47 protein-coding genes and 1 pseudogene (1 of these 48 running past the window's edge) are annotated in these 57671 nt (G+C 46.8%); 27 read left to right on the top strand and 21 right to left on the bottom strand.

The features are described from left to right. Positions 1 to 1047, top strand: the 3' portion of a protein-coding gene (locus J5I83_RS13660; RefSeq protein WP_304057081.1) for an ABC transporter permease. Its footprint begins 153 nt before the window's first position; the window shows 1047 of its 1200 coding nt (coding positions 154-1200); its start codon lies off the left edge, out of view; it ends in the stop codon at positions 1045 to 1047. Between the two features lie 97 nt (positions 1048 to 1144). Here the strand turns inward: J5I83_RS13660 and J5I83_RS13655 are convergent, their stop codons facing one another. The 7 genes from J5I83_RS13655 to J5I83_RS13625 all read right to left on the bottom strand — a co-directional run bounded on the left by J5I83_RS13655 (position 1145) and on the right by J5I83_RS13625 (position 10959). Continuing rightward, positions 1145 to 4336 carry a multidrug efflux RND transporter permease subunit gene (locus J5I83_RS13655; protein WP_304057078.1) on the bottom strand — a complete coding sequence of 1064 codons (3192 nt, stop codon included), beginning with the start codon at positions 4334 to 4336 and terminating at the stop codon, positions 1145 to 1147. Then, positions 4333 to 5574: an efflux RND transporter periplasmic adaptor subunit gene (locus J5I83_RS13650; RefSeq protein ID WP_304057076.1), complete on the bottom strand. Its 1242-nt coding sequence runs from the start codon at positions 5572 to 5574 to the stop codon at positions 4333 to 4335. Before J5I83_RS13650 ends, J5I83_RS13655 begins: the two co-directional genes overlap by 4 nt. A gap of 145 nt (positions 5575 to 5719) precedes the next feature. Then, on the bottom strand, positions 5720 to 7249 hold the full coding sequence (locus J5I83_RS13645) for an efflux transporter outer membrane subunit (protein ID WP_304057072.1): 1530 nt from the start codon (positions 7247 to 7249) through the stop codon (positions 5720 to 5722). Between the two features lie 72 nt (positions 7250 to 7321). Continuing rightward, positions 7322 to 7753, bottom strand: coding sequence for a VOC family protein (locus J5I83_RS13640; protein WP_304057069.1), 432 nt, complete (start codon positions 7751 to 7753; stop codon positions 7322 to 7324). Positions 7754 to 7944: 191 nt separating this feature from the next. Then, complete coding sequence (locus tag J5I83_RS13635) at positions 7945 to 8307, bottom strand: DUF1428 domain-containing protein (RefSeq protein WP_304057067.1); 363 nt, start codon at positions 8305 to 8307, stop codon at positions 7945 to 7947. Positions 8308 to 8440: 133 nt separating this feature from the next. Then, the gene (recG, locus tag J5I83_RS13630; RefSeq protein WP_304057064.1) at positions 8441 to 10507 is read right to left on the bottom strand and encodes an ATP-dependent DNA helicase RecG; all 2067 of its coding nucleotides are present in this window, start codon (positions 10505 to 10507) and stop codon (positions 8441 to 8443) included. A 62-nt stretch (positions 10508 to 10569) separates the two neighbouring features. After that, on the bottom strand, positions 10570 to 10959 hold the full coding sequence (locus J5I83_RS13625) for a RidA family protein (RefSeq protein WP_304057061.1): 390 nt from the start codon (positions 10957 to 10959) through the stop codon (positions 10570 to 10572). A 118-nt stretch (positions 10960 to 11077) separates the two neighbouring features. On the opposite strand from J5I83_RS13625, the gene murA reads away from it, so the two are divergent. Further along, entirely contained in the window at positions 11078 to 12331 is a 1254-nt protein-coding gene (gene murA / locus J5I83_RS13620; RefSeq protein WP_304057059.1) for a UDP-N-acetylglucosamine 1-carboxyvinyltransferase, read from the top strand. A gap of 49 nt (positions 12332 to 12380) precedes the next feature. Here murA and J5I83_RS13615 read toward each other — a convergent pair whose 3' ends face one another. Beyond that, complete coding sequence (locus J5I83_RS13615; RefSeq protein ID WP_304057056.1) at positions 12381 to 13049, bottom strand: hypothetical protein; 669 nt, start codon at positions 13047 to 13049, stop codon at positions 12381 to 12383. 403 nt (positions 13050 to 13452) lie between these two features. Between J5I83_RS13615 and argH the strand changes: the two genes are divergently transcribed. The 3 genes from argH to J5I83_RS13600 all read left to right on the top strand — a co-directional run bounded on the left by argH (position 13453) and on the right by J5I83_RS13600 (position 17446). Beyond that, positions 13453 to 14859 (top strand): argininosuccinate lyase, encoded by a 1407-nt coding sequence (gene argH, locus J5I83_RS13610; RefSeq protein WP_304057054.1) that lies wholly within the window; start codon positions 13453 to 13455, stop codon positions 14857 to 14859. 3 nt (positions 14860 to 14862) lie between these two features. Then, positions 14863 to 15774 carry a fructosamine kinase family protein gene (locus tag J5I83_RS13605; RefSeq protein ID WP_304057052.1) on the top strand — a complete coding sequence of 304 codons (912 nt, stop codon included), beginning with the start codon at positions 14863 to 14865 and terminating at the stop codon, positions 15772 to 15774. Positions 15775 to 15919: 145 nt separating this feature from the next. After that, positions 15920 to 17446: a dynamin family protein gene (locus J5I83_RS13600; protein ID WP_304057051.1), complete on the top strand. Its 1527-nt coding sequence runs from the start codon at positions 15920 to 15922 to the stop codon at positions 17444 to 17446. Positions 17447 to 17670: 224 nt separating this feature from the next. Here J5I83_RS13600 and J5I83_RS13595 read toward each other — a convergent pair whose 3' ends face one another. The 3 genes from J5I83_RS13595 to polA all read right to left on the bottom strand — a co-directional run bounded on the left by J5I83_RS13595 (position 17671) and on the right by polA (position 22100). Continuing rightward, complete coding sequence (locus J5I83_RS13595) at positions 17671 to 17997, bottom strand: hypothetical protein (protein ID WP_304057050.1); 327 nt, start codon at positions 17995 to 17997, stop codon at positions 17671 to 17673. Next, positions 17994 to 19301, bottom strand: a complete 1308-nt coding sequence (pepP, locus tag J5I83_RS13590; RefSeq protein WP_304057048.1) for a Xaa-Pro aminopeptidase — start codon at positions 19299 to 19301, stop codon at positions 17994 to 17996. Before pepP ends, J5I83_RS13595 begins: the two co-directional genes overlap by 4 nt. 63 nt (positions 19302 to 19364) lie before the next feature. Beyond that, a complete protein-coding gene (gene polA, locus J5I83_RS13585) occupies positions 19365 to 22100 on the bottom strand; it encodes a DNA polymerase I (protein WP_304057046.1) in 2736 nt (911 codons plus the stop codon). Between the two features lie 16 nt (positions 22101 to 22116). Between polA and J5I83_RS13580 the strand changes: the two genes are divergently transcribed. The 4 genes from J5I83_RS13580 (at position 22117) to J5I83_RS13565 (ending at position 25415) form a co-directional block, all read left to right on the top strand. After that, positions 22117 to 22836: a TIGR00730 family Rossman fold protein gene (locus J5I83_RS13580; protein ID WP_304057043.1), complete on the top strand. Its 720-nt coding sequence runs from the start codon at positions 22117 to 22119 to the stop codon at positions 22834 to 22836. A gap of 52 nt (positions 22837 to 22888) precedes the next feature. Then, on the top strand, positions 22889 to 23272 hold the full coding sequence (locus tag J5I83_RS13575) for a DUF2782 domain-containing protein (protein WP_304057041.1): 384 nt from the start codon (positions 22889 to 22891) through the stop codon (positions 23270 to 23272). 82 nt (positions 23273 to 23354) lie between these two features. Beyond that, positions 23355 to 24308, top strand: coding sequence for a homoserine kinase (locus tag J5I83_RS13570; protein WP_304057039.1), 954 nt, complete (start codon positions 23355 to 23357; stop codon positions 24306 to 24308). Positions 24309 to 24623: 315 nt separating this feature from the next. Further along, positions 24624 to 25415: a BPSS1780 family membrane protein gene (locus J5I83_RS13565; protein WP_304057038.1), complete on the top strand. Its 792-nt coding sequence runs from the start codon at positions 24624 to 24626 to the stop codon at positions 25413 to 25415. Positions 25416 to 25422: 7 nt separating this feature from the next. Here J5I83_RS13565 and J5I83_RS13560 read toward each other — a convergent pair whose 3' ends face one another. The 3 genes from J5I83_RS13560 to J5I83_RS13550 all read right to left on the bottom strand — a co-directional run bounded on the left by J5I83_RS13560 (position 25423) and on the right by J5I83_RS13550 (position 29827). Next, positions 25423 to 27660, bottom strand: a complete 2238-nt coding sequence (locus J5I83_RS13560; RefSeq protein WP_304057036.1) for a UvrD-helicase domain-containing protein — start codon at positions 27658 to 27660, stop codon at positions 25423 to 25425. A gap of 71 nt (positions 27661 to 27731) precedes the next feature. Continuing rightward, entirely contained in the window at positions 27732 to 28601 is an 870-nt protein-coding gene (locus tag J5I83_RS13555; protein ID WP_304057034.1) for a phosphoribulokinase, read from the bottom strand. Between the two features lie 428 nt (positions 28602 to 29029). Beyond that, the gene (locus J5I83_RS13550; protein WP_304057031.1) at positions 29030 to 29827 is read right to left on the bottom strand and encodes a M48 family metallopeptidase; all 798 of its coding nucleotides are present in this window, start codon (positions 29825 to 29827) and stop codon (positions 29030 to 29032) included. A 116-nt stretch (positions 29828 to 29943) separates the two neighbouring features. On the opposite strand from J5I83_RS13550, the gene leuS reads away from it, so the two are divergent. From leuS to J5I83_RS13500, 10 genes are all read left to right on the top strand, one after another. Continuing rightward, positions 29944 to 32544: a leucine--tRNA ligase gene (gene leuS / locus J5I83_RS13545; RefSeq protein ID WP_304057029.1), complete on the top strand. Its 2601-nt coding sequence runs from the start codon at positions 29944 to 29946 to the stop codon at positions 32542 to 32544. A gap of 77 nt (positions 32545 to 32621) precedes the next feature. After that, a complete protein-coding gene (gene lptE, locus J5I83_RS13540) occupies positions 32622 to 33116 on the top strand; it encodes an LPS assembly lipoprotein LptE (RefSeq protein WP_304057027.1) in 495 nt (164 codons plus the stop codon). Positions 33117 to 33173: 57 nt separating this feature from the next. After that, positions 33174 to 34217 carry a DNA polymerase III subunit delta gene (holA, locus tag J5I83_RS13535; protein WP_304057024.1) on the top strand — a complete coding sequence of 348 codons (1044 nt, stop codon included), beginning with the start codon at positions 33174 to 33176 and terminating at the stop codon, positions 34215 to 34217. Then, positions 34214 to 34630: an OsmC family protein gene (locus J5I83_RS13530; protein ID WP_304057021.1), complete on the top strand. Its 417-nt coding sequence runs from the start codon at positions 34214 to 34216 to the stop codon at positions 34628 to 34630. The genes holA and J5I83_RS13530 overlap by 4 nt, the downstream gene beginning before the upstream one ends. A 285-nt stretch (positions 34631 to 34915) precedes the next feature. Then, positions 34916 to 35608, top strand: coding sequence for a response regulator transcription factor (locus J5I83_RS13525; protein ID WP_304057019.1), 693 nt, complete (start codon positions 34916 to 34918; stop codon positions 35606 to 35608). A 38-nt stretch (positions 35609 to 35646) separates the two neighbouring features. Continuing rightward, complete coding sequence (locus tag J5I83_RS13520) at positions 35647 to 35910, top strand: transposase (protein WP_304057016.1); 264 nt, start codon at positions 35647 to 35649, stop codon at positions 35908 to 35910. Positions 35911 to 36141: 231 nt separating this feature from the next. Next, complete coding sequence (locus J5I83_RS13515) at positions 36142 to 37368, top strand: endonuclease domain-containing protein (protein WP_304057015.1); 1227 nt, start codon at positions 36142 to 36144, stop codon at positions 37366 to 37368. Positions 37369 to 37377: 9 nt separating this feature from the next. Beyond that, entirely contained in the window at positions 37378 to 38439 is a 1062-nt protein-coding gene (locus tag J5I83_RS13510) for a hypothetical protein (protein WP_304057013.1), read from the top strand. Position 38440: 1 nt separating this feature from the next. Further along, positions 38441 to 41593, top strand: a complete 3153-nt coding sequence (locus tag J5I83_RS13505; protein ID WP_304057012.1) for an ATP-binding protein — start codon at positions 38441 to 38443, stop codon at positions 41591 to 41593. Positions 41594 to 42230: 637 nt separating this feature from the next. Continuing rightward, positions 42231 to 42719, top strand: coding sequence for a ribonuclease HI (locus tag J5I83_RS13500; RefSeq protein WP_304057009.1), 489 nt, complete (start codon positions 42231 to 42233; stop codon positions 42717 to 42719). Positions 42720 to 42760: 41 nt separating this feature from the next. Here J5I83_RS13500 and dbpA read toward each other — a convergent pair whose 3' ends face one another. Then, on the bottom strand, positions 42761 to 44182 hold the full coding sequence (gene dbpA, locus J5I83_RS13495) for an ATP-dependent RNA helicase DbpA (protein WP_304057006.1): 1422 nt from the start codon (positions 44180 to 44182) through the stop codon (positions 42761 to 42763). A gap of 414 nt (positions 44183 to 44596) precedes the next feature. Here dbpA and J5I83_RS13490 point away from each other — a divergent pair, with 414 nt between their 5' ends. After that, the gene (locus tag J5I83_RS13490) at positions 44597 to 46078 is read left to right on the top strand and encodes a YdiU family protein (protein ID WP_304057005.1); all 1482 of its coding nucleotides are present in this window, start codon (positions 44597 to 44599) and stop codon (positions 46076 to 46078) included. 89 nt (positions 46079 to 46167) lie between these two features. Here J5I83_RS13490 and J5I83_RS13485 read toward each other — a convergent pair whose 3' ends face one another. The 3 genes from J5I83_RS13485 to J5I83_RS13475 all read right to left on the bottom strand — a co-directional run bounded on the left by J5I83_RS13485 (position 46168) and on the right by J5I83_RS13475 (position 48930). Further along, on the bottom strand, positions 46168 to 46653 hold the full coding sequence (locus tag J5I83_RS13485) for a DUF1353 domain-containing protein (RefSeq protein ID WP_304057003.1): 486 nt from the start codon (positions 46651 to 46653) through the stop codon (positions 46168 to 46170). Positions 46654 to 47456: 803 nt separating this feature from the next. After that, on the bottom strand, positions 47457 to 48311 hold the full coding sequence (locus J5I83_RS13480) for an Hsp33 family molecular chaperone HslO (RefSeq protein WP_304057001.1): 855 nt from the start codon (positions 48309 to 48311) through the stop codon (positions 47457 to 47459). A gap of 187 nt (positions 48312 to 48498) precedes the next feature. Next, positions 48499 to 48930, bottom strand: a complete 432-nt coding sequence (locus J5I83_RS13475) for a glycine zipper family protein (RefSeq protein WP_304056999.1) — start codon at positions 48928 to 48930, stop codon at positions 48499 to 48501. Between the two features lie 437 nt (positions 48931 to 49367). On the opposite strand from J5I83_RS13475, the gene rlmKL reads away from it, so the two are divergent. Next, positions 49368 to 50423 carry a bifunctional 23S rRNA (guanine(2069)-N(7))-methyltransferase RlmK/23S rRNA (guanine(2445)-N(2))-methyltransferase RlmL gene (gene rlmKL / locus J5I83_RS13470; RefSeq protein ID WP_304056996.1) on the top strand — a complete coding sequence of 352 codons (1056 nt, stop codon included), beginning with the start codon at positions 49368 to 49370 and terminating at the stop codon, positions 50421 to 50423. Between the two features lie 93 nt (positions 50424 to 50516). Here rlmKL and J5I83_RS13465 read toward each other — a convergent pair whose 3' ends face one another. Further along, positions 50517 to 51623: a lytic transglycosylase domain-containing protein gene (locus J5I83_RS13465; RefSeq protein ID WP_304056995.1), complete on the bottom strand. Its 1107-nt coding sequence runs from the start codon at positions 51621 to 51623 to the stop codon at positions 50517 to 50519. 395 nt (positions 51624 to 52018) lie between these two features. Here J5I83_RS13465 and J5I83_RS13460 point away from each other — a divergent pair, with 395 nt between their 5' ends. Continuing rightward, the gene (locus J5I83_RS13460; RefSeq protein WP_304056994.1) at positions 52019 to 52651 is read left to right on the top strand and encodes a phosphoadenosine phosphosulfate reductase family protein; all 633 of its coding nucleotides are present in this window, start codon (positions 52019 to 52021) and stop codon (positions 52649 to 52651) included. A gap of 232 nt (positions 52652 to 52883) precedes the next feature. Continuing rightward, positions 52884 to 53375: a HugZ family protein gene (locus tag J5I83_RS13455; RefSeq protein WP_304056992.1), complete on the top strand. Its 492-nt coding sequence runs from the start codon at positions 52884 to 52886 to the stop codon at positions 53373 to 53375. Between the two features lie 70 nt (positions 53376 to 53445). Here the strand turns inward: J5I83_RS13455 and J5I83_RS13450 are convergent, their stop codons facing one another. Continuing rightward, entirely contained in the window at positions 53446 to 54009 is a 564-nt protein-coding gene (locus J5I83_RS13450) for a histidine phosphatase family protein (RefSeq protein ID WP_304056989.1), read from the bottom strand. Between the two features lie 198 nt (positions 54010 to 54207). On the opposite strand from J5I83_RS13450, the gene J5I83_RS13445 reads away from it, so the two are divergent. From J5I83_RS13445 to J5I83_RS13430, 4 genes are all read left to right on the top strand, one after another. After that, positions 54208 to 54531 (top strand): hypothetical protein, encoded by a 324-nt coding sequence (locus J5I83_RS13445; RefSeq protein ID WP_304056986.1) that lies wholly within the window; start codon positions 54208 to 54210, stop codon positions 54529 to 54531. A gap of 322 nt (positions 54532 to 54853) precedes the next feature. Then, positions 54854 to 55186 (top strand): YceK/YidQ family lipoprotein, encoded by a 333-nt coding sequence (locus J5I83_RS13440; RefSeq protein WP_304056985.1) that lies wholly within the window; start codon positions 54854 to 54856, stop codon positions 55184 to 55186. Positions 55187 to 55519: 333 nt separating this feature from the next. After that, the gene (locus J5I83_RS13435) at positions 55520 to 56245 is read left to right on the top strand and encodes a BON domain-containing protein (protein ID WP_304056983.1); all 726 of its coding nucleotides are present in this window, start codon (positions 55520 to 55522) and stop codon (positions 56243 to 56245) included. Between the two features lie 379 nt (positions 56246 to 56624). Continuing rightward, positions 56625 to 57137: a hypothetical protein gene (locus J5I83_RS13430; RefSeq protein WP_304056981.1), complete on the top strand. Its 513-nt coding sequence runs from the start codon at positions 56625 to 56627 to the stop codon at positions 57135 to 57137. Between the two features lie 420 nt (positions 57138 to 57557). On the opposite strand, the pseudogene J5I83_RS13425 reads toward J5I83_RS13430, so the two are convergent. After that, positions 57558 to 57671: pseudogene (locus J5I83_RS13425) on the bottom strand (IS5/IS1182 family transposase); the annotation flags it as partial.

Here is a 57671-nt window from a genome sequence, read left to right as displayed (position 1 = left end):
GAATTCACCCAATTTGGTACCAACATCCTGATTGTCACCCCCGGGAAAATCAAAACGCATGGTAGAACAGTCGGCTCCATTGGCAGCGCGCGTATCCTGACGATTGAAGATTCACTGGCTTTGAAACACTCGCGTTATGCCCAGTACGTCAACGCAAGTGTGATGGGCAATGCTGAAATCCGTGCGGAAGGCCGTAGCCGGCGTGTCACAGTCTACGGCTATGGTCCCGATTTTGACAAAGCATTCAATATGAACGTGGCGATTGGCCAGCCCTTGCCTGCGGATGATCCCCGCAATCCACGCGCATTTGTCGTGCTTGGCGCCAAAGCACACAGCGAGCTATTTGGTAGCACTAATCCGCTTGGTGCGATTCTACAGGTAGGCGGCTCGCGCTTCCGCATCGTTGGTGTCATGGCGCCTAAAGGGCAAATACTGGGATTTGATCTGGACGACACGGTGTTTATTCCTACTGCCCGTGCACTGGAAGTTTTCAATCGTGAAGGTCTGATGGAAATCCAGATAATCTACCCGCCAGATGCACCTTTGCAAGCCGTCACAGATGATGTGCGACGCATTCTGATCGAACGACACGGACGTGAGGATTTTACAATGACCCCGCAGCAACAAATGCTCAGCACCCTCTCCACCGTCCTGAATGTTCTCACCTTTGCTGTTGCCGCCCTGGGTGGCATCTCGCTCCTGGTCGGCGCCGTCGGCATGGTAACGCTGATGCATATTTCCGTCACTGAGCGCGTGGCAGAAATTGGCCTGCTCAATGCACTAGGGGCTACTCGCGCCCGTATCCGCCTGCTGTTTTTGCTGGAATCCACAGTACTCTCGACGCTGGGTGGATTAGCCGGACTCGCGATTGGAGTGCTACTGGCCTCATTGCTCAAAATCGTGGCAAGCGATTTACCCGTCAGCATCCCTTGGGACTTTGTCATGGCCGCATTGGGCGTCTCCGTATTAATCGGCCTGGCGGCAGGTGTCGCTCCCGCCATGCAGGCCGCGCGGCTTAATCCGATTGATGCATTGCGGACGGAGTAGGCACTATTATTCATAAGTGGAAATGAGCCCACAGGAAGTGAAATGACGTTCTCAATAAGTTCTATTATTTTTATTGCATTACCCGCTTGACAACGCATTACTCCGATTTTTCTTTTGCGGAAAAAGAATCATCGGTTTCAACTTGCTTGATTTCAGGCGCTATTTCAGCTACTGGCTGTTCAGGAGGCCGTTTGAGTTTTCCAATCAGCACAAAAAATAGCGGCACAAAAAATATTGCTAGAAATGTAGCGGCCAACATGCCGCCAAATACGCCCGTGCCGATCGAATGCCGGCTCGCTGCACCCGCGCCGGAAGCAATCACCAACGGGAACACCCCGAGAATAAAAGCCATGGAAGTCATGATAATAGGCCGGAAGCGAAGACGTGCCGCTTCCAGTGCAGCTTTTTCCAGCGCCAAACCAGCTGCATAGCGCTGACTAGCAAACTCCACGATTAGAATCGCATTTTTAGCGGCCAGTCCAATCAAGGTGACTAATCCGATTTGGAAATAAATATCATTGCTGAGATCACGCGACCAGATGGCCAGCAACGCTCCCAGAATACCGAACGGAATTGCCAGAATGACCGCAAATGGGATAGACCAGCTTTCATATAAAGCAGCCAATACCAAAAACACCATGAGTAATGCAAAGAAAAATACCAATACGGATTGCCCGCCAGCCTTGCGTTCCTGGAAGGATATCCCGCTCCAATCGAGCGTATACCCTTTTGGAGTCAATATTTCATTTGCTACTTGCTCCAGTGCATCCAACGCCTGTCCTGAGCTATAGCCTGGGGCGGCGCTCCCCAGCACCAGCGCTGAATTGAAACCATTAAAATGAGTAACCGGGTCAGGTCCGCTGTTAAACTCGGTGGTCACGACGGAATCCAGCGGAATCATGGTGGATGTGCCACCGTTCTGGGCACGCACATAAATCTTGCTGATATCATCCGGATTGGAGCGGTATTCTGGCAATGCTTCGGTTTGCACCCGGTAGATACGACCAAATTTCACAAAATCGTTGATATACAGATTGCCAAAATAAGCCTGCATGGTATCGAAGACTTCAGAAATAGGCACACCTAGTGCTTTGGCCCGCTCCCGGTCGACCTGTGCATAAAGCCTGGGCGCGCTTATACGGAAATTGGTGTTCGCTACCGCAATTGCTGGATGTTCCATGACCTTACTCACAAATTCCTGAGCAACCGCCGCGAATTCGGCAAAATCACCTCCGCTCGGATCTTGCAGTTGAACTGAGAACCCACCGGTAGAACCGAGCCCGCTGATCGAAGGTGCATTAAACGCCAGAATCAAGGCTTCAGGAATTTTGGCAAATTCCTGAAAAGCCGCCTCAATCAGACCGGGAACCTGCGCATGCTCACTTTCGCGGGTATCCCAATGATTTAATGGAATAAACATCGTTGCCTGATTGGTTCCCCGGGTACCGAACACAAAATTCTGGCCAGCCAGCGTATCGGTTGAATGAACTGCCGGAATTGATTGAAAGTAGCTTTCGATCTTGCTCAGCACCTCGGTTGTTCGCCCTAGAGAAGCACCATCTGGCAACTGGACAACAGTAATAAAGTACCCCTGATCTTCTTCTGGCAGAAAACTTCCCGGGGTAACCCTAAACAGACCAAGGATAACAATGATCAAAACCAGGAAGATTGCCATGGCTATCACCGAGCGCTTAAGCAGAATACCGACTGTTCCTGTATAGCGTGTTTGCATCCAATCAAACGATCGATTAAATAATTCCCAGAACCGGTTAGGGGAACCATGGCTCGGCTTGAGAACCAGGGCACACAAAGCAGGACTAAGAGTCAATGCCACGAGCCCGGAAATAGCGACAGACAACGCAATGGTAATGGCAAATTGTTTGTACAATTCGCCAGTAATCCCTCCCAAAAAGGCAGCTGGCACAAATACAGCAGTCAGCACCAGCACAATCGCAATCAGAGGACCGGTGACCTCCTCCATTGCTTTCTTGGCTGCATCCTTGGGTGATAATCCATTCTGGCTCATATGTCGCTCAACATTTTCCACCACTACGATCGCATCATCCACTACGATACCAATGGCCAGAACCATACCGAACAAGGTAAGCGTATTAATGGAAAAACCCAGAGCCGCCATACCAGCCAATGTTCCGATCAGCGAAATGGGAACGGCGACTGTGGGAATGATCGTCGCTCGCCAGCTTTGCAGAAAAAGAAAAACGACCAGAATGACCAACAGTGTTGCTTCAACGAGGGTCTTCACGACTTCCTTGATGGAAACATCAATAAATACGGTCGTATCATAGGGAATATCATGCGAGACCCCGGCAGGAAAGCTTTTGGCCAGCCTATCCATTTCTGTGCGTATCCGTTCAACAGTATCGAGTGCATTAGCCCCGGGGGAAAGAAAAGTCAATAGAAAAGTATTAGGCTTACCGTTCCAGCGCCCTTGAAGATCATAGGATTGCGCCCCCAGTTCCACCCGTGCGACATCCCGCAACCGCACCATCGAGCCATCCGGATAAGCACGAACAATCATATCCTCAAATTCCTTAACCTCGCTCATCCGGCCGCGGGTAATGACCGGAATAGTAAGTTCAGTTCCTTGCGGCATAGGCTCCCGCCCGATCCTGCCGGCGGGGAAATCCCGGTTTTGCTCGCGCACGACAGCCGCAATTTCACTTGGCGTGAGATTGAGTTGTGCCATACGGATAGGATCGAGAATTAACCGCATGGAATAATTCTGACCACCAAAAATAGTGGCATCACCAACTCCAGGCAACCGCTTAACGTTATCGAGAATTCGCAGCAATGCATAATTCGAGAGATAAACAGTGTCATGCTTGGGATCGGTGGAGCTCAAGGCAATGACCGCTAACAAATCAGGCGAAGTCTTTTTCACGGTGACTCCCTGACGAATGACTTCATCAGGCAACTGTGGCTCGGCTAGGCGCTGCCGGTTCTGCGTCTGCACCTGAGCAATATCAATATCTGTTCCGATCTCGAACGTGAGCTTCATTGTCATGTGGCCATCATTCGTGCTGGTCGATTCGTAATACAGCAGATTATCGATACCAGGCAACTGCACCTCAATCGGGCGTGCGACCGCTTCTGCAACGACTTCAGCACTGGCACCGGGATAATCTGCATCGATTTGCACCATAGGAGGAGTAATTTGCGGAAACTGCGCAACGGGCAGCGCCTGCAAAGCAACCAGACCCAATACAACAATGATGATCGATAACACCGACGCAAAAATAGGCCGGTCAATGAAAAAATGTGAGTTCATGGCACGTTATGCGCAATTAATTCTTCCGCATGAATAAGGAATGAAGTTTTTTCCTGCTGATATTGAATAATATTTACACGTGTTCCCGGCAGAATTCGATGAAATCCATCTACCACTACCCGTTCTCCTACGTGCAACCCTGATTCGATCAACCATTCATGATTATGCCAGGCGCTGGCATAAATCGGCCGCAGTTCTGCTTTCTCCTCCTCATCAATCACATAAACAAATGAGCCACTCGTTCCTTGCTGCACAGCACGCTGAGGTATGAGGATAGCGTCGGTCCGGATATAGCCCTTGATGCGAATTTTGACGAACTGGCCAGGGTAAAAATAAGACTGTCCAGGCTCTTTTCCCCCTTCCGGATTAGGAAACGTGAATCGTCCCTGCAGTGTGCCTGTTTCCGGCCGCAAGGCAACATCCGCAAAATCCAGTACTCCTTCCTCTGGATATACGCTTCCATCCGAAAAAGTCATCACCCCGCGTAATTGAAAAAGATCCGGCCTTTGCACTTTAAGTTCAGCAAGCTCGCGACGGCGGCGCAGCAGATAGCTTTCAGGAACGCTGACATTGACATACATGGGATCGAGCTGATCAATAGTCGCCAACAGGGTAGTCTGGGCAGAAATTAACCGTCCTTCATAGAAATGGCTACGGCCGATACGGCCATTTACCGGTGCGGAGATCAGGGTATTGTCCAGATCAAATTTTGCTTTTACCAGATCATTTTGTGCTGCCTCCAGTGCAGCTCTGGCTGCCAGCACTTCAGCTTCAGCATCATCAACATTTTTCTTGCTGACAGCCTGTTTCTCCAGCAATGGTTTCACACGCGCCAAATCCTGCTTTGCCTGGGTCAAGCGCGCCTGAGCTTCGGCCACTTTGGCTTTGCTGCTAAGGTAAATGGCTTTAAATGGCACAGGATCAATCAAGTATAGCCGGTCTCCTTTTTTTACATTCCGGCCCTCAGTAAAATAAACTTGTTTGATAATGCCACTGACCTGCGATCGGATCTCCACCGGGCGGAAAGCTTCAGTCTGTCCGATAAATTCCGCTTCATCTTCAACCGCCCGGGCAGTGACCGTAATGACTCCCACTTGAGGAACAGGCGGCGATGAGTTAGTAGGCGTTTTCTCGGCGCAACCAGCAAGCAGGACCAGGAATAACCCGATACTCACGCCTGCCACGGTATGCTCAACTCGTGTGGTTAATGCGGTTAGCCATTGAATCGTTTGGTCCATAAACTTGACTCTTAATTATGCTGAAAAGAAGACTATACGATAATTAACGTTCTACTGAAAACTCCACTCCCTGAAGAAGTGGATATTAGTGGCTCGCTCGCAAAGAGATTTTCTAGCAGTAAATATTGATGACAAAAATTGATCATTATGGCATCCAGCCACCACCCAAGGCTTTATAGAGCTGGACAACAGAAACCAGATGAAGGCGGTGTGTTGCCATGAGCGCAAATTCAGCATCGAACAGAGTGCGCTTGGCAAGAAGCACATCGACATAGCTGGTAATTCCCCCTTCATAACGAAGGTCAGCTACCTGCAAAGCTGAACGCAACGCCTCGACCTGTTGTTGCTGCGCCTTGCGCTGATCGTTGGCAGTACGAATAGCCACCAGCGCATCTTCCACTTCCCTGAATGCAACCAGAATAGTTTGCTCGTATTGCGCCAATACTTGTTTCGCACGCGCTTCTGCAGCCCGCTGTTCAAAACCAAGGCTTTGTGCGTTCAGCAGCGGACCCGCCAATCCGATTCCGCCTACACCAAAATCGCTATCAGAGAGCAATAGATTAGATAGCGATGGGCTAGCCACACCTAGAAAACCGGTCAATGACAGCTTGGGAAACCGCTCTGCTTTGGCCACCCCGATTCTGGCAGTAGCAGCCGCCAAGTTTTGTTCAGCCTGAAGAATATCAGGGCGCCGTTGCAATAATTCGGAAGGTAAACCAGCCGGTACTTCAGGTGGTACAACCTGCTCTGTCAGAGAACGCCCGCGCACAATCGGTAACGGCGTTCTTCCCAGCAATACACTGAGTTCATTTTCTTTCTGGACCATTAACCGCTCCAGTTCAGACACCCGCGCAGCCGCATTGGCACGCTCAGCCTCGAATTGATCCAGGTCAAGGCGGGAAATGACCCCCTCTTGCAGCTGCGCGCGCGAGATGGCCACCGATTCTTCCCACGAAAAAAGTGCGCGCCGGGCGATATCCAGCTGCATATCAAATTGCAACAGATCAAAATAGGACTGCGCTACTGCACTAACCAGCGTTAGAATGATAGCGCGCCGGTTTTCCTCGCGCGCAAGCAGATCCGCACGCGCCGCTTCATTGGCGCGGCGTATCCTCCCCCAGATATCCAGTTCCCAATTGAGCGTTGCCTGTCCGTAATAATTGAAAGGCGTCGGAAATCCGGGACGAAGAAATCCACCAAGCGTACCAAGTGCGGGCGCATTAGCTTCTATATCGATTTTGGGGACGAAATCCATGCGTGCGGTATTTAGACGAGCCTGTAGTTCCTCAACGCTCGCTACAGCTTGCTTGAGATCCTTGTTCTCTTGAAGTGCATGATTGATCAGTCGTTGCAGTTCTTCATCGTGCAGAAGCTCCCACCAGGGAAGATTGGCAATAGATTGCCCTTCCGTCTGAGTCATACGAAAATTGTCAGCGAGATCGATGTGAGGCCGCGAGTAATCAGGCCCCATGGCACAAGATGCAATCAATAGGAATGGAAGCAAGGACACTGTGCGCAAGCAGCAGCGATAGCGCTTCATTCCTATCAGGCAGGCCATGAATAATTCCTTGCTACACTCAGCAAAAGTCCACCTGATCACGTCCATCAGTTTAAAGACGATAACCAAAGTAACTGCCGTCATTCGACGATGAGAACGGTTTAGCTGCAACAACATGCCATTTCCTATTAATATTCACTGTAAAACGTCACAACCTGAATTATTTCATGTTTCTGTCACTTATATGTCTTATTGAGGGGAATCAGCTGCCACATTGATCATCCAACTGATGCCGAAGCGGTCAGTAACCATGCCAAAACAAGGTGACCAGAATGTCTTGGTCAACGGCATCTGTACCTGACCCCCGTCGGCGAGTACAGCAAAAGCACGCTCAGCTTCGGTTACTGCCGGCACAGTCAGCGACAGAGAAAAACCGCCGAAGTTTGCGCCTTCCTGGCAGCCGTCAGAAGCCATCAGTGTACTGCCACCGATGCGGAAAGCAGCATGCATGATTTTGTTGTCAAAGCCTGCTTGCAGCATGCCAGGCGGTGGAGGTTCAGGACTGTCTTTGTGGCGCAACAGCATCTCCACTTGTGCACCAAGTGCGGTACGATAGAAATCAAGCGCTTCTTCACAGCGCCCGCCGAAGAACAAATAAGGTTGGATTATTGTGTTTGGCATGGCAGTTCCTTGAATTTAAGATTAGGCAAGCGATGGCTGTGGCAAGTCATTCCCATTCTAAATCAAAACTTACTTTGCCGGCTTTTGCTTGTCATATTGTTTATACTGTCTGCAGCTCGCCTTCTCTTTATTTTGTTTTAGAAATGGAATAAATCCCCTTTCCCGAATATGCAGCGCCGAAATACGCTTGCTCAAGCATGCACCAGTGTCTTGAAGCCGCCGTATGCCATTTTCTGGCAATCAAATGGCTGATTATATGGATCGCACATTTCCTTGATTCGTGGATCAGTCATAATCCTGGCGTTGACAGCATCGCGATGCTCACGCGATTCGAACACGACCCAAGCAAATACTACAGTATCATCCGGACCGGCACCCGCTAGCTTCTTAAATGAAACCATATCTTTCACTTCCAAATCGTCACCAATGCATTCCCAATAATCGAGCGCGCCGTGCTCCTTCCAGATCTGGCTCGCTTGCTCAGCCAAGCGTTTGTAATCATTAACTTTGTCTTTCGGAAGCGGAATCACGAATCCATCTACATAGTTGCTCATACCATGATCTCCTTGCTAAATAATAGTGATTTGAGCGAAAAAGTCCATTTTATCTGACTTATATAGCTGTAAAGCCTGCACCACCGCCGCTGTACCCAAGTGCGTGCTGCGTCAGGCACATCCTTAGCCTCCCTTACACCCGCAAATACTCTTTCTTCTCCCCCAACCAGCGTTGCAGATGACGCTGAGCAGCTGCAGGATAGTCATGCAACAGGTATTCAGCGGCAGTCCGTGCAGCCTCAAGCAAATCCATGTCCTGTTGCACATCAGCGAAGCGCAGCATCGGTATGCCGCTCTGGCGGGTACCCAGAAACTCTCCCGGGCCGCGCAGTCTGAGATCCTGCCGGGCGATTTCAAAACCGTCGGTATGCTCAAAAATGATGCGCAGCCGCTGCCGTGCGATTTGAGATAATGGTTGCTGGTATAGCAGCACACATATCCCTACCTCACTGCCGCGGCCGATACGGCCACGCAGTTGGTGGAGCTGTGACAATCCCATTCGCTCCGCATGCTCAATCACCATTAGCGAAGCGTTCGGTACGTCGACACCGACTTCAATCACGGTGGTCGCAACCAGCAGCTGAATCTCTCCCTGGCTGAATGCAGTCATGATGGCTGATTTATCCTGTGCATGCAGCCGTCCGTGTACCAGGCTGACCTTTAAATCTGGAAAAGTCTGGCTGAGCACTGTATAGGTTTCAACTGCTGTTTTAAGCTGCAGAGCTTCGGATTCTTCGATCAAGGGACAGACCCAATAAGCCTGTTTGCCTGCATGGCATGCCTCCCGGACACGGGCAACCACTTCACTGCGCCGGCTTTCATCGATCAATTTAGTGATCACCGGTAATCTACCCGGCGGTAATTGATCGATGACCGATACTTCCAAATCAGCATAATAACTCATCGACAGCGTGCGCGGGATGGGTGTTGCGCTCATCATCAATTGATGCGGAAGCCAGTTTGTCTCACTGCCTTTGAGGCGCAAGGCCAAGCGTTGATGAACGCCGAAACGGTGCTGTTCATCGACAATTACCAGCCCCAAGCGGGAAAACTGGACTTGCTCCTGAAACAAGGCGTGCGTCCCCACAGTCAGCATGGCATTACCCGCCGCAATTTCTGTCAATTCATGCGCACGCTGCTTCTTTGTCTGGCTCCCAGACAACCATGCCACAGTGACACCGAGCGGTGCGAACCAGGATAGAAATTTTTGATAATGCTGCTCAGAAAGTATCTCCGTTGGCGCCATGACGGCGGCCTGATAACCGTTTTCAATCGCCTGCAAAGCCGCCAGTGCAGCCACAATCGTTTTGCCGCTGCCCACATCACCTTGTAACAGTCGTTGCATGGGATTCGCAGCAGAAAGGTCGCGTTTGATTTCAGTCAGTGCTTTTTTTTGAGCATCAGTCAGATCGAAAGCAAGCGATGCGAGCAGTGCCTGCGTCAAATGGTTCTTCTCCTGCAAAACGGGCGCCCGATAGCTTCGCCGCTGACGATAATGCATGCGCATGGATAATTGCTGCGCTAATAGCTCATCAAATTTGATGCGGCGCCAGGCTGGATGAGTGCGATTTTGCAGTAACCCCATGGCGATATCAGGAGGAGGCTGATGTAGTAGCCAGATACTTTCTCTAAATCCTATCAGCTGATACTGCGTCAATATCGTTTCTGGCAGTGTTTCTGCTAAGAAATCAGTGTTACGGCTATCTCTTAAAATTTGTTGAATCAGTTTGGTGATAGTTGATTGCGCAACACCGGCTGTTGTCGAGTAGATAGGCGTTAAGGTATCAGCAAGTGGCGCTTCCTCATGCACAGACCGGCATTTGGGATGAATCATCTCTGCGCCAAAGAAACCAGTACGCACTTCGCCAAGCACCCTGAGCCGGACCCCTGGCGAGTAGGCTTTCACTTGAGCTGGATAAAAATTAAGAAAGCGGATAAAAAGGACGCCGCTGGTATCCTTTAACTGGCATACCAGCTGCCGCCGTGGATGGGTGATAATCTCGCAATCAACGATCACCCCTTCGATCTGAACAGTTTTACCTTCAGGAATGTCTCTGATGGGGTAAAGCCGAGTCTCATCCTCATAGCGAAGGGGTAAATGCAGAAGCAGATCTAATTCATTGTGTATACCCAACTTGACCAGCTTTTGCTGCAGTGGCTGATTGATCCAGGAAAAAGGATTGCTCTTGAGCGTGTTCAAGTGAGTCGCTTAATTATCCTTCGTTATGCTCTTTCTGCCTGAATGGCCTACGCTATCACCCTTCATTTAGGTAACACCATCACTGCATCTATTTCAACCAACGCACCGCGCGGCAGCGCTGCCACGCCGATCGCTGCCCGCGCTGGATAAGGCTGGCTAAAATGATTGGCCATGATTTCATTGACTTTGGCAAAATTGGCAAGATCCGTCAGATAGACATTTAATTTGACGATATCACCCAAACCGCCGCCGCTTGCCACTGCAACCGCTTTCATATTATGTATGACACGTTCAATTTGTGACTCGATACCTTCGACCATCTGCATCGTCACGGGGTCGAGACCGATTTGACCAGAAAGATAAACCGTCTCTCCCCCGCTCACACGTATTGCCTGCGAATAGGTGCCAATTGCTTGCGGTGCTTCAGTCGTCTGGATAATTTGTTTATTCATTTTATCTCCTCAAATATTAAGATAATATAGCTTCAGTCAATAATTTTCATTTAGGCGCCTGGTCAAACTTCAATGCACCTCTCTTTGTTACAGCAATTCTGATAACCCAAACAAATCCATGCAAAAACTCGTTATTCATGGCGGTAAGCCGCTTAGTGGCGAAATTAACATTTCTGGTGCAAAAAATGCAGCACTACCCGCACTGTGCGCCTCATTACTGACCAACGACACACTCAAACTCAGAAATGTCCCTGATCTCAAAGATGTTTCGACCATGCTGCATTTGTTGCAGCAAATGGGCGTGGCCATCTTAACAAACGATCAAGCAGGAATGGAACTGTCAGCTGTTCATCTTACCAATCCAACCGCCCCTTATGAAATGGTCAAGACCATGCGTGCCGCCATTCTGGTACTTGGGCCGCTACTTGCCCACAAGGGTGAGGCCACCATTTCCTTACCTGGTGGCTGCGCCATTGGCCTTCGGCCGGTTGATCAGCATATTAAAGGTTTACAGGCCATGGGTGCAGAAATCATGATCGAACATGGCTATATTCATGCCAAAGCTAAAAAGCTGACTGGCACACGCATCGTGATGGATATCGTCACTGTGACCGGTACCGAGAATCTGATGATGGCAGCCACGCTTGCTACTGGCATAACGATACTGGAAAACGCTGCGCGTGAACCCGAGATCATTGATCTGGCGCAGTGCCTGATTAAAATGGGCGCAAAAATTGAAGGCGCAGGAACAAATGTCATTACCATTCAAGGTGTCAAGGCATTGCATGGTTGCACACATGATGTCATGCCTGACCGTATTGAAACAGGTACTTTCCTGACAGCAGTGACCGCCAGTAACGGCGATATTTATCTTAAAGGTGCCCGACCAGATACGCTGGATGCAATCATCAATAAACTACTCGAAGCAGGGGCCACTATCAATTCAGGAAAAAGCTGGATTCATCTCAGCATGAACAAGCCACCCAAATCAGTAAACGTGCGGACAGCACCCTACCCTGCTTTCCCAACGGATATGCAAGCCCAGTTCATGGCGCTCAACAGCGTCGCGAGTGGCACCGCCATCATCACTGAAACAATTTTTGAGAATCGCTTCATGCATGTTCAGGAATTGAAACGCATGAATGCGGATATCACAGTGGAAGGCAATACCGCCATCGTGCATGGAATACCCCGCCTTGATGGAGCGGGTGTCATGGCGACTGATCTGCGTGCGTCAGCCAGTCTGGTAATAGCAGGATTGATAGCGCGAGGAGAAACGGTCATTGACCGCATTTATCATCTTGATCGTGGCTATGAGCGCATTGAACAAAAGTTATCGCAACTGGGCGCCCAGATCGAGCGCATAAATTAAAAAAACCCCAGTAATGCTTACTGGGGTTGCATCAGCAGGATTTAAAGCATTAGCTACCGGATAATGCTGCTTGTTTATAGCTAATGACCACGGTAGCCAAGCGCGCATTCAATCCCATGACGGGAACAACCAACAGTTTCTTGCCATTGACGTCTGACATGATGGTAATTTTGCGTTGCTGAAGAACCTCAGCCGGATAGATTTCTTTCCCTTCTGCTTGTTCCAGTTTTTTATCGGTCGATACCAACAGTTTGCCTTCTTCACTGATCAATACGACACGTTCCGTTTCTTTCAGTTTAACCAACTCATTCAGGTATTGACTGACCTGATCAAGGTTGTTGCGAATCAATTCGCCACGCACTGCCCATGATAAAACTTGGCCAAAACGTTCTTCTTCTTTGTTATATTGGCTGTCGGCATACTCACGTGCTTTTCTAATAATGATGGCACGTTCAGTTTCAAGATTCTGGGCCATTTCAGTGCGCTCTTTTTCCAAACGGGATTCAGCTTGACTGACCGCAATATGTTTCCAGGCGAAAACCAGTAATATGATTCCTAGAAAAACCAAAAGTGACCATGCGGGCAATTGCATATGCTGAAGCTTGGCAATTGGGGCAAATTTTTGGCCCAATATATTAAATAGTGAGGCAGGTTTAGCCCACTCAACTTTATTTTTTTCGCTTTGCTCACCTTCATTTTGCTTGTACTGATCTGTCATGAAATAGCTCCTTGTTGATGTGACAGGAAAGAAAGGCTCCAATTATCCACTATTCCGGATTGAAGGCAAAGAAAAGTTCATAATATTTTGTATGGGGGATCTAAAGGAATGTTGTAAATTGAATCACTCTGTTTTTGATTGGATAAACAACTACAACAGAGGCCATTACAAAGAATTTGCCAATAGGAAAAATTCCAAACTCTCCAGCATCAGTAGCACGGTGATGCGGCTACAAAGCAAGACGTCATGAGACACATAATCACCTCCACAATAAAGCGCAACATGCGATGCGAATCCTGCTATATGTCATGATCTTAGCTTTCCAACTAAGCGGCCGATTACGGTTCTAGGTTAGAATATCGTCTTTCATAACCCTACAACTATCCAATTATATTCATTCGAAATGGAGAAAAAAGCCGCAGTGGAAAATAATGCCAAGACTTGGTCAGGGCGATTCAATGAACCTGTTTCTCAATTGGTGCAGCGATACACCGCCTCAGTTAATTTCGATAAACGAATGGCTGAATACGATATACAGGGATCGCTGGCACACGCGCAAATGCTTGCAGCAGTAGGTGTTATCAGCTCAGTTGATCTGGCCGCCATCGAGCTCGGACTCGGTCAAATTCTAGAAGAAATTCGCAATAACAGCTTTGACTGGCACATCGAGTTAGAAGATGTTCATCTTAATATCGAGAAACGTCTGACCACACTCATCGGCGATGCAGGAAAAAGATTACATACTGCCCGTTCCCGTAATGATCAGGTTGCAACCGATATCAGGCTTTATCTACGGGCCTCGATTGATGACATCATCACTCTCATCAGGAAAATGCAGCAAGCTTTATTGGATCTAGCCGAGCAACATACTGAAACAGTGATGCCGGGTTTTACCCATCTGCAAGTAGCCCAGCCTGTTTCATTCGGCCATCATCTCATGGCTTATTATGAGATGTTATGCAGAGATTCAGAAAGGTTGCTGGACTGTCGCAAGCGTGTCAATAAATTACCGCTGGGAGCGGCGGCACTGGCTGGCACCAGCTACCCCATTGACCGTGCAATGGTCGCGCAAACGCTTGGTTTTGATGGTATTTGCCGCAACTCGCTGGACGCCGTATCGGATCGTGATTTCGCAGTAGAGTTTTGCGCCTGCGCAGCACTGATCATGACGCACCTGTCGCGCTTTTCTGAAGAGTTGATTATCTGGATGAGTCCAGCCTTCAATTTCATCCGACTTGCGGACCGTTTTTGTACCGGTTCATCCATTATGCCGCAAAAGAAAAACCCGGACGTTCCTGAGTTGGTCCGTGGAAAAACAGGACGTATCAATGGCCATCTGGTGGCACTGCTGACGCTGATGAAATCCCAGCCACTTGCCTATAACAAGGATAACCAGGAAGACAAAGAGCCCTTGTTTGATACCGTCGATACTTTAATGGACACACTGCGTATTTATACGGAGATGCTTTCTGGCATAACTGTCAATAATGACGTCATGCGTCATGCAGCCAGGCGTGGTTATGCCACGGCAACTGATCTGGCAGATTATCTAGTCAAAAAGGGCCTGCCCTTCCGTGATGCACACGAAATCGTCGCACAAGCAGTTCGTTTTGCTGAAAATAAAAGCTGTGACTTGAGCGAGCTTGCACTGTCTGAATTGAAGCAGTTCTCCGCCGCTATTGAAGAAGATATCTTTTCGATTCTGACGCTCGAAGGTTCCCTCAAAAGCCGCAATCATGCAGGTGGAACAGCGCCAGCGCAAGTCCGCACCGCGATTATGCAGGCAAGACAGGAGTTATCCACTCAATAAATCATGATGCGATCGATCAGTAATTTATCCTCACAGTCTCCCTGGTCAGAAATCGTCCAGCAGATTTCTTCCCTCGGCACTCATTTTGTTTTGGAAAAGATCAACGCTATTGGCGGTGGCTGTATCAATGAGGCTTATCATATCCAGGGTAGCGGTCAGTACTATTTTGTCAAACTAAATAAAGCAAGCAGCTTGCCAATGTTTGAAGCAGAAGCGGCTGGCCTTAGCGAAATACAGAATTCTCATACCTTGCGCGTTCCTGAACCAAAATGCTGCGGTTGTAATGATTTTAATGCATGGTTAGTGCTGGAATATCTGGAATTAAGACATACCCCCAATCAGCATGCCGATGCATTAGCTTTAAGTTTGGCCAACATGCATCGCACTTTCTCCGATCAGTTCGGCTGGATACGTAACAATACAATCGGCTCAACCTTACAAAAGAACGATCGTTCATCTGACTGGATTCATTTCTGGCGTCATAACCGCCTGGAATATCAGCTTAAGCTTGCCAGCATAAACGGTTATACCGGCAAACTACAAACCCGCGGCGAGCGTCTTATAGCCGATCTGGACGCATTCTTCGCTGGATCTCACATCAACGCTTGCTTATTGCATGGCGATCTATGGAGCGGTAATTATTCTTTTGACACAACAGGACAGCCCGTATTATTTGATCCTGCCGTCTATTATGGAGACCGTGAAGCCGATCTCGCTATGACCGAGCTTTTTGGAGGATTCCCGGCGCAATTCTATGCAAGCTATCAAGACGCCTATCCTCTTGATCCTGGCTACTCTACCCGCAAAACACTGTACAATCTCTACCATATTTTGAATCATCTGAACCTGTTTGGCAGCGGCTACCTGCGTCAAGCAGAGCAAATGCTGGATAGCTTGCTTGCCGAAATAACCTAAAGTAGTGATGCAAGGCTTCACTATTTCTTGTGTCTGATTGTAAAGGCATGATAGACGCAATAGAATAAGATCAGAGTAGGATTGAAAGCCAGAGTGACTAATTGATTAGACTCTTTGTTATTTAACGAATTGAATAAGGATTGCTATGCCACAAAGCTCAACTATTTATAAGCGCCTGCGAAGCCTCGAAAAACATCTTGCTGAAGAACATCCCGATAATCCGGTATTGACTAAGGCCGTTCACAGTTTTCGCAAGTTAGATCGTGTAGCTCAAGATATCGGCTTGCTGGACAGAAATGAATCTTATGCAACCTATGTCACCTGGTGGCCGATGATTGCTGTCCTGGGAACCTTTTCGGCGGGTAAATCAACTTTTATCAATTCCTATTTAGGTCTGCATTTACAACGTACGGGCAATCAGGCAGTCGACGATAAATTCACCGTGATTTGCTACAGCAGCGACGATGAAATCAAGACATTACCTGGTGTCGCATTAGATGCTGATCCGCGTTTTCCTTTTTACCAAATCAGCCGCAGTATTACAGAAATTTCAGAAGCTGGACCGCAGCGTATCGATGCTTATATTCAGCTAAAAACATGCCCTTCCGAAAAAATCCGCGGCAAGATTATGATCGATTCTCCTGGATTCGATGCAGACAGTCAGCGTAACTCCACTTTGCGGCTGACCCAACATATCATTGATTTATCTGATTTGGTACTCGTATTCTTTGATGCACGTCACCCCGAACCAGGCGCTATGAAAGATACCCTGGAATATCTGGTGGCAGGCACAATTAATCGTGCAGACTCAAATAAATTCCTTTATATCCTCAACCAAATGGATATCACCGCCAAAGAAGACAATCCAGAAGAAGTTGTCTCTGCCTGGCAACGTTCCCTGGCCCAAGCAGGCTTACTGGCGGGTAAGTTTTACCGGATTTATAATCCTGACGCAGCATCTCCGATTGGCGATGCACAAATCAAAGAACGTTACGAGAAAAAACGTGATGAAGATATGGCAGAGATCAATACGCGCATGCAGCAAATCGAAGTTGAGCGATCTTATCGCATCGCCGGCATGCTTGAGCAAACGGCAGAAACTATTGAGAATCAGACTATTCACAAGCTTACCAGCATGCTGCACAGCTGGAAAAAGCGTGTAATCCTGTTTGACAGCATTTTATTCAGCATGCTGCTGGTTCTAAGCGGCTTGGTTTTATACCAAACCGACAGCTGGAATCTGTTGAAAACATTTGGTGAAAATATCATGGCATGTGAAACATCTTCACTCGTGATGCTTGCCTTGTTACTAGGCGTGATTGGCTATATTCATTTTACCGTCCGTAGCAAAGCTGCCAACAGCATCATCCGGAAACTTCCCGCGGAATTTGGTCATGATCATACCGCCTGTCAGCAATATACACAGGCCTTCATTAAAAGCACCGCAGCCTATCGGCCCATGTTTTTACAAAAACCGGCTGGCTGGAATGCGACCAACCAACTGATACTTAACCAGGTCAAGAATGAAGCCAATGATTATATCCAGTCATTGAATGATCAATTTACCAATCCATCTGGCCGCAAAGCTGAGGTTGCAACTGAAGAAGAGGAATCCACTGCCGAAAGTGTAGCCGCGACTGAAACCAAAACCGAACAGTCACGACAAGAATAATAATTCAACCAAGGCAGCCCTATTAAGACTAAGAAATCAGTCTTATTTTTCTAATAGCAGACTCTAAATCAATACCCCCGGCAAAACCGGGGGTTGCTTTCGCAAAAACGCAACAAGCACTCAATACACTCCAGGCGCTCACGCTCAATTATCCACGTTGCTTTTCCTGTTGTAGATTCCGGCAGTACGTTTACTACCTCGAGATTACTTTATGCAAAGTTACTTTACCTATGGCCGGGTTTGTTGGTTCTGGTTTCAATAATCTCGGCATCTTCAATGTCAACACGCTTCTCTTGCTCATCAAATCGAGTGGAGTTTTGCAGTTTGTGTCGTAGCCACCAGAATCTTATTCCTATACCAGCAACGATGATCACAAACAGAGCAAGAAAAATCGAAAAAAAGAACACACCCAGAATCAGTAGGCCGATAAGCACTGGAATAAGCGCTAAGTAAAATAACCAGCGTTGCAATGGAGAAATGGGTTCGTTTGGTAACGGCCCCGTCTGTCGATAAATTCTACTAATGATGATTTTTCTGTGCTCATCATTCATGATAACAACTCCTCAATTTCCTCCACCGTTTTAGGTGCGGCAACAGTCAACACTTCATGACCGGCAGCTGTCACTGCCACGTCATCCTCGATACGCACACCGATATTCCAGAAATGCTGCGGCACATTATCCGCTGGCCGAATATAACATCCTGGCTCCACCGTCAAAGTCATCCCGGCTGACAAACAACGCCACTGACCATTCTGTTTATATTCTCCTGCATCGTGCACATCCAATCCCAGCCAGTGGCCGGTACGGTGCATATAAAAACGTTTGTAATCTTCTGACTCAATTACTGCATCTGCGCTGCCTTGGCAAAGACCCAGATCGATCAGTCCCTGAGCAAGCACCTGTAAAGCAGCTTGATGGGGCCTATCCCAACTATTGCCCGGTTGCACCGTTGCGATTGCTGCCATTTGCGCCGCAAGCACCAACTGGTAAACATCTTTTTTCGCCGAGGTAAATCTTCTATCTACCGGAAAAGTACGCGTGATATCGGCGGCGTAACCGTTAAATTCGCAGCCGGCATCGATCAGCAGCAAATCACCGGAATTAAGCTGCGCACTATTTTCGATGTAATGCAATACGCACGCATTGGCGCCCCCTGCCACAATGGGTGAATAGGCAGGCGCCTGCGCGCCATGCCGGCGAAACTCGTGCAATAACTCAGCTTCGATCTCATATTCATACATGCCTGGCTTGACTTTCTGCATTGCCCGGCAATGCGCGCCAGCAGAAATCCTGGCGGCATGACGCATAAGCGAAAGCTCCTCCTCGCTTTTGAACAAGCGCATTTCATCCAGAATATGGCGCACATCGCGTATTTCATTGGGTGCGGATACACCACTTCGCACTTGCTCCCGCACACGATTGATCCAGCTGATGAGACATGCATCCCATCCCGCATCCTGCCCCAACATGGAATAGACGGTTGGCTGATTCTCAAGTAATTTCGGTATCCATTCGTTCAATTTGGCGATGGGGTAAGCAGCATCAAAACCATACGCTTCCCGTGCCGCATCGGGGCCGTAACGAAAGCCATCCCAGATTTCACGTTCCTTATCCTTTTCCCGGCAAAACAGGATTTGTTCCGCATTTCCCTGACTATTCGCAGCAATCATGACCAGTACCGCCTCAGGTTCATCAAAGCCCGTGAGATAATAAAAATAGCTATCAAAGCGATAGGGATAAAACGCATCCCGGTTTCTGATTCTTAGAGGCGAAGTTGCAATGATGGCAACACCTGTCTGCATTTGCGATAGTAAGTGCGACCGTCGATCGCTAAAAGTTTTGATCTGATTCATAATGGTTTGATTTTTACAGGAAATAACAGCAAAAGCAACGCAAAATGACCATTTTCCTGAAGATTAATGAGCCTGCTCCCAATTATCACCCACTCCCACTTCGACGCGTAATGGCACATTTAGTTTGCTGACATTCTCCATTAAGTACGGCAATCTGTTTTTTATGATGTCTACTTCCTCATCCGGCACTTCCAGCACCAATTCGTCATGAACCTGCATAATCAGCTTGCTTCCCATTTTTTCCTTTAGCAGCCAGTCATGCACGGCAATCATGGCAAGTTTAATGATATCTGCTGCTGTTCCTTGCATAGGCGCATTGATCGCAGCACGTTCCGCACCCAATCTGCGATTGTGATTGGAACTGTTGATTTCCGGCAGCCATAAGCGGCGTCCGAAGACAGTTTCGACATAGCCTTTTTCCCTGGCCTGCAGCCGGGTTCTCTGCATATAATCAGCCACCCCGGGATAACGGGCGAAATAACGGTCGATATAAACGCGCGCGGCACTGCGTTCAATTCCTAATTGGTTTGCCAAGCCAAAATCCGACATACCATAAATGAGTCCGAAATTAATCACCTTGGCGTAGCGGCGCTGCTCTTGATCAATTTGATCCGCCGCTACGCCAAACACTTCGGCTGCGGTGGCACGGTGAATATCCTCATCCGCAGCAAATGCCTTAAGCAATCCTTCATCCCGGGAAATATGCGCCATGATGCGCAACTCAATCTGGGAATAATCCGCCGAAATAATACGACAACCAGCAGGTGCTATGAATGCTTCACGAATACGTCGACCTTCCTGTCTGCGTACCGGAATATTTTGCAAATTTGGATCATTGCTCGCCAACCGGCCGGTGACAGCAACTGCTTGTGCATAATTGGTATGCACTCGCCGGGTATTGCCATCTACCATTAACGGCAATTTGTCAGTATAGGTCGACTTGAGTTTAGCCAAACCCCGGTATTCAAGCAGCAGCTTGGGCAGCGGATAATCTTGCGCAAGTTGTTGCAACACGTCTTCATCGGTCGATGGCAAGCCTTTGGGTGTTTTCTTGAGGACCGGCAATTTAAGCTGGTTAAACAGCATTTCCTGGATTTGCTTGGTTGAATTCAAGTTGAATGCTTGTCCAGCAATCAAATAAGCCTGTTGTTCCAGCGCCAGCAACTGTGTTTCCAGCTCACGGCTTTGCGCATGCAAAAGCGCCACGTCCAGCAGCACGCCATTACGCTCAATCTGAAACAATACATTCAGCAGTGGTAGCTCCAGCTCACGATAAATATAATCAAGTTGCGTCTGACTTTCAATTTTAGGGTACAAGCACTGATGCAATTGCAGTGTGATATCAGCATCTTCTGCCGCGTAACAGGTGGCCTGCTCAATCATTACCTGATCAAAGCCAATCCGGCTGGCGCCCTTACCAGTTATGTCATCATAGGTAATCGTTTTTATCCCCAAATGACGTAATGCCAGGCTATCCATGTTATGCGATTGATGGGATTCCAGCACATAAGACTGCAGCAGCGTATCGTGGACAATACCATTCAGACTGACGCCATGATTGGCAAAAACATGCTTATCGTATTTCAGGTTCTGTCCGACTTTCAATTTTGCCGGATTCTCAAGCCAGGGTTTCATTTTACTTAACACCAAACTGATATCCAATTGCTGCGGCGCGCCGGGAAAGCGATGCGCGAGCGGCAAATAAGCTGCTTCGCCGGGCTCAATGCATAATGAAATTCCTATCAGTTGCGCCTGCATCGGGCTCAAACTGGTCGTTTCAGTATCGAGCGAAACCAGCGGAGTCGCCTCACAGCGCACCAACCATTGTTCGAGCTGTTCCTCTGTGAAAATGGTTTCATAAGCAGACGCAATCTCTCCTCCAGGCAAGTGCGCTATTTTACGTTGCTGATCGGCCGCTGACGCAGGATCTGAATGAGCAGCACCTAACTGCCCATTTTGCTGCAGCTCCCGCAACCATGATTTAAAGTCCAGCTGGTCAAAGAGCATCACCAGCTTTTGCGTATTTTGCGGCCTCATGACCAAGTCATGCAAATCAAGCGGCAGTGCCACATCACACTTAATCATCAGCAAGGTACGAGATATCTGCAACCAAGGTATTGCCTTGCGCAAATTCTCTCCGACAACTCCGCCTATTTCATTGGCATGTGCGATGATATTATCCAGAGCACCATATTGTGCCAGCCATTTCACTGCCGTTTTCGGTCCTACTTTCTCAACGCCTGGAATGTTATCCGTGCTATCTCCCACCAATGCCAGGTAATCGAGTATTTGCGCAGGAGCGACACCAAATTTCTTCTGCACACCCGCTTCATCCAGCATCTCATTGTTCATGGTATTAATCAATTTGATATCAGAATTAACCAACTGTGCAATATCTTTATCACCTGTGGAAATAATGCATTGCATGCCTGCCTGATTCGCTTTTTTAGCGAGTGTCCCGATCACATCATCCGCCTCAACCCCTTCTATGATCAGCAAAGGCCAGCCCATCGCCTCGATGCATTCATGCAATGGTGCAATTTGCTGAGACAAATCCGCCGGCATTGAAGGGCGGTGCGCTTTATATTGCGGGTAAATCTCATCACGAAAAGTTTTGCCTTTTGCATCAAACACGCACGCGCTATAATCTGCATGGTATTCCTTGTGCAGGCGGCGTAGCATGTTAAGCACACCGTAAATTGCGCTAGTTGGTTCATTCTGTCGGTTACGTAAATCGGGTAATGCATGAAAAGCACGGTACAAATAAGATGAACCATCAACTAACAAAAGCGTTTTCATTTAGAAAAGGACCTCTATGAGCTTGCAAGAAAAATTGGGCGGTATCAAGTCTCTGGAAAAACCTTGGTCAATAAAAGAGTCATGGCGTGTATTCGGCATCATGTCAGAGTTCGTCGAAGGTACAGAGCGTTTGGAATATATCCAGCCGGCAGTCAGCATATTCGGCAGCGCGCGTACCGAGCCAGATCACCCCTATTATAAATTAACTGAAGTCATTGCACGGCAATTGTCGGATGCGGGCTTTTCGGTGATTTCTGGCGGCGGTCCAGGCATTATGGAAGCTGCCAACAAAGGTGCGTATTTTGGCAAATCTCCCAGTGTGGGCCTTAATATCCAGCTTCCGCATGAGCAGCACCGTAATATTTATCAGGATGTCAGTCAATCATTTCGCCATTTTTTTGCTAGAAAATACATGTTCGTCAAATTTGCGACAGCTTATGTCGTTATGCCTGGTGGATTTGGCACGGTAGATGAGCTGATGGAAGCGTTAACACTAGTGCAAACAGGCAAAACGAGAAAAATGCCCATTATTTTAGTATGTTCGGATTTCTGGCGAGGTCTGCTCGACTGGTTTCAGCAGGTGCTTATCAATGAAGGTTATATTTCCCCGGAAGATATGAATCTGATTCAGGTCATTGATGAACCAGCTGAAATCGTCAATGCAATCTTTCAATATTATGAAACCTCTGGCTTTGAACCCACACCTGCTGAAAGAGAAATTCAGCTCAATTTGTAACAATCCACTTTATTTCAGATAGAATGAACGCTACCAACCGCCAGGAACCTGCATGCAGCCCATAAAGACTATTCTATTTTTGTGTGCTATTTGGTTTACGCTGTCAGTATCTGCACAATCCAATCAGCACCCCAAAGACCCGCAATCACCTCCAGAACTGCCTGATTTAGCACCTGACGAGGAACCGCAACTGCCCGATCTGCCTGATCTGGGAGGCGATCCAGCACTGGAACCGCAAGTGACGATTATCAAGGGTAAAGAAGAAACTGTGGAAGAATACCGGGTCAATGGCCAGTTATATATGATTAAGGTCATCCCTCGCATCGGCAAGCCCTTCTACCTGCTAAATAAGCGGAGTCCGGTCGGTGAGCCCCATCGAGGTGATCTTGAAGGTTATGGGGTGAACGTCCCAATGTGGGAGCTTTACAGATTTTGAGACTCACGCCACCAGTACGGAGAAAATAATCGCTACGTGAGGCTTAAATCTATCTATTGACGCTTTTTCTATCTGTTCATTCATGTCTGTCTTTACTCCGGTCACCCAGGAACAACTCGCTGTCTGGTTGCAAGATTATCCGCTCGGCACCCTGATCGATCTGCAAGGTATCTCATCCGGTATTGAAAATACCAATTATCTCGTTACCACCGCGGTTGGCAAATATATTCTGACGTTGTTTGAAAAACTGACTACTGCAGAGTTGCCCTTCTACCTCAATCTGATGGCACATTTATCGCATCAAGGTATTCCGTGTCCCAATCCAATCGCTACGCGCGAACAGAAGCTGCTGGGCGAATTGAATGGTAAGCCAGCCAGTATCGTTACATTTTTACCTGGCAAATCGCTGACACATCCCACTTTCGAACAATGCGCTGAAATTGGTGGCATGCTAGCCAGAATGCACCTGGCTGGCTTGTCTTATCCCGTAAAGATGGCAAATCCGCGCGGCTTAAAATGGTGGCATGCTGCGGCAATAGAGGTGATGCCGTTTCTTGCCAGCGAAGAACAAACCTTGCTTAGGGAAGAGCTGCAATTCCAATCATTACATCGAACAGAGACCCTGCCGCAGGGAGTGATTCATGCTGATCTATTTCGTGACAATGTGTTATTTACTGATACATCGATCGGCGGCATCATCGATTTCTATTTTGCATGTAATGACACATTCTTGTACGATCTTGCTATCACAATCAATGACTGGTGCATATCTGAGGATATTACGCTCGATGAAATGCGCGCACACGTACTTTTGTCGGCATATCACTGTATACGCCCCCTCGTCAGCATGGAACGCACGGCATGGCCGCAAATGCTGCGCGCTGGCGCATTGCGTTTCTGGATATCACGCTTGTATGATTATTATCTGCCGCGGGAAGGAGAACTCACTCACAAGAAAGATCCGGCACATTTCAGAGAAATTCTGAAATATCACCTGACTAATCATGCCAGGTTAATGCAAATCTGGGTCGATTAATCGATTAATCGATTAAAATAAGCTCACCAGAAAGCAACAGAGAATAAATGGATATACTGCTTTGAGCATGCTGTTCCGGCATCCTCCGTTTTAACCTAGATTTTAGTTGGACGAGGACGGTGTGATGACGGCCGCAAGGCAAAGGTGGAAATTGTTGTAAAGGTTAGAATATTCATAATGTTAACACCAGAATAGGCATCAACTGAAGAACCTGGGTTTAATCGGCACAGCTCCAGAATACCGCTAAACACCGCTGGACAGTGATTCGATCCATACGCCAAATGACCCGTTACAAAATTTATTGGAGAGAACAAATTGATAGAAGCTCAACAAGTTCGTGGTAGACAAGGATTGCAATGGATCCTGAGTGGTTTTTATTTATTCCGGCTGTCCCCGTTTATATGGATACTGCTGTGCTTCACACTAATATTAATCGCCGCAACACTCGAGCTTCTTCCCCTGCTGGGAAAATTTATTTTCACACTTATTTCCCCGGTTTTCATGGCAGGCATCATGGCAGGTTGCAGAAGTCTGGAACATGGCGATCAATTAGAACTTGGCCATTTGTTTGTCGGTTTTAGAAAGAATGCGATCCCGTTGATTACGGTTGGTGGGTTTTACCTGATCGGACAGGTACTGATAATCGGCGTGTTCATGATGATAGGTGGAAGCGCCCTAGTTGACATGCTGCTTTATGGAAAAAGATTCGATGAGCAAGAGCTCATGATAGTCATGGATAATATCTTGTCTGCATCCTTAGCCGGATTGGCATTAACGGTTCCACTGATGATGTCGGTCTGGTTTGCGCCGTTGTTAGTGATGTTTGAGAATATGCCACCGATGATTGCCATACGGAAAAGTTTTTTCGCCTGCCTGAAAAATATCATCCCCTTCCAGATCTATGCCATCATCCTCATTATCCTGGGCGTGCTTGCCATCATGCCTTACGGACTGGGACTCCTCATCTGGCTTCCTACCGTATTCGCATCAATCTATGTTAGTTATCAGGATATTTTCCGGACTGAATCCACACTGCCTGTCGACAAGGAGGTTGCCGAGGAAACAACAGAGAAAGATACTGAAAGTAACCAGCCACCTCGTGACTGATTGATCTTCATTGCAACGGTGTCAGTTTGGCATACTCCAGCAGAAGCCATTTGGTTCCGGCGCGATTGAATTGAACCTGGATGCGCATATCAGTACCCTGCCCTTCATAGTTAATGATGACCCCGGTGCCAAATTTTGCATGTGAAACATTCTGTCCGATGCGCCAGCCAGACCCCTCAAACGGTGCTGACGTCAATCTTCCTGCTGCTTCCATGCCGGTGGCAGGTTGATTCCATTGACTTGTGCCTTTACTAAAACCTGCCTGCTCACTGCCAACATGATAAGATCCGCTGTTAACTTTTGCTCTCGGTTGCAGCCACTTCAGCAGATCGTCAGGAATTTCTTTGATAAACCGCGAAGGCACATTGTAGCGTGTCTGTCCATGCAGCAGACGGCTCTGCGAAAAACTCAAATATAACCGCCGCCGCGCGCGCGTTGCCGCCACATACATCAAACGCCGCTCCTCTTCCAGGCCATCGGCTTCATTGCGGCTATTTTCATGGGGAAACAGCCCTTCTTCCAGGCCACTCAGAAACACCGAGTGAAACTCCAGCCCTTTGGCTGCATGGACAGTCATAAGTTGCAGTGCATCTTCATAATTGTCTGCCTGGTGTTCTCCTCCTTCAAGTGAAGCATGCGAGAGAAATGCCACGAGACTGTCATCTTCAGCTTCATGCACAAAACTGGTTGCTGCATTGATCAATTCATTCAGGTTTTCTAGCCGTTCCGCCCCTTCACGTTCCGTACCATAGTGGCTCAACAATCCACTATGCACCAGCACGTGATGGATAATCTCAGGCAAGGGCAAATCAGCGCATGCACGCTGCATAGTCATGATCAGCGCCACAAAATTCGGCAGACCTTTTTTTGCTTTAGTCTCATCAGAAATAGTAGTTGCCTCGCCACCACATTTGTTGAGGGCTGCCGCCCATAAACTGGTCTGATGTAAGGCAGCCGCATCTTGTAATTGTTCCAGGCTACGCACGCCAATGCCACGCGACGGAAAGTTGATCACGCGTAACAGCGCCTGATCATCGTCAGGATGCGCGATCAATCGCAGGTAGGCAAGTGCATGTTTGATCTCCTGGCGTTCAAAAAAGCGCATGCCACCATAAACCCGGTAAGACAATGCGGCATTAAACAGACTATGTTCCAGCACGCGTGACTGGGCATTGGATCGATATAGCAAGGCGATATCGGAAAGCGCAACGCCGTCCGCATGCAATGCCTTGATCTCGTCAACGATAAAGGTTGCTTCCTCAATATCCGTCATGGCGTTATACACGCGCACAGGTTCGCCGCGTCCTTCAGCAGTCCACAAATTCTTGCCAAGACGCCCGCGGTTATGCGCGATCAACGCATTCGCTGCTGCCAGAATATTGCCGTGGGAACGGTAGTTTTGTTCCAGTTTAATAATTTTTGGGGCAGCAAAATCCCGCTCAAATTCCTGCATATTACCAGTATAAGCGCCGCGGAAGGCATAGATGCTTTGATCATCATCGCCTACCGCAAAGACAGCAGCAGGTTTTGCCGAGCCCACACCAGCCAGTAATTTAAGCCACCGGTATTGCAGCCGGTTGGTATCCTGGAACTCATCCACCAAAATATGGCTGAAGCGATCACAGTAATGATTTCGCAGAATGATGTTATCAGTCAGCAATTCATAGCAACGCAATAGCAATTCGGCAAAATCAACAATGCCTTCCCGCATGCACACTGTTTCATATACGCGATAACATTCGAGCATCTTGCGCGTAAAACTGTCATACGCGTTCACGTGCGCAGTACGTTGTCCTTCTTCTTTAGCATGATTGATGAACCATTGGATTTGCCGGGGAGGAAGTGCTTTTTCATCCACGGCCAGATCCTTCACTAACCGTTTGATCAGCGCCTGCTGATCACCCATATCGAGGATTTGAAAAGTTTTTGGTAATCCGGCTTCCTGGTAATGCGCGCGCAGCATGCGGTGGCACAAACCGTGAAAAGTGCCGATCCACATTCCTCTTGTATTGATGGGTAACATTGCAGCAATACGCACTATCATTTCTCTGGCTGCTTTGTTGGTAAACGTAACAGCGAGAATACCATTAGGGCTGACCTGCCCTGATTGAATCAGATAAGCGATACGTGTTGTCAGCACCCGTGTTTTACCACTACCTGCTCCGGCCAAGATCAGTGCTGACTGATACGGTAATGTGACAGCTTCAAGTTGTTCCGGATTCAATCCAGAAAGAAAGGAAGTCATAACTCAGAAGGCAGTGTTGCAGTTTGCTAGTACACCCTGCCTGAGAACAAATCCAGGCAGGGATTCAGAAATTATTTTTTACTCTTTGCAGCCAAATCCAGGATCAATGGCGTCAAAACCAATTCGATAGCCATACCCATTTTACCACCCGGTACAACAATGGTATTGGGGCGCGACATGAATGAATCATGAATCATGTTCAACAGGAACGGAAAATCCACAGATTTGTAATCACGAAAACGGATGACCACCAGACTTTCATCCAGTGTTGGAATCTCACGCGCAATAAAAGGATTGGAGGTATCGACGGTCGGCACGCGCTGGAAATTGATATGCGTGCGTGAGAACTGGGGTGTAATATAGTGCACATAGTCATGCATACGGCGCAAAATAGTCTGCGTTACTGCCTCTGTTGAATAGCCGCGCGCACTGGTGTCGCGGTGAATTTTCTGTATCCACTCAAGATTGACGATGGGTACGACACCTACCAGCAGATCCACATATTTTGCCACATCTGCAGTATCACTTTTGACTCCTCCATGCAAGCCCTCATAGAACAAAAGATCAGTGCCCGCTACGATCGGCTTCCAAGGCGTGAAAGTACCAGGCTTTTGATTGTAAGGTGCAGCCTCTTCTTCATTATGCAAGTACAGACGGGTCATACCCGAGCCGGTCTCGCCATATTCCTTGAACAAAGTTTCCAGTTTCTCAAATTCATTCGCTTCTGGGCCAAAATGACTGATCAGGCGCCCGCCACTTTTCTCTGACTCTGCTACCGCATTTTTCATGGCTTCCCGGTCGTAGCGGTGGAAACTATCCCCTTCCACGATGGCGACATTCAATTTTTCCCGGCGGAAAATATGTTCAAAACTATTCTTAACCGTGGAAGTGCCTGCACCGGATGAGCCGGTCACGGCAATAACGGGATGTTTTTGCGACATTTTGCTACTATCTCCTTAAATATAAATAATAATGTGAAATTTGCCGATGATCTCTCCGCCACAGGATTTATAAAAATTGCAGCGAGCGGCCCAAGAGCAAACGGAACGCAGTAACGAGAAAATGAATCCGATCCGACAAGTTTAGTTAAAACAATGAGTTTAACCCAAGCAGTGTCGAGATGCGTTTTGGCATAGCTACATATCAAATAAATAGGCGAGACGCGTAGAACCACCCAGCGCAGCTATCAGGACGTGCAGCCGATTTGTTCACAAGCTCTCAGGCAATAACCAAATATGATACCTTTTTTCTATATTATTTTGCAGGTAAAAATCCGAAAAAATTAGCAGGAATCTGGCCGGCAAGGCAAAACATGGATACGTTCAGCACAGTACCTTTCAACGATCAACAGCAGTATTCGCGGCAAACATCACTTAACACAACGCGGATTCTTGCCTGCGGCTTTGGCTTGCTGCTGGAGCTGTTGCGCTTGCGCTAAGCGTGCTTGCAGATCCTGGATACGCGAAGCATGCGAGGGATGCGTCGAAAGAAATTCGACAGGCTGATTACCTTGGCTTGCTTGCGCCATTTTTAGCCATAGCGGAATGCTTTCTGCCGGATTGAAGCCTGCTTTCGCCATCAGATCCAGTCCGATCATATCGGCTTCACTTTCATGCAAGCGGCTGAAAGGCATGATAATCCCATACTCTGCGCCAATCCCCAGCAAGCTGACAGCAGTCTGTCCCATGGCAGTCTGCGGTGCTGCCACCGCCTGAATTAAAGCTATTCCAGCTTGCGCACCTAATTGCTGCGACATGCGTTCGTTACTATGTCTGGCTAATACATGGCCTATTTCATGGCCGATGACTGCGGCTAATTGATCTTGATTGTCGACCAGATCAATCAAACCGGTATGCACCCCAATTTTTCTGCCTGGCAATGCAAATGCATTGAGTGATGCATCTTCAAAAACAACAACCTCCCACTCCCCGCCAACTTCGCGCGCAATAGCGCTGGCAATACAGCTCACAAACTGGTTGTACTCAATGTTGCGGCTGATAGGTTTTTCCCTTTTCAGATTTTCAAATGCCTGCAGCCCCATGCTATCCAACTCAGCATCCGGCATAAAAGCCAGTTGCGTTCTGCCGAGCGGCGAAGTTGCGCATGCAGTCAGAAAAGAAACGAACAACGTGACATACAATAGTTTTAGGCATTGATCAATCATCATTTCAAAACCCCTCAATAAATATTCGTGCAATGAGGCTATCATGAGCGGTTGAGGCATATCAAGCGTATTTGTTCACGGTATAATCGGATTTTCTTTATTGCCAGGAAATTCGTTACATGCAAGAAAAATATCACCCTCAGGAAATAGAACAAGACGCACAACAACACTGGAAAAAAACAGCCGCATTCAATGTGACTGAAAACCCTGGCATGCCTAAATACTACTGCCTGTCGATGTTTCCCTATCCATCCGGCAAGCTGCACATGGGGCATGTGCGTAATTACACCATCGGCGACGTATTGTCCCGCTACCACCGCATGCAAGGCTATAACGTATTACAACCGATGGGCTGGGATGCATTTGGATTGCCGGCCGAGAATGCAGCCATGCAGCATGGTGTCCCGCCAGCCAAATGGACATACGACAACATCGCCTATATGCGCAAGCAGCTGCAAAGTCTGGGATTGAGTATCGACTGGAATCGTGAAATCGCAACCTGTGATCCGCATTACTACCGCTGGAATCAGTGGCTGTTCCTGCGCATGCTGGAAAAAGGCATCGCCTACAAAAAAACCCAGGTAGTCAACTGGGATCCCATCGATCAGACCGTGCTGGCCAATGAACAAGTGATAGACGGGTGCGGCTGGCGCACCGGCGCGCTGGTAGAAAAACGTGAAATCCCGGGTTACTATCTCGCCATTACCCAATATGCCGATGAACTGCTCGACGATCTGGACAAGCTGCCGGGCTGGCCTGAACGGGTCAAAACCATGCAGGCTAACTGGATTGGCAAAAGCTATGGTGTCGACATCGTTTTTCCAGCAGATAAGCAGTCGGGAACACCCCAGGATCTGAGAGTGTATACCACGCGTGCAGATACATTGATGGGCGCAACTTACGTCGCGGTCGCCGCCGAACACCCGCTTGCACTCCATGCAGCAAAAAATAATCCGAAGCTTGCTGCATTCATCGAAGAATGCAGGCACGGCGCCACCATGGAGGCAGAAATCGCCACTCAGGAAAAGAAAGGCATGGATACTGGCCTGTTCGTCATTCATCCGCTTACCGGGGAAAACCTGCCGGTATGGATTGCCAATTACGTCCTCATGAGTTACGGCGAAGGTGCGGTCATGGCTGTGCCGGCGCATGATGAGCGCGATTTTGAATTCGCCAGCCAATATGCTTTGCCCATCAAGGCCGTGATTATGCCTAAAAACGGTGAAGTGGCTACTCCCCTTACGCAGGCTTATGTTGACTATGGCATTACTTTCAATTCAGCAGAATTTTCCGGACTGGAATTTGAGGCTGCAGTGGAAGCCATTGCCACTGCACTGCAACAAAAGGGGCTAGGAGAAAAACGAGTGCGCTACCGCCTGCGCGACTGGGGCATCTCACGCCAGCGCTACTGGGGCTGTCCAATTCCATTGATTCATTGTGATCATTGTGGCGTCGTGCCGGTACCGGATGATCAATTGCCCGTGATACTACCGGAAAACATGGTGCCGGATGGTTCAGGCAATCCCTTGGCAAAATCACCCTCCTTTTATGAATGCGCCTGCCCGCGCTGCGGTCAATTCGCGCGCCGCGAAACGGATACCATGGACACATTCGTCGACTCATCCTGGTATTACATCCGTTATGCCTGCTCGGACCAGGGTTCTGTCATGGCCGATTCCCGCGTGAACTACTGGTTACCGGTAGACCAGTATATCGGCGGAATTGAGCACGCCATTCTGCATCTGCTTTATTCACGCTTCTGGAGTAAAGTCATGCGTGATCTGGGATTGGTTACTTTTGACGAACCGTTCACCAATCTGTTGACCCAGGGCATGGTGCTGAATGAAATCTTCTTCCGTAAAGCGGATACAGGCCGTATCAACTATTTCAATCCATCGGAAGTAGACATTCATTATGATGAGCAAGGTAAACGATTCGGCGCCGTGCTGCGCGCCGATAATCAAGCCGTTGAATCGGGCGGCATCGGCACCATGTCGAAATCGAAGAATAATGGCGTCGATCCCCAGGAACTGGTGGAATCATATGGCGCTGACACAGCACGGCTATTCATGATGTTTGCCAGTCCTCCCACCCAGACATTGGAATGGTCCGATACGGGAGCGGAAGGTGCTTTCCGTTTTCTTAAGCGCCTGTGGCGATTGACTTATCACCATGTACAACAGGGAGAAACATCTGCCGGCCAACTTGACGCCAGCATGCTCTCGCCGCAACTCAAAGCGTTACGCTGCCAGCTGCATCAGACGATCGCCAAAGTCACCGATGATCTGGCCCGCCGCCACACGTTCAATACGGCAATCGCTGCAGTCATGGAATTAATGAACGAACTGACTAAACTGCAGGATAACAGCGTAACCGCGCGCCAGTTCATGCAGGAAGCGCTGGAAAACAGTGTGCTGTTGCTGTCACCGATTGTTCCGCATATTTGCCATGCGCTCTGGCGGGAGCTCCGGCCGGGCACGGAACTGCTCGAGCAAGCATGGCCTCAAGCCGATCCTCAGGCGTTGGTGCAGGATGAAATCGAATTGGTGGTTCAAGTCAATGGCAAATTACGCGCACAAATACGCATAGCCAAAGATGCCGATCGGGCGGCAATCGAACGCATTGCATTAGCGCATGAACATATTCAGAAAACAATCGCTGGACAGCCTGTAAAAAAAGTGATTGTCGTGCCAGGAAAATTGATTAATGTTGTTGTTTAAAAAATGTGTGCGTTTTGAATCAATAACGCATAGAAACACTCCAACGTTGGTTTTAAACCAGAAAAAATAACCATCTCATGAAGCTCATCCGTGCATTTCTTGCTATTAGCCTTATACTCGCAGTCAGCGCTTGCGGCTTTCATTTGCGCGGGCAAATCACCAGCCTGCCATTTACTTCTATTCATGTCATTGCGCCACCAGGTCATCCGATCGGAATTGATGTAGAACGTGCCATTCGTGTCAATACCAATGCCAAAGTGACTAAGAAACCAGAAAAGGCTCAAGCGATATTGCAAATACTCAGTGCCGTAAATGAGAAGAAAATTCTGTCTCTTTCAATTGGCGGACGCGTCAGGGAATTTCAGTTAGGTTACCGCGTTTCTGCGCGCTTGCTTGATTCGCAAGGCACAGAAATCGCACCTGTTGAGGGAATTAACGTCACCCGGGTGCTCCCTTTCCTTGATGAGCAGGTGCTGGCTAAAGCAGCAGAAGAAGAAATGCTGTACAAAGATATGCAAGCAGATGCTGTGCAGCAGATCATCCGGCGCATCGCCGCAATCAAGCCGCAATGATTACTGTCAGCGCGCACGCGGCAGCAGCCTGTTCAATAGATATTTAGCAACACCCTTATGTGGATTAGCCCTGACCAACTCTCCGCGCAACTACAACGCCAGCTCGCGCCACTTTACACCATCATCGGTGACGAACTGCTGCTTGCAATAGAAGCAGCAGATGCGGTTCGCCTGCATGCCCGAACGCACGGCTACAGCGAACGGGATATTTTTATGGTAGATCACCGTTTTGACTGGTCTAATCTAGAACGATGGCGCTGCCAATCGTCCTTATTTGGCGAACGGCGACTGCTCGATATGCGCATCCCTACAGGCAAGCCCGGAAAAGAAGGTGCCGCTGCAATTGAAGCGCTTTGTCAGCACTTACCACCTGATACCATCACGCTTGTCACGCTGCCTAAAGCTGATAAGCAAACACAGGCAAGCAAATGGTTCAAGGCACTGGAGCATGCAAGCGTAATGATCGCAGTCGATCCGATAGCCTACCCCCGGTTGGCAGACTGGATTCAGCAACGGCTTGCTATGCAAGGGCAGCGCATTGCGCCAGACGCCTTGCAACTCCTCATTGATAAAATAGAAGGCAATCTGCTGGCAGCTCAGCAGGAAATCAGCAAGCTTGCCTTACTCTATGCATCCGGTCTGCTTTCTTTTAAGCAAGTCAAAAATGCAGTACTCGATGTCGCACGCTATGATATTTTCAGCCTGGCTGAAGCCATGCTGACAGCGGATACAGTACGCTATAGCCGGATTCTGACAGGATTGCAAGGGGAAGGCACTCCCCCACCGTTGATTCTGAGCACGCTGACCGAGCCCATGCGCACGCTACTGCTGGTTCAGCAAGCACTGGCAACAGGTAAGCCACTGGCACAAGCATTAAAAGATGCCCGGGTCTGGGGTCAGCAGCAAAAAACCATAATGATTGCCATTAAGCGCCTGCCCCCTCGCTTGCTTTTACAAGCGCTGTTACACGCAGCAAACATAGACAGAATCATCAAAGGCGTTGCTCAGGGTGATGTCTGGAATGAATTATTGCAACTTGGATTGGCTCTTACGGTGCAGCAGCCTTTAGTCTCTAATAAAAACACAGGAAAAAGCATATGAAAGCACGTATAAAATGGCAGGATGGAATTAGCACCCTGGGTGAAACAGAAAGCGGCCATCGCGTATTGATGGATGGTGCGCCCGATATCGGTGGCAGGAATCTGGGACCACGTCCGATGGAATTGATTCTGCTGGGGCTCGGCGGCTGCTCCGCCATTGATGTCATTCTGATTCTGCAGAAAAGCCGTCAGCAAATCACCGACTGTGTCGTAGAAATCGACGCCACTCGCGCGACTGAAGATCCGAAAGTATTCACGGATATCCATCTGCACTTCATCGTCACCGGCACAAACCTGAAATTGCAGCAAGTCGAACGCGCGATCGATCTCTCCGCAGAAAAATATTGCTCTGCCTCTATCATGCTAAAGAGTACCGCCAATATTACACACGATTATGAAATTGTCGAAGCATAATCTCTTTTAAAACAACACATACCCCTCGCATACCGAACTCAGTCATTGACTGAGTTCATCATCCCGTTTCCTGCACTCACCTTCTAAATTCATTCAAGTCCTGGAAAAATAGACCGTTAACAAGCGGCTATTTCTGCGATTAAAGTGGCAAGATTCTTGTTAGTCTATTTCTGCTTCAGGCGCAGAAAAATTTTCATTGAAGGAAAGAATTTCATTGAAAGAAAGAATTTCAAGTATGATATGTCGTCATAAAGCGACACATTCAGTTAAACAGGAGAAATGATCTTGATTCTACTTGCTAGTTCATGTGAAGAAAAACTTACTCATTGGAAGCAAGGACTATCAGATATTTCTACCGTCATCTGCCTGACCAGCCTGGATGGACTCAGAGAAGAACTGATTAGAAGAACCCCTCCCATCCTTCTGCTTGATCATGACCTGCTCGGTATTGATAACCCTCAGACAATCGAAGATCTGCTGATGCTGAGCCCCAAAACCCGCATCATATTATCGACCTCCGGTATTTCCGATGAGCATGAATGGTTGCTATTCAAAGCAGGCGTGAAAGGATTTTGCCTGAACACCATTGAACTCGAACAAATCAAACGTGCCGTCAAAGCGGTATGGCAAGGCGAATTATGGATCAGGCGCAAGCTGGTCCAACATATGCAGCATGAGCTATCCAAGACCATGCAGGAAAAAAAACATATTGAACGCGCAGTAAATTCTCTGTTGGAAAATTTAACCAGGCGCGAATATGAAATCGCCATTTTGGTAGGGCGCGGTGAAAGCAACAAGCAAATTGCCAGACGGCTGGATATTACCGAACGAACCGTCAAAGCCCATCTAACTGAAATATTCCGCAAGCTAGCGATTTCAGATCGCATTAAGCTGGCACTACTGGTTAAGGATACCGCTGCCACATCGCATCATGAGTACCTCGATGATGATAGCAATTATCCTACTATTTCTGCTTAAGAAGCTGTTTAGAAATTGTGAGTTCTGGGTTAACGACCATGGTAGTTAACGGCGCTATTAATTGCGCCGGACTGTGTTCAATTGTTCGTTATGATGACACTATTAATGTGCAATCCACGGTAGCGCTGTTACAACAGATCGAGCAACAACATCCTGGCGCGAACCATATTTACGTCATCTGCGATAATGCCAGCTATTATCGTTCACAGATCGTTACCGAATATTTGGTGTATTCAAAAATCGAATTGATCTTCCTGCCGCCATATGCACTCAATCTGAACCTGATCGAGTGCTATTGGTAATTCTTCAAAAAAGAAATTCTGTATGGTAAGTACTATGAAACCCATGCCCTGTTCAAGCAAGCCTGCAATAATTTTTTTACTGCTTCTGAACGCTATAAAGAATTGCTACGTTCCTTATTGACCGATAATTTTCAGATTATCGATTGCGTTTGAGTGCCAAAATTTGAAGTGCGGCAAGTATATAAATAATCAATTCACTTTTGCTATATTAATTGCGAGAAGGATCAAATGTTGGAACACAGTGTTAATATCGAACAGACTAAATCACAAAGTTCTCTACAATCCTATCTCGATATTCAATCACATTGGCGTAACCAAAGCATCCCTACGCTAACTGTTCTAAGCGGTTCCTTCAATGACACTCAGAAGCTATGGTGTCAATGGATACAGGGTGAAGGCAGGGATACTGCAATTTGGTCTCCAAGTATACCTAAATCACTTTCAATCAGCTGGCTAGATAAGTTACTTGCTACCCCCAAACTGCGCCATCAGCTTTTATCTTATCTAGCAGTAGTCAATAAGTGTTCAATAGAGCAAATTCATTTTACATTGTTGAGTAAGTCAAATTATGAATTAGAAATATTTCAACAGCAGTTATCTGTGGAAATTTCCAGCCAAGGTTCATTGCTTCTAAGTTGGTTTTTGAAACAAATTTCCATATCTCGAAAGTTAACATCTAGCTTGGTATCCGATTTAGCGCTAATTATGAAATTAGAAGATGATCAGAATTTGGCTCAAGGGATCATGGCCTTTACAGAATTATTACCTACAGATATTTTACCTGGCTTATTAATAGAAATTACTGATGATGAATTATTGCTGTCACCTTTAATTCGAACATTGGTACAAATTGCAGAATCCTTACCTAGTATTCTGATCGCACTGTCAATTACGCCCACAAACTTTGAGAATTATTGTAAAAAAGCCCCTGAATCAAGAATTAAAGCAATGTTACGTCATGGAATGATCGAAGTGCATCCAGATAAAAGTTTACACTGCACTTTGCCTGAAGAAGTAGATCGTGTTTTACGACAATATGATGCACCAGCACAAATGATTGATGAAGCAAAGTCATTGTTTCAACTGATTAAAGAAAAAGGTGATGATTATTCTCTTGCCCGCAGTCAAGCTGAGCTGTTTCTATTCCACGTGCTAGAGTTGGTACCGGCGACACGAGGCGTTTTTCAGTTGAATGTCAGAATGCCATTTCCATTTGGCAATCAGCCGATGGAAATTGATCTATTCGCCATTTCTGATCAAATAGCTCTAGAAATAGATGGTTATTATCACTTTCAGGAACCAGAATCCTGGCGCCGGGACCGTCGAAAGGATTTTATATTACAAATGCATGGCATACTTGTTTTACGCTTTTTGGCAGAAGATGTTGTTTCTATGCTTGAAGGAATTCTTGATTCTGTTCGCCAAGCGTTACAGTATCGACGTGGAAAATCAAATTAGAGATTAATAATGATTAAAGTAAAAAATATAACACTTCAAGATCTTATTTTGATTCGATTCCTAGCTTCACCAGCTGATGGGTTAGTAGTTAGTGAATTAAAAAAATCCTTGGAGCATTTTTTCTTTAACTCGCCTTCAAGTGATGAATGGTTACAAGAATTGAAGCAATTAAATGAGCGTGGTGCTTTACAAGAAATCGGTAAGTCACGATTTCAAATTACACCTGAGAGACGAAAGCCAATACTTCAGATATTAGGCCTACATTCTCTACCACCAACAACGCGCTGGCCGGCATTAAAGAATTGCTATCTGATTGCTTCTGTACTGGGACTGCCTGCACCCGTAAATGATCGAGATTGTCAATGTATTGCTAGCGCTGATGGCCTCCGAGCAAGCATTTTGGCAAATGCCTACCAATTATCTATAGGTGCTTACCCTTCTTTGATCAAAGCACGAGATAGCTTACTTTGGCAACAATTGACCGACACTACAGTAACTGCAAATTTGCAAAAAAAAATGTCAACTTCTAATGCCAGATATGTCAAGCCTTTTACACAAGGTTCAATTATGACGTTGCTGCTGAACAATCTATTGGGTGCAGAGCGTGAATTGCCTTGGGAATCTGCCCTGAAACAACTGGTAGCAAAAGCAGTGAGTGCACGACGCACTGATCTAGAAGAACTTCGTTTGGCTATTCTGAAAGCAGCCATAGTAAAGCCATCGGCTACCGAGCAAAACCCAAAGCTTGAGCTACAAGTACCCTCAATCCATTCGCTAAACCTGGAAGATTTTGCTGCTCAGGTAATGCAATCCGCCAAACGGTGTCAGACAGGGAGGTTTGGCGATAACAAGATATTTATCTCACATGTCTGGCGACAAATGGAACTTGATGGTAAGCAATTCGGGCTGGATTTAAATCAGTTCAAGTACTATCTCACCCTTGCCAATAATAAGGGACTCATCAGACTAAGCTGTGCAGACCTTGCTTATGCCATGGACCAGGATGCCGTTTCGAAATCAGAAACATCCTATCTAAATTCCATCTTCCATTTCATACGTTTGGAGCCATAAAATGACTGAGATTCCACAAGATAAATTTTTTAAGATATTTTGCTCCCGTGTAAAGGAAGAAATTTTTCACCCTATTATTCATCACAATCAGATTTGGCAACCTGACCCCTACGATATAGAAAGCATTCATCAAGAAAGTCGTGACTGCTTTGAACGATTGTTAAATCGTATAAATATTCCGGAAAAATTAGGCTCCGGTCGAATTATGTTGCTACTGGGGGATGCTGGAGCTGGTAAAACACATCTCATGCGTGCATTTCGCAACTATACACAAGAGAAAGTATTGGGTTATTTTGCCTATATGCAGATGACTTCATCTGTTTCCAATTATGCGAACTATGCGCTTCGTTACACTATAGATTCATTCGATAAGCCTTATTGTGAATCTAGCGGAAGTATGACAGGGCTAATGCACTTATCCAATGCATTAATCGAAAGACGAAATATTGTTTCACAAAGTGACATTGAACAGCTACGCAATGGTGAGTTGAATCGAAATGAGCTTACTGATTTGGTTTATAAAATTGCTGATGACATTCTGAATAAAGAAAGAGAAAGATTTCAGAAAGTAGATCTTGATTTAATTCGTGCACTACTCTATTTGCAGAACGATGAACCGGCTACCCATGCAAGGGTACGCAAATACCTTCGCTGTGAGAACATGACGGAATATGATTGCAAAATGTTGGGAAATATTACGCCACGTATTCAGGAAGATGATCCCGAACGTTTGCTGCAGGCTTTGGCGCATTTAATGATGGCAATCAATTCAGGCGCTTTTGTTATCTGCCTGGATCAACTGGAAGATATTCATCCTGCAGATGACGCTGAAATTAAATTTCGGCGTGCAATGGCAGAGATGACTAAATTGGCGGAGATACCCAATGTGATTGTTGTGATCGCGTGTCTAAGAAATATATATGAATTGCTTAGAAATAATTTGGCAGAACCTCAACGACATCGGATTGAATATGACCCTGATATGATTTTTCTAAAAGAACAACTCAATGAAGCAGAAATACGAAAACTGATTAGTGTACGTTTGCAAGACCTGTACGACAGTAAAAGAATTGATTCCAATTTTGAGGAATCTATTTTTCCTTTTCAAAATGAAACACCAGCGTTGCTAGCTGGAATGAGCACACGTAAAATTCTCGATTGGTGTCGTCAGCAGCGGGAACAATCTATTCGAACTGGTCAACCTCCGAAACCGCCTGACAATACGAATCCATTACCAATTCCAGACCCGCAACCAACACCACCTACTTTACCGTTGAGCCAATTATGGAATGATTACATTACTGGCCCACATTCAGTCCCCGAAAATGAGAACGAGATGTTGCAATTGCTCAGATGTGCAATTGAACATTGCACTGCAGAATTAAATAACTCTTACAAATTTAATATCGTACAACGGGAAGATTTTCTGGATATCGATATTCAGGATGTAGGAGAAAATGTTGATCAGCATTTGACAGTAGGTTTATGTCAAAAGGCACCACAAGGCGGAGCGTTAGCAAGACAGATTGATGAGTTACAAACGATGGCTGATAAGCGCGCAGCAATTGCAATTCGCTCTGTTGAATTTCCCTCCGACCCTAAGACCAAAATTGCCATACGATTGGGTGAATTTGTAGCAAAAGGGGGGAAAAAAGTGATGATCTCGGATTCCGATTGGCGCTCGATGGTAGCGCTGGAATCTTTTCGGAAGCAGTATGAACAGCAACCTGAATTTATGCATTGGTTACATGACGAACGCCCATTGCTCAGTCTGCCTTCATTTCAACAAATTTTAGATCTTGAATATATTCCAGAACCGGAACCACCTATAGTTGAACCTGAGCCTTCTGATTTCTCTCGAATGAAAATAGGTATGCTTCAAGGCTATCAACCATACCCTTATGAGATCGAAATTTCTCAACTCGTGCGTCATGCTGCTTTTCTCGGTAGTCCCGGTAGTGGCAAAACGACATTGGCTTTAAACATTATTGAACAATTGTTGTTACAAGGTATTCCTGCAATTTTGCTTGATCGGAAAGGCGATCTTTGTAGTTATGCGAAAGATGAAGGATGGCGCAGTCCCATATCAGACTCGATACGCGAACAGATGCGTAAGAACTTACAAGACAAAGTTGAAGTTACTGTTTATACACCGGGGGCTATAGAAGGACAAGGTCGTGCACTGAGTATTCCCGTCATACCCAATGGATTAGGAAATTTATCATCAGGAGAACGTGAGCAATTAGCTAATCATGCTGCCTTCTCGCTGGGAAGAATCATGGGTTATAAGGATCAAGGTCAAGACAAATCACGTATTATCATTCTTGGACAGGCAATTTCAATTCTCAGTGAATTAAACAAAGATCAAGCATTAACACTCAATAATTTGTTAGATTTCATAGATAAAGAAGATCCGCGATTACTCAACGCGATTGGGAAACTCGAAACTAAATTATTCAAAAGACTAGTTCAAGATTTACAAACGTTAGCATTAGGGCATGGCAATCTGTTTACTCAATCAGGAGAACTATTGAGTACAGAAAGTCTATTTGGCCGTTCATCTGATAACAAAACAAAAACAAATAAAACCCGCTTAAGTATTATCAGTACTGCGTATTTAGGTAATAACGAAAATGCCTTATTTTGGGTATCACAACTATTGTTGGATATAGGACGTTTTGCTGCAAAATCGCCGAGTGATAAATTACAGGGCGTCATTCTGTTTGATGAAGCTGATCTCTATTTGCCCGCTCAATCCAAACCAGCTACGAAAGAACCACTGGAAAGTTTGCTTAAGCGTGCTCGCTCAGCTGGTATCGGATTAATGCTTGCAACACAGAGTCCGGGTGATTTGGATTATAAATCCCGTGATCAGGTTTCTTCTTGGTTTATTGGTTGTGTTAAAGAAAAAACTGCCCTTGATAAATTGCGACCAATGTTAAGTGAGGCGAAAACGGATGTCACCAATAAGTTGGCTAACCAGTCAACAGGGGAATTTTATGCCATCCATAATGGGGAAGTGAATAGTATTAAAGCAGATCCTTCGCTTGTGCAAGCAAAACAAGTGTCAGCAGATGAAATTCTGAAGTTGGCGAGCAAGAAAAAAGAAAATCGAATTACAGCATTTTTTCAAAATATCTTTCCAAGTTCTTGATTTCTGGAATAAGACAAGGTACTTTGCTACCCAAAGGGGCAGATGGTCATCATGCGCTGCTTTAACTGTGCAATAATTATACCGTTTGTTCACAGAAATTTGACATATATATTCCTTAACCACATGCTTCTACTGAATTAAATATAAATTGAATGATCGAAATTTGATGAATGAGAAGTATAAATAACGTGAGTTCGGTATAAAAATTATCACACTACAACTGGAAGAGCCTGAGAAGCTGTTTGAACAAGCAATGGGTAGAGTAAAAGGACTGGCTTTCGATCACCATTAGGAGTTGCTTATCTGTTTCCACCCCTTTCGTTTGGCGGTGCCTCAATAGCCATTCCATAGCTAACCTCATCAAACCGTGCATGCACTATTAACACACACACACGGCTTTCCGATGTTCTTCACGCCGAGGCATGCAACGTGCACAATCTGCCGGCACTAAGTTTACTAATGCGACTGAGAATGTTGCACCTGCGCTCAATCATCGAGCACGTAACCCATAAGGCGGCTATTTGCTTGGCCTTGGCATACAGACATAGTCCCATCAAGAATTAACAAAGACTATTGAATATCAGTCATCCTGCTTATAATCTGAAGCATTCTTTGGTCTTAACGAGATTATAAAATTTTGAATCACTTGCAGATTTTTACCGACGGCAGCGTTCATACTCAATTAAAGCTAGGATATGGCGCGTATTTGGTAGTAGCTGACTTGGCTACGCCTGCAGCATTGCTAAAAAATACAGTAAAAGTGAAGCTTTTTGAACAAACTAGTTCGACTAGACTGGAGTTACAAACATTATTATGGGCGTTGCACGAAACGATGCCCTTGACTGTTGGCCGGGACACGGCTTTGACGGTTTATACCGATTCACAAAATATTATGAGCCTGCCGGGAAGGCGCGTTCAGCTTGAACAAAATAATTATTTCTCGAGTAATAACAGACGGCTGAATAATTACGAGCTGTACCAGGAATTTTACCGCTTGAATGCCAGGCTCAATTGCCAGTTTGTCAAGGTAATAGGCCATCAGGCATTCAGCCAAAAAGATGAGATCGACAAATTGTTTACTTTGGTTGACCGGGCGTCAAGGCGTGCGTTGCGAGATAATTATTAGCGCATGGAATGAGAAGCCTGTGCAAGTCTTGATTTACTCCCCTACAACGCTCGCACTTTCACCGTCTTACCTTTAACCTTGCCTGCGGACAATTTGCGCACAGCTTCACGAGCGATATTACGGGCGACAGCGACATAGGTTGATTGATCTGTCACGGTGATTTTGCCAACTTGCTCACGCGTATAACCTGCTTCACCAGTGAGCGCACCCAGCACATCGCCGGGGCGGATCTTGTCCTTACGTCCGCCAAGTATTTGCAGTGTCACCATCGGCGGTGCCAGCGGGGTATGGTCACCACTTTGCAGCGTAGCCAGGTCATGCCATTCTGGCTCGAAGCCCATCATCCTTGCAATCGCTTCTACCCGGGGCATTTCGGATGGGCTGCACAGGCTCAGTGCCCAGCCGTTTTCGTCAGCACGGCCCGTACGGCCAATGCGATGGATATGTATTTCCGGATCGGGTGTAACATCGACATTAATGACCGCTTCAAGTTGTGTGATATCCAGACCACGTGCTGCCACATCGGTTGCCACTAATACTGAGCAACTGCGATTGGCAAACTGAATCAGCACTTGATCACGTTCACGTTGTTCCAAATCGCCATTCAAGGTCAGCGCATGAAGGTCTTGCGCCCGCAACACTTCCAGCAAATCTCGGCATTGCTGCTTGGTGTTGCAAAACGCTAGCGTACTGATTGGTCGATAGTGTCTGAGTAGCTGACCAACGGCCTGCAAACGCGCCTCATGGCTTACCTCGTAAAAACGCTGGCGTATCTTGTTTTCCTCATGCTGCTCCAGCAGCTTCACTTCCTGTGGATTACGCAAGAATTGTCGTGCTAATCCCGCGATACCTGCGGGATAGGTGGCCGAGAACAGGAGCGTTTGGCGCTTCGGCGGGCAGCGCTTGACGACAAAAGCCATGTCATCGTAAAAACCCATGTCCAGCATGCGATCAGCTTCATCGAGCACCAGGGTATTGAGTTCTGCCAGATTTAAGCTGCCGCGCGCCAGATGATCCATGACGCGGCCGGGAGTACCAACGACGATGTGGGCACCATGCTCCAGACTAGCCATCTGGGGGCGCATGGTGCTTCCACCGCACAGCGTAAGAATCTTGATATTGTCTGCGGAGCGTGCCAGACGGCGAAGCTCCTGCGTAACCTGATCTGCCAACTCGCGTGTTGGACACAGCACCATAGCTTGTACCGCAAAGCAGCGCGGGTTTAGCTTGGTAAGCAGCGTCAATGCATACGCTGCCGTCTTGCCACTGCCAGTCTTTGCCTGCGCGATCAGGTCATGACCTGCAAGCGAAATCGGCAAACTGGCCGCCTGAATCGGCGTCATCGTCAGATATTCAAGCTGCTGCAATGTTGCCAGTAAACCCGGCGACAGCGGTAATTCATTAAAAAGGCGTCCAGCAGTATTTACTGCGGACGGAGAGACTGTCTGTAAAGTATTATTCATCCGCAATTATCCCAGATATCAGCGGAATACGCACAGAATTGTATTTTTTAACAGAAGCATAAAGAAACGCATGATCCTTTCAAGCAACAATTATAAATCTCTGAACTAGAGATATACTCATCGTACTTCAAAATTTGGTTTTCATAATCCCTCATCCAACCTTCTCCCAGCGGGAGAAGGTATTAATGCCGAATTTTGAAGTACGATGACTATAGTTTTATGTTTCCCCTACAGTAGTGTGAAGTTAAAGCCAGGCTTCTTGGCACAAGCGATAAGATGGTGCAAGCACGTTACCTCAACCAAGCGCCAAGCGCCATCTCTTTGGAACATCTGGCCGCACTACCTGTCTCATTCGTTTAATGCTTTACAATCCCTGTTTTGACAGATAATACCCGGCTAATACGATAAGGTCACATGCAACCCAATAGAAAATATACGAATGACAGCGTTGGCTGGCGGTTTGATAACAGCTATGCCCGCTTGCCTGAATCTTTTTATGCACGGCTTCACCCTGTACCCGTGCGTGCGCCGCAGCTAGCAATGTTGAATCACACCCTGGCAGAATCGCTGGGATTGGATATCCGCGCACTGTCCGCAGAAGAAACTGCTTTGCTGTTTGCAGGTAATGTATTGCCAGCTGCAGCCCAGCCCATCGCGCAAGCCTATGCCGGGCATCAATACGGTCATTTCACTATGCTGGGCGATGGACGGGCGATATTGTTTGGCGAGCACCTCACTCCGGCAGGTAGCAGATTCGACATCCAGCTAAAAGGTTCTGGCCAGACTCCATTTTCACGGCGTGGCGATGGCCGCGCCGCGCTGGCGCCCATGTTGCGGGAATACCTTATCAGCGAGGCGATGCATGCACTTGGCGTCCCTACAACACGCAGTCTTGCCGTAGTCACCACCGGCGAATCAGTGATGCGGGAGACCGTGCTGCCGGGTGCGATTCTCACCCGGGTAGCGGCAAGTCATATTCGCGTGGGCACCTTTGAATATGTTGTAAGGATAGGAGGTGCAGAGAGCATCAAAATTCTGGCTGATTATGCTATTCAGCGTCATTACCCGGCGCTTGGTGAGGCTGATAATCCTTATCTTGCGCTCTTGCACAGCGTGATAGAACGCCAGGCATCGCTGGTGGCAAAGTGGCTGTTGGTTGGTTTCATTCATGGCGTCATGAATACGGATAATATGGCCATCAGCGGTGAGACGATCGACTATGGTCCTTGCGCGTTTATGGACGTATACGACCCGGATACCGTATTCAGCTCGATCGATCATCACGGTCGCTACCGTTATCGTAACCAGCCACATATCGCGCAGTGGAACCTCGCACGTTTTGCCGAGACATTATTGCCGCTATTACATTCGGTGCAGGAAGAAGCAGTGGCGCTGGCAGAAGCTGCAATCCACCAATTTCCCGCTATCTTCCAAGAGTATTGGCTGGCGGGAATGCGGAAAAAACTGGGGCTGTTCACTGCGGAAGCAGAAGATATTGCACTCATTGAAATCTTGCTGACCTGGATGCAACAGCATCAGGCCGATTACACCAATACCTTCCGTGCACTGGCGGCAGAAAGCTTGCCCCACGATGCTCTGTTTCAGAATGCTGAATTTGTTGAATGGCATGCGCGCTGGCAAGCAAGATTATCGCGACAAAGCGAGTCCAGGCAGTCATCATTCCATTTGATGCGGGCGCATAACCCTGCGATCCACCCACGCAATCATCGTGTTGAAGAAGCGTTAACAGCAGCCTCCGAGCGGGGCAATTACTCGCTGCTGCAACGACTACTGGCGGCAGTGACAAATCCCTACGCCGATGAACCGGAATATCACGATTACCGCACCCCACCAGCACCTTCTGAGTGCGTGTATCAAACATTCTGTGGAACGTAAACTTTGCTTTGCCTGAAGTTGTGGTGCTCAGCCTCGCCTCAAAATGAAGCTCAGCATGAATCAGAAATGATCATTCGTCACACCAGTCACTATAGCGGAAGCTTCTTTCCTTGGTAGCGACGTTTCCAGCGAGTGATTAATCTGAAGATTCCGCCAAAGATACGAACAGCCGCATAGTAAATGTAACGTGGCCCGAAATGATCTCTCTTGAGCAATTCATAAAAGATTTTATCGGCGCTCTGGCGTGAAATAGGCAGATCCGCATCAAGAAACTGATATAGCACATCGTGCAATAGCGAAGCGTAATATGCCTTAGGTTTTTTTGTTTGGTAATTGGGTACGCCATCTGGAATGCCCAATAAAATATCCCACAAAGCAAATTTTGGCGTGCAGCCGTCCCATGCATAATCGGCAAGCACTTTCATTGTTCCATCTGGATGAATTTCCAGCCTGCGCTTACCAGTTCGATCCTCAAAAGCGCAGCCAGCCGAAAATTCCTGGGGCAGATATGGCGCGATATTATAGGAAAAGTCCTTATCAAGAACATAGATCCATTTAACTGCAAACTCGGACATTTTAGCCCCCAATCATTTTGAGACAGATCAATACATAAACAAAAGCATCCAATAAAGCAGATTGACAACTAAAGCTGCGCTGACACAATCAATCAAACCAACTCAGCTTGCTGCATGCTCATGCTAACGAATAGCGAAATGGGCAGGCAATAATGCATATGCATACAATTTTTATTTCTCCATGCGCGCAACATTTTGCAGCACCTTAAATAATCCTTACTCCTGCTCGACATAACACAGTTACCCACAGCCTTATCCACGAAAATTGTGGATAATAATCAAACCGCTCTGAAACAGAAAACAACTTCAGAGAAAAAAATAAAGATTATTTCATTCTTCTTTTAGCAATTGTCAAGCTGGTACGATCTACTATGATATGAAAATCAAATCGATCAGTTTCTCTAAAACTCAAGAAGTCATGATGAAATGTAAAGAAAACTGATCAGTAATTTGACTTAAATTATCAGTGATAAAAGAGAAGAAAAATTATGACAAAAACAGGCATCACTTTCATTGCAATACTGATTACAACAGCTTTTTCTATCCCAGTGGTTCAGGCCAGACCATTCATATAAGGAAGCATGGGAAGCCAGGAAAGAACAGATGGAACAGGAGCGTGAATTTAGGAAAAGATATTAGAGAGGCCCAACTTCCAGTGGGAGCATATCATACGATAATAAGCCAAATAACGGTACGGCTGTGCAGTTGAGATGATTCCATCACATCACCCAGCTACTGAAGGAAAACTTGAGCGTCACAGGACATATCCCCACGCACAGCCAAATTAGTGCTGTAAGTAAGACTCAATGCACCGTCGACCCAGCTTCACGAAAGATGGCATCAATAGTCAATGCATCAAGGCGATATTCACGATTGCAGATATCGTCATGCACGACGACTTCGCCTTGTTCCTGCAAAATGGCGTTGACTTCTGCCCGGCCCAGTGACTGCAGCATACTGTAGATTTTAGCCGGATTTTCATGGCAACCGTAGCTGACTGTCTCTGCATCGAAAATGCGAATGGTTTCTTCAATAAACAAGCGTGTAAGGATTTCTTCAGTGGTCAAACTGAACATAGCCTGATCCTGTACGCTTGCAGCAAGTGCTTCGATGCGCGTCCAGCCATCGGCGTCCTGTTGATCAGCGGTAGGCAGTTTCTGCAACAGAATGCCAAAAATTGCGTCCGCTGATGTAGCCAGAAACAGGCGTGATGGCAGTTGCTCTGATTGCCTGAAATAATGCTCAAAGATTTCGGCAATAGTATCGCCATCAAGTGGCACAATACTCTGGTAAGCTTCACGCATGGACGCCATGTCCAAGGTCAGCACCAACTGGCCATGTCCCAGTAAATCGGGTACTGGCTGCGCTGCAACCTGGGAAGCATATTTCGCCATGCCGCGCAAATGAAAGCTTTCATTGCAATCAATGACCAGCATGGAAACTGGACCATTGCCCCTCAGCTGCACGGTGAGACGTCCAAGCTGCTTGAGATTACATCCCAGCAGCAGCGTAGTGGCGCTCATTTCGCCAAGCAACTGGATGACGGGAGCCGGATAATTGCGATCTTGCAACATTTGCTGCCATACGCTGTCCAGATGCACCACTGCGCCGCGTATGTCCAAATCTTCCAGTAAAAAACGTTGTATATAGTTGTTCATTTCAATGTTTCCTTTGCATTGCCGCCTATACCGGTAACACAGTGCTTACAATTCGCAAATTGTGGCTTTTATTGATACTGGCAGGCTACTCGGATCGTTTTGCTTCCGGTTATTCATGTTGATGATATTTCTTATTCAAGGAGTCAAGCCTAATCGTTAGCTTAAGCTCCCGCCAGGCTTATGATCTCTACTGCCAGCCTGTAACATAGTAGCCTTTCTCATGCAAACAACGGGTCACAAAATTCGCATAGGCCTGGTTAGGCTGTGAGGACCTTCCTGCAGAAAAAAGTGCCCGCAAGAATCCCCACACAGCACCGCTGGCTGCTCCAACCATGGAACCAGTGCCGGCTGCACCGGTAACAGCTCCTCCGGCAGCGCCGCTTGCAGCGCCAATTCCTGCGCCAATGACTGTACTCGAGGCAACATCGCCACTTTTGCCTGTTCCTTCCTCAGCGCCTGCTGATGCAGCAAGTTGCTTACAAGCTTCTATATCCTGCACCGCAACTTCCTTTCCAACTGATTGAAGATGAGCATTGGGATACAAGATGGGCTGCATGCTCGTGCAAGCTGGAAGCCATAATAAGATTAACCCTAGATTCAGTATCTTCACTAATTTCACTGCATCACTCCTCGTTCCATCCATCCTCCTGATTGAATGAGTATAGCTTGAACTTTGCATGGCAGCAGATTAATTCCCAGTACCCTATACCGTGATTGGTATAACATTGAACCTTGAAGTTCCATTACAACCCAATCAATATGATATCTGTTGCCAACCATGGCGTCTGCAATGATTTAAGTTACAAGATAGATACTGCTAAACGCGCTAAAGCGAGCCAAGATGGCGAGAGCATCAGGTATCAGGCACAATATCAGACTAATGCCTGCTGTTAACTTGCGGGGGTAGTGAATTGATACACATGATCCACGGGCTAACTGATAATGGCTGCAAACAACAAATTATCTCTTAGAAACAAACTCATGCTTTGGCAGGATAAAATCACCTTGTTTCAACACAAGATAAACTATTCACTCTGAATTTTTTGTAGATAGATAATGCGACAGAACCTGGAAAAGCCCTTCTTTCAGCTGCAAGCCAAATCCCAGCGGCAGCGCATCGAGCAGATCAACCGCAGCACCCAGAACGAACAGCCAGACAGTCAAGCAGAGATGTTCGCCAACCGCTTGCGCAAGAATCTGAAAAAATTGGCCAAATGGGCCAGGCAGAATCAGGTGTATTGTTACCGGCTATACGATGCCGACCTACCGGAATATGCGGTGGCAGTGGATGTTTATCACGGCGAGCAGACCTGGGTCAACGTGCAGGAATACGAGCCACCCAAAACGATTGATCCGGCCAAGGCCAATCAGCGGCTGGCGGGGGCAATGGCGACAATAACCAAGGTGCTGGAAATCCCTGCCGAGCAGGTGTTTTTAAAGATCCGGTGCAAACAGAAAAGCACCAATCAATACCAAAAACAGGGCGATTCCGGCCACTTTCATGTCGTGCAAGAAGGCGGCTGCAAATTCTGGGTGAATTTTGAGGACTATCTGGATACCGGCCTGTTTCTCGACCATCGACCGATGCGTTTGCTGATTCAGCAACAGGCAAAAGGCAAACATTTCCTCAATTTATTCGGCTACACCGGCAGTGCCACAGTGCATGCAGCGATTGGCGGTGCAACGGCCAGCGTCACTGTCGATATGTCCAACACTTATCTGGATTGGGCGCAACAAAATTTTGATCTCAATGGCATCTGCGGCCATCACAAGCTGGTGCGCGCCAATTGCCTGCAATGGCTAGCTGAGCAGGCCAGTTCCAGACAAAAACCGCAATTTGATCTGATCTTTCTCGATCCGCCGACCTTTTCCAATTCCAAGAAAATGGAACAAACCTTCGACATCCAGAGTGATCACGTGCAATTGATCCGCAACGCTACAGCCTTGCTGGCACCGGACGGAGTATTATATTTCTCAACCAATTTCCGTCGCTTCAGAATGGATAGAGAAGCATTGGCGAATTTGATCATGGATGATATCAGCGCGCTGATGATCCCTGAGGATTTCGCCCGTAACGCCAAGATTCATTATTGCTGGAGAATTTCTCGCTGAGCGAATGTTTGCGCATTTTCACAGCAGACATTTGGCTGGCAGTGATATTGCAATTGCTGCTTGACGATTAAAAACTGGCCATCACGCTGAAAATTATAAACCGGCATGCAACCCTGGTATGCCAATACGCTGAATATGGATGGCATTGTTTCCTTCTTCGTAGGCGAGCAATTTACCCTCTTTTTGCCAGAGACGAAACGCCAGGGAGTAGGATAATACCCGTATCGGATAGTCACGCGGCAGCGTTTGCAAATAGGGCTGAATGGTGGTGAAATCGGAAGCGCCGTATTGCTGCATGATAAAGCGCAGGCCACCGTTAGCAGGACCAATATTGTAGGCTAATAGCGCCAAAAAGAGATCACCTTTCATTTCAGCCAAATAGTGTTTAAATGTAGCTGCAGCGATAAAAGCATTGTGCCATGGATTTTCCAGAGAGATTTTTTCTGCATTCAGCCGCTTAAGCGCTTGCGCCACGACCGTTCTCGGAACTTGGGTAATTTGGAATAAACCGCGTCCACCATCGCTGCTGTCTCTCGGCATGAATGATGATTCTGTCGCTGCAATACCCTGCAGCAGATTGACATCGACATCGAAAGCGTTGGCTGCATCTTTGATAGCCTGCCGATACTCCTGTGACCGATTAATCATTTTCTGCAGTTGTGACGGGTTATACCTGCGATAAGCTGCATAGACTTGATGGGCAATGGTCATTCGGCCTGCTTCTTCCTTACCTCCAACCAGCGTACGGAAATTTCCGTAAGCCAGGGTGAACTGACCATGGATAACGAACCAGGTGATTAGCAAGGCAAAAGAGAACGATAGCAGCGGCGTCAATAATTCAGAATGAAGCTGCAGCCATTTTCTCAGTTTCCACCAGCCGATAAAAAAAACGGCCACAACCAGTATCAACGCTAATACACCGATAGCAAACGGCAGTAGGCTACTAAAAAAACTGGTGCCAGAAAACTGGTTCGCGGCATAGCCTAACAACACCATAATAGCCAGAACTGCCGTAAGGCCCAGACTGATGATTTCTATGCTTACCAGTAATAATTTTCGCCGGAAGCTGCCAGGCTGGTATTTTTTTGACCGTTTCCCGGATTTGCTTGGGTCGGTACGCGTGATAGGGCCACGTGTGCGCCTCGGTTTTGGCTTTATATTGGCAGGACTAGAATTGCTGAGGTTAGCCGCTTTATCCATCAGAATAAGATTCTAAACAGTTTATAAATCAACGGTATCTGAATTGATCAGTAAATAATTACCGCGATGTCCGGAGTATTTATTGGCTACCTGCTTTCGTAGATAAAGTGATTATTTGATAAGGTTTTTGCGCAAAACAGTTGAAATGATAAGACAATCTTAGCCTTCAAATAGAATGAATTTAATCGTAAAAAACAGCGCTTTTTGCTGATGAAGAAGCGTCCAGTAAAAATCATCGCTGCAGGAAGCTCGCCACTGATTGTCAGGACTCACAACCTGAATCAAAAAAACCATTTTAATTGCTTACTTGCATGTTTGACAACATATCGCATTTTTAGTACTTTGCTGGCAGAAACTGACTTATTTCCCACTTTAACCAAGCTAATCCGCTTCAAATGACGAATGATCAAATTGCAGAGTACAATGCTGCATTACGAAATAAACCTGCGCTGGAGATAGTGCGCTGGGCCATCGAGCAGGCAAATGGCCGCGCTATTATGTCAACCAACTTCCGCCCTTATGAAGTGGTTATTCTTCATCTCTGTGTTCAAATACAACCGGATATTCCGGTACTTTGGGTAGATCATGGTTACAACCGACCGGCGACTTACAGATATGCCGAAAAGCTCCGGCAAACACTCAATCTCAACCTTAAAACCTATGTACCCAAGCTAACCGCTGCCCACCGGGATGCACTTTATGGTTCAATCCCAACTCTCGACGATGAAGCTGAACTGATGAAGTTCAGCGCAATGATGAAATTGGAACCGTTTCAACGTGGCATGAAGGAACTTGCGCCTACTGTCTGGATTACTGCATTACGCAAAGTGCAGAATCCGAATCGCGCCAGTCTGGATATTCTCTCCAAGGATACAAATTATGACACGATCAAAGTCAGCCCCGTTTTCTACTGGACGGATGCTGATATGGAAGCCTATCTTAAGCAGCATGGTTTACCGAATGAGTGGGATTACTTCGACCCGGCGAAAGCTGATGAAAAACGCGAATGCGGCTTGCACGTTAAATGAGGAAGTAAAACGCCCGCGTATGCTTAACTCGTGCGCAGGAACATGTATCAATACTTACGCAAAGTTAGCTTTGATCTGCACACATTCAATATATACAACATATAATTCCATTTCTAAATCAAAACTGACTTTGTCGGCTTCACCTTGCCGTATTATTTATACTGTCTGCGGCTCGCCTTCGCGTCATTTTTGATTTGGAAATAGAATAACATTGAATTGACAGCGCTTTTCTATGAGTGAAATCAACCAGCAAGAGCTCAATGAGTTAACCAGACGTTATCATCAACTGCTGGTATCCCAACAAACACTTATTCTTTCCACTGCTACAACCAATGGTTTTCCAAATAGCAGCTACGCCCCTTTTGTGCGGGATCAGACTGGGTACTTTTATGTTTATGTCAGTGAACTGGCAGAGCATACGGTCAATTTACTCAATAATCCATGCGCATCAATTCTGCTTATTCGTCCAGAATCGGAATCTCGTAATCTTTTTGTGCGAGAACGGGCCGTGTTAAATTGTCGCGTTAAGGAAATAAAGCGGGATAGTGAAATATATATGCAGCAGATAGCGGCATTACAGGAAAAATTTGGCAATGTTGTTAGCGTGCTAGCCACATTGCCAGACTTTCATTTATTTGCGCTACATCCGGAAAGCGGACGGTATATTGCTGGTTTTGGTCAGGCCTTCACTATTGATGTCAATAATGATAACTTGCATCAGTAATTATTACTTTAATTATCAATAATTTACAGAGCAGCATAAATTACGCATGCTGTTGCACTGCGTCTGGCATTTAAGTGCAATGCAACACATAGTGCCTGTATTCACAATTAGTCACATGAATATCTCTTAATCGATCATCTGAGACATTTCCCTCAAAATAGGCAACAAATACCCGCATCGTTTCTTCATGAGCGACAACCAGCACCGTTTTATCCTCCTGCACTTTTAGCCAGTCGATAAAACGCAACACACGCTGTTTATGATCCAGTAATGATTCGCCGCCATTCACGCGCTTGCGTAGTGGATCAGAGCTAATCGCTGCAAAATAGTTAGCCACTGGCATGCCTTCAAATCCGGAGCGGATGTCGGCAAGATCAGCATGCACCTCAATCGGCACTAAGTGGTGACGGTTTATGATTTCCGCAGTTTGGTATGTGCGTGGCAGGGGTGAAACAATAATCCGCTCAAATGCTACATCACGCAGCGCTAATGCAGCCGACTGCGCCTGCTCTATGCCTGCCTCCGTTAAATGAACATCCCGTGCAGGATCATCGTTACACAAGCCAAGATCATTATAGTTAGTGCGTCCATGGCGCATGAAGTAGATAACCATGTTACGGATGTGTGTGATCATTTTGGGTTCATCTGCCATTCAGCTTCAAGGTCATACAATTTTCATAACGAACTATCAATTATGCCGGATTAATTGATAAATCTTTCTTAGAACTGACTATACGAATACTACGAGCACGATTATGGAGAGAGGTCATGAATGGAAAAAAAATTCTTACTCTTTTTGCCGTAATTGCTTTTCCTTTCCTGGGCGGGTGTGTTGCCCCTCCTTATTATGGAGGAACAGGCTATTATGGAACAGTTACTTACGGTTACGGATATCGGCCATTATTCTACAGTAACCAAGGATTCTTTGGCGGATATAGGCACTTTGATGGCGGGCACAGGCACTTCGGCCACAGACATAAACATTTTGATGGCAGGCACAGACACTTCGGTAGTGGGCACAGACATTACTGGGGCGGACATAGACATTTCGGTGGCGGGCATAGACACTTCAGGGGTGGATACCGGGGAGGTCATAGAGGCGGTCATCATCGTTGGTAAAAATGATGATGGTACTGGCCTGATAAGAAGCACATAAATTGCTAGATCATATTGTTGTGGGCCGCAACCCTGCCGCAGAGAAAAAGCATGAAACTTTACAAGGCACACCAATCCGTAAGCAACATACGCCAGTGAGCACCCGTTTTGTTAATGGAGAGAATCGCATTAACAATGTCTTAATCTTCTCGAATCTCCAATCGAAGCCTATTAAATTTTAATATAATGAGCATTGAAACAAATACTTTCAGAATAAGAAACCCATTTTCGGTTAGCTATCGAGAATTTTAACTTTGTAGAGTCCAGAAGAATATCGCTTTTTTTTCATATTCTATTCTCTTACTTGCTGGGTGATTTTACTAATGAGGAGCAAATTAAAATATGCATTTGTTTGCTCAATAGCAGTACTCTTGGCTGGATGTGGCACAATCAATACAGTTATTCGAGGTGATTGGGTTACTAAGCGCAATCTCAATCGGATTGAAACCTCCTGTGAAACGATACCACGGATTTATAGTGGTGTTTCTTACGATGTTTGCCTTCTACGGGGAAAGCCTTCGCAAATGGCACTATGGCTAGCGCCGATACCTCAGCTAATATTCGTTGATATGGCATTATCAGGCGCCTTGGATACAGTTGCCCTTCCCTATACAGTCTATACACAAATCAACAATGGTGATATTAAGCTCAAATAGAAGGTATATGAAAACATTATTCTGGGCTTTTGAGAGTTAGCCAAAACAGCAGTACCAGCATAAATTTTTGATCCTTTTAAATCTTTCTGATTCCAGGCACACTCCTTTCATTTCATAACGGGGCCGAATGTTCTCTCCGCGCACTCCTTTTGCCGGAAAGGAAAAAATGGTCTAAATCCAGCAATTCTTGCTATCAAATGAACATAAATATTTTGAATTCTTGATCGCTTATCAGAGCGTTTGACACTCTATTCCCTTTCCTGTACTTTCATTTCCTATGAAAAAGAGCGTTTATTTTTCCTATACCCCGAATCAAATAACAGGGAGACCGAAATGAACGAAACTCAAGCCGTGGTAAAGCATATCCAGCAAATTCTCGAAAACGAGCCACGCATCAACCTGCACCACTATCCTGTGAAGGTAAGCGTATTGCAGGGTGCAGTGGTGATGGAAGGCGTAGTCGCGGACATCGCTGCTAAGAAGCTCGCTCTCGAAGCAGCGGGCGCGATCGAAGGCACGCACGAAGTCGTCGATCGGCTGCGCGTCGTGCCCTCTGAGCGGCGCGGCGACGGCGCAATTCGTGACTCGCTCGCAAACTTCCTGCTTAACGCGAACGAACTGCGCAATTGCACGATGCGCGTCGTCAGTAACGGTAAGCTCGAGATGTTGCGCGAGGCACCGCCCGACAACGGTGGATCAATCAACTTCGAAGTCAATGACGGGATCGTCACGCTCAGCGGTGCAGTGATCAGCCTTTCGCACAAGCGCATCGCTGGAGTGCTTGCCTGGTGGACGCCCGGCTGCTGCGACGTTATCAACTCACTCGACGTTGTGCCTCAGGAGGAAGACACCGACTACGAAGTCATCGATGCTGTGCGCCTGGTATTCGAGATGGATCCATTCGTGCAACCCGAACAGATCGACGTCAAGTGCAGCAACTACATCGTGACGCTGCAGGGCTATGTGCGCACCGCCGATGAAAGCCGGCGCGCCGAACTCGATACTTGGTACGTGTTCGCCGTCAACCGCGTAGTCAATAATCTTGAGCTGCTCGGGTAGGCTTCAGCGCATCACGGCGACGAGTCTTCTGGCGAACGATCATAGCCGCGGCAGGTCAACTTCGCGCTGCCGAAGATCAGATAGCTCTGTGTGTGGTAATAAGGCAAGCGGCCGGGCGAGCACAGCGACGCAGAACTGTGCAGCCATAACTTAAGATTCCTTTTTCTATTTAGAATCATTAGTATGAGCAAATACTGAACGCCGTTTATCGGTTAAGCTCAAAAATAAGTTAGCTCTTCTGGAAAACTGGAAATTAAAAACAGGCTGCCGCTTAGCTTCACATAGCCTGCTTTGGCGATAGCCTCACTTTATAGCATAACAGCTATAATTCCCATAACACCTTGATTATGGATTCAAGAAGATGATCAGGAGAATTATTATGAATAGATATCTCATGGTTTTGGTTGTGTCTTGGGGATTATATTTCAGTAGCGCCTTAGCTGAAGATGCGTCCAGTTTCCAAAACAATATTCTTGAAATACCTCGGGTCGACACACCTGAGCAAGTAGGAAAATATCAAAATGCTGAATTTAAACTTGCACCCGATGGTCGTTGGGACCTATTACGAGCAAGTGAAGCTCAGCAGGCATTTATTGATGAAATAGAAGTAAAAATATTAGAAAGTTTTCCAATACAAATACATGTTGCGGTATCAGGTTTTCTTGCTACACCTTGCCATCATCTCGGGCCAATTAATAAACGTTATGCAAACAATCGTTTTGAAATTGCGGTCAATATGACTCCACCTCAACCCGATACAGCATGTATTACAGTGGTGGAACCATTTCAGATTACTATCCCATTAGATGTATATGGCTTACCGGCAGGGACCTATCAAGTTTCCGTGAATGACAAATCGGGAAGTTTTGTTCTGGATAAAGATAATCAATAATTGGATTCAGCATGATTTAAATCATATTTCACTAAAGCGTGTTTTTCAAAACGACGCCAAGGCAATTTGACTTGACATTCATTCTACCCATGGCAGATTGTGGTATTTGAATCATTTCTGATTTTCTAGAGAATCGGAAAACCGACGGTGGTTGAACCAGCCAACTCATCCCAGACCGACATATCTACCGGCATCGATCTGTCACCATAACCCCTGCTGCCAAATTACTTCTGTTTTGTGTAGCCCGATGATGGTTTCTGCCACAACATTATTGCAAGTCGACCTGGTGATAAAAATGCTCACACTTAGCATAGCTTTCCATCAGTGGGATTTGTTTGGAGCAAATCTTTTTTGCAGCTTGATCCCAATGATCTATTGCTAAAGCCTGCATCAGTAATACAGGGCTTTCTTAGAGTCTGTTCAAAGTCTTTGCAGTAACAACGCCAAGAAAGCAAGATGGACGAACTGTAGGCTGGTGTTGAGTTTACGTTCACAATTTTTCCACAGCCGCCGGCATTTTTCCAACCATGCGAA

It is taken from the genome of Nitrosomonas communis (genome assembly GCF_024102715.1).
GTDB lineage: Bacteria > Pseudomonadota > Gammaproteobacteria > Burkholderiales > Nitrosomonadaceae > Nitrosomonas > Nitrosomonas communis_B.
Note: the sequence above shows the minus strand (reverse complement) of the source record. Positions and strands in the feature narration are given on the sequence as shown.

Coding starts and splice junctions, on each gene's coding strand:
- J5I83_RS13640 (WP_304057069.1), bottom strand. CDS start 7,753: ATGCCAAACACAATAATCCAACCTTATTTGTTCTTCGGCGGGCGCTGT.
- J5I83_RS13485 (WP_304057003.1), bottom strand. CDS start 46,653: ATGTCCGAGTTTGCAGTTAAATGGATCTATGTTCTTGATAAGGACTTT.
- J5I83_RS13490 (WP_304057005.1), top strand. CDS start 44,597: ATGCAACCCAATAGAAAATATACGAATGACAGCGTTGGCTGGCGGTTT.
- J5I83_RS13460 (WP_304056994.1), top strand. CDS start 52,019: ATGACGAATGATCAAATTGCAGAGTACAATGCTGCATTACGAAATAAA.
- J5I83_RS13550 (WP_304057031.1), bottom strand. CDS start 29,827: ATGATGATTGATCAATGCCTAAAACTATTGTATGTCACGTTGTTCGTT.
- J5I83_RS13580 (WP_304057043.1), top strand. CDS start 22,117: ATGAGCTTGCAAGAAAAATTGGGCGGTATCAAGTCTCTGGAAAAACCT.
- J5I83_RS13595 (WP_304057050.1), bottom strand. CDS start 17,997: ATGAATGATGAGCACAGAAAAATCATCATTAGTAGAATTTATCGACAG.
- J5I83_RS13655 (WP_304057078.1), bottom strand. CDS start 4,336: ATGAACTCACATTTTTTCATTGACCGGCCTATTTTTGCGTCGGTGTTA.
- pepP (WP_304057048.1), bottom strand. CDS start 19,301: ATGAATCAGATCAAAACTTTTAGCGATCGACGGTCGCACTTACTATCG.
- J5I83_RS13530 (WP_304057021.1), top strand. CDS start 34,214: ATGAAAGCACGTATAAAATGGCAGGATGGAATTAGCACCCTGGGTGAA.
- J5I83_RS13465 (WP_304056995.1), bottom strand. CDS start 51,623: ATGGATAAAGCGGCTAACCTCAGCAATTCTAGTCCTGCCAATATAAAG.
- J5I83_RS13645 (WP_304057072.1), bottom strand. CDS start 7,249: ATGTTGTTGCAGCTAAACCGTTCTCATCGTCGAATGACGGCAGTTACT.
- J5I83_RS13455 (WP_304056992.1), top strand. CDS start 52,884: ATGAGTGAAATCAACCAGCAAGAGCTCAATGAGTTAACCAGACGTTAT.
- J5I83_RS13505 (WP_304057012.1), top strand. CDS start 38,441: ATGACTGAGATTCCACAAGATAAATTTTTTAAGATATTTTGCTCCCGT.
- J5I83_RS13575 (WP_304057041.1), top strand. CDS start 22,889: ATGCAGCCCATAAAGACTATTCTATTTTTGTGTGCTATTTGGTTTACG.
- J5I83_RS13615 (WP_304057056.1), bottom strand. CDS start 13,049: ATGACAGATCAGTACAAGCAAAATGAAGGTGAGCAAAGCGAAAAAAAT.
- murA (WP_304057059.1), top strand. CDS start 11,078: ATGCAAAAACTCGTTATTCATGGCGGTAAGCCGCTTAGTGGCGAAATT.
- holA (WP_304057024.1), top strand. CDS start 33,174: ATGTGGATTAGCCCTGACCAACTCTCCGCGCAACTACAACGCCAGCTC.
- dbpA (WP_304057006.1), bottom strand. CDS start 44,182: ATGAATAATACTTTACAGACAGTCTCTCCGTCCGCAGTAAATACTGCT.
- polA (WP_304057046.1), bottom strand. CDS start 22,100: ATGAAAACGCTTTTGTTAGTTGATGGTTCATCTTATTTGTACCGTGCT.
- J5I83_RS13450 (WP_304056989.1), bottom strand. CDS start 54,009: ATGATCACACACATCCGTAACATGGTTATCTACTTCATGCGCCATGGA.
- J5I83_RS13555 (WP_304057034.1), bottom strand. CDS start 28,601: ATGTCGCAAAAACATCCCGTTATTGCCGTGACCGGCTCATCCGGTGCA.
- rlmKL (WP_304056996.1), top strand. CDS start 49,368: ATGCGACAGAACCTGGAAAAGCCCTTCTTTCAGCTGCAAGCCAAATCC.
- J5I83_RS13435 (WP_304056983.1), top strand. CDS start 55,520: ATGAACGAAACTCAAGCCGTGGTAAAGCATATCCAGCAAATTCTCGAA.
- J5I83_RS13650 (WP_304057076.1), bottom strand. CDS start 5,574: ATGGACCAAACGATTCAATGGCTAACCGCATTAACCACACGAGTTGAG.
- J5I83_RS13480 (WP_304057001.1), bottom strand. CDS start 48,311: ATGAACAACTATATACAACGTTTTTTACTGGAAGATTTGGACATACGC.
- J5I83_RS13510 (WP_304057013.1), top strand. CDS start 37,378: ATGATTAAAGTAAAAAATATAACACTTCAAGATCTTATTTTGATTCGA.
- J5I83_RS13600 (WP_304057051.1), top strand. CDS start 15,920: ATGCCACAAAGCTCAACTATTTATAAGCGCCTGCGAAGCCTCGAAAAA.
- J5I83_RS13635 (WP_304057067.1), bottom strand. CDS start 8,307: ATGAGCAACTATGTAGATGGATTCGTGATTCCGCTTCCGAAAGACAAA.
- J5I83_RS13440 (WP_304056985.1), top strand. CDS start 54,854: ATGAGGAGCAAATTAAAATATGCATTTGTTTGCTCAATAGCAGTACTC.
- argH (WP_304057054.1), top strand. CDS start 13,453: ATGGAGAAAAAAGCCGCAGTGGAAAATAATGCCAAGACTTGGTCAGGG.
- lptE (WP_304057027.1), top strand. CDS start 32,622: ATGAAGCTCATCCGTGCATTTCTTGCTATTAGCCTTATACTCGCAGTC.
- leuS (WP_304057029.1), top strand. CDS start 29,944: ATGCAAGAAAAATATCACCCTCAGGAAATAGAACAAGACGCACAACAA.
- J5I83_RS13605 (WP_304057052.1), top strand. CDS start 14,863: ATGATGCGATCGATCAGTAATTTATCCTCACAGTCTCCCTGGTCAGAA.
- J5I83_RS13430 (WP_304056981.1), top strand. CDS start 56,625: ATGAATAGATATCTCATGGTTTTGGTTGTGTCTTGGGGATTATATTTC.
- J5I83_RS13625 (WP_304057061.1), bottom strand. CDS start 10,959: ATGAATAAACAAATTATCCAGACGACTGAAGCACCGCAAGCAATTGGC.
- J5I83_RS13560 (WP_304057036.1), bottom strand. CDS start 27,660: ATGACTTCCTTTCTTTCTGGATTGAATCCGGAACAACTTGAAGCTGTC.
- J5I83_RS13520 (WP_304057016.1), top strand. CDS start 35,647: ATGGTAGTTAACGGCGCTATTAATTGCGCCGGACTGTGTTCAATTGTT.
- J5I83_RS13570 (WP_304057039.1), top strand. CDS start 23,355: ATGTCTGTCTTTACTCCGGTCACCCAGGAACAACTCGCTGTCTGGTTG.